At 74.4% G+C, this 55,488-nt stretch carries 51 protein-coding genes and 2 tRNA genes (2 of these 53 running past the window's edge); 23 read left to right on the plus strand and 30 right to left on the minus strand.

Translation table 11 applies throughout. From position 1 onward, the window contains the following. Window positions 1–1,478, plus strand: partial view of a hypothetical protein gene (locus AB0469_RS12730; protein WP_366451335.1) — the 3' portion only. It extends 331 nt beyond the left edge of the window; the window shows 1,478 of its 1,809 coding nt (coding positions 332–1,809); the start codon falls outside the window, past its left edge; its stop codon occupies window positions 1,476–1,478. Here AB0469_RS12730 and pepN read toward each other — a convergent pair. The 5 genes from pepN to AB0469_RS12755 all read right to left on the minus strand — a co-directional run bounded on the left by pepN (window position 1,475) and on the right by AB0469_RS12755 (window position 7,332). Then, the gene (gene pepN / locus AB0469_RS12735; RefSeq protein ID WP_366451336.1) at window positions 1,475–3,970 is read right to left on the minus strand and encodes an aminopeptidase N; all 2,496 of its coding nucleotides are present in this window, start codon (window positions 3,968–3,970) and stop codon (window positions 1,475–1,477) included. The two genes, AB0469_RS12730 and pepN, sit on opposite strands and share 4 nt — an antisense overlap. A 77-nt stretch (window positions 3,971–4,047) precedes the next feature. Then, complete coding sequence (locus AB0469_RS12740) at window positions 4,048–4,386, minus strand: chorismate mutase (RefSeq protein ID WP_366451337.1); 339 nt, start codon at window positions 4,384–4,386, stop codon at window positions 4,048–4,050. Between the two features lie 125 nt (window positions 4,387–4,511). Continuing rightward, entirely contained in the window at window positions 4,512–5,660 is a 1,149-nt protein-coding gene (locus tag AB0469_RS12745; protein ID WP_366451338.1) for a histidine kinase, read from the minus strand. Window positions 5,661–5,679: 19 nt separating this feature from the next. Next, window positions 5,680–6,336: a response regulator transcription factor gene (locus tag AB0469_RS12750; RefSeq protein WP_366451339.1), complete on the minus strand. Its 657-nt coding sequence runs from the start codon at window positions 6,334–6,336 to the stop codon at window positions 5,680–5,682. 213 nt (window positions 6,337–6,549) lie between these two features. After that, window positions 6,550–7,332 (minus strand): serine protease, encoded by a 783-nt coding sequence (locus AB0469_RS12755; RefSeq protein ID WP_366451340.1) that lies wholly within the window; start codon window positions 7,330–7,332, stop codon window positions 6,550–6,552. A 242-nt stretch (window positions 7,333–7,574) separates the two neighbouring features. On the opposite strand from AB0469_RS12755, the gene AB0469_RS12760 reads away from it, so the two are divergent. Further along, entirely contained in the window at window positions 7,575–8,252 is a 678-nt protein-coding gene (locus AB0469_RS12760) for an HAD family acid phosphatase (protein WP_366451341.1), read from the plus strand. A 133-nt stretch (window positions 8,253–8,385) separates the two neighbouring features. On the opposite strand, the gene AB0469_RS12765 is transcribed toward AB0469_RS12760, so the two are convergent. The 4 genes from AB0469_RS12765 to AB0469_RS12780 all read right to left on the minus strand — a co-directional run bounded on the left by AB0469_RS12765 (window position 8,386) and on the right by AB0469_RS12780 (window position 12,339). Then, the gene (locus tag AB0469_RS12765; RefSeq protein ID WP_366451426.1) at window positions 8,386–9,063 is read right to left on the minus strand and encodes a DUF4360 domain-containing protein; all 678 of its coding nucleotides are present in this window, start codon (window positions 9,061–9,063) and stop codon (window positions 8,386–8,388) included. 77 nt (window positions 9,064–9,140) lie between these two features. Next, window positions 9,141–9,797 (minus strand): DUF4360 domain-containing protein, encoded by a 657-nt coding sequence (locus AB0469_RS12770; RefSeq protein WP_366451342.1) that lies wholly within the window; start codon window positions 9,795–9,797, stop codon window positions 9,141–9,143. 769 nt (window positions 9,798–10,566) lie between these two features. Further along, window positions 10,567–11,475, minus strand: a complete 909-nt coding sequence (locus tag AB0469_RS12775; RefSeq protein WP_366451343.1) for an SDR family oxidoreductase — start codon at window positions 11,473–11,475, stop codon at window positions 10,567–10,569. 72 nt (window positions 11,476–11,547) lie between these two features. Then, window positions 11,548–12,339, minus strand: a complete 792-nt coding sequence (locus AB0469_RS12780) for an SDR family oxidoreductase (RefSeq protein ID WP_366451345.1) — start codon at window positions 12,337–12,339, stop codon at window positions 11,548–11,550. Window positions 12,340–12,395: 56 nt separating this feature from the next. Between AB0469_RS12780 and AB0469_RS12785 the strand changes: the two genes are divergently transcribed. Genes AB0469_RS12785 through AB0469_RS12805 form a run of 5 tightly spaced genes read left to right on the plus strand, consistent with a single transcriptional unit; the run spans window position 12,396 to window position 16,785 of the window. Next, window positions 12,396–13,151, plus strand: a complete 756-nt coding sequence (locus AB0469_RS12785) for an enoyl-CoA hydratase family protein (RefSeq protein ID WP_366451346.1) — start codon at window positions 12,396–12,398, stop codon at window positions 13,149–13,151. Beyond that, window positions 13,148–13,999 (plus strand): CoA-transferase, encoded by an 852-nt coding sequence (locus AB0469_RS12790; RefSeq protein WP_366451347.1) that lies wholly within the window; start codon window positions 13,148–13,150, stop codon window positions 13,997–13,999. Before AB0469_RS12785 ends, AB0469_RS12790 begins: the two co-directional genes overlap by 4 nt. After that, complete coding sequence (locus AB0469_RS12795) at window positions 13,996–14,724, plus strand: CoA-transferase (RefSeq protein ID WP_366451348.1); 729 nt, start codon at window positions 13,996–13,998, stop codon at window positions 14,722–14,724. The genes AB0469_RS12790 and AB0469_RS12795 overlap by 4 nt, the downstream gene beginning before the upstream one ends. Before the next feature lies 1 nt (window position 14,725). Next, the gene (locus AB0469_RS12800; protein WP_366451349.1) at window positions 14,726–15,823 is read left to right on the plus strand and encodes a nitronate monooxygenase; all 1,098 of its coding nucleotides are present in this window, start codon (window positions 14,726–14,728) and stop codon (window positions 15,821–15,823) included. A gap of 29 nt (window positions 15,824–15,852) precedes the next feature. After that, a complete protein-coding gene (locus AB0469_RS12805) occupies window positions 15,853–16,785 on the plus strand; it encodes a tyrosine-protein phosphatase (RefSeq protein WP_366451350.1) in 933 nt (310 codons plus the stop codon). A gap of 73 nt (window positions 16,786–16,858) precedes the next feature. Here the strand turns inward: AB0469_RS12805 and AB0469_RS12810 are convergent, their stop codons facing one another. From AB0469_RS12810 to AB0469_RS12830, 5 genes are all read right to left on the minus strand, one after another. Continuing rightward, window positions 16,859–18,544 (minus strand): DEAD/DEAH box helicase, encoded by a 1,686-nt coding sequence (locus AB0469_RS12810; protein WP_366451351.1) that lies wholly within the window; start codon window positions 18,542–18,544, stop codon window positions 16,859–16,861. A gap of 101 nt (window positions 18,545–18,645) precedes the next feature. Next, complete coding sequence (locus AB0469_RS12815; protein WP_362146252.1) at window positions 18,646–18,849, minus strand: cold-shock protein; 204 nt, start codon at window positions 18,847–18,849, stop codon at window positions 18,646–18,648. A 261-nt stretch (window positions 18,850–19,110) separates the two neighbouring features. Then, window positions 19,111–20,268 (minus strand): acetyl-CoA C-acetyltransferase, encoded by a 1,158-nt coding sequence (locus AB0469_RS12820; protein WP_366451352.1) that lies wholly within the window; start codon window positions 20,266–20,268, stop codon window positions 19,111–19,113. A gap of 34 nt (window positions 20,269–20,302) precedes the next feature. Then, entirely contained in the window at window positions 20,303–20,890 is a 588-nt protein-coding gene (locus AB0469_RS12825) for a TetR/AcrR family transcriptional regulator (RefSeq protein ID WP_366451427.1), read from the minus strand. Between the two features lie 78 nt (window positions 20,891–20,968). Then, entirely contained in the window at window positions 20,969–21,775 is an 807-nt protein-coding gene (locus tag AB0469_RS12830; RefSeq protein WP_366451353.1) for an SDR family oxidoreductase, read from the minus strand. A 74-nt stretch (window positions 21,776–21,849) separates the two neighbouring features. Here AB0469_RS12830 and AB0469_RS12835 point away from each other — a divergent pair, with 74 nt between their 5' ends. Further along, a complete protein-coding gene (locus tag AB0469_RS12835) occupies window positions 21,850–22,995 on the plus strand; it encodes an acyl-CoA dehydrogenase family protein (RefSeq protein WP_366451354.1) in 1,146 nt (381 codons plus the stop codon). Beyond that, window positions 22,995–24,023, plus strand: a complete 1,029-nt coding sequence (locus AB0469_RS12840; RefSeq protein ID WP_366451355.1) for an acyl-CoA dehydrogenase family protein — start codon at window positions 22,995–22,997, stop codon at window positions 24,021–24,023. Before AB0469_RS12835 ends, AB0469_RS12840 begins: the two co-directional genes overlap by 1 nt. Here AB0469_RS12840 and AB0469_RS12845 read toward each other — a convergent pair. Genes AB0469_RS12845 through AB0469_RS12860 form a run of 4 tightly spaced genes read right to left on the minus strand, consistent with a single transcriptional unit; the run spans window position 23,990 to window position 25,878 of the window. Next, window positions 23,990–24,715: a class I SAM-dependent methyltransferase gene (locus AB0469_RS12845; RefSeq protein WP_366451356.1), complete on the minus strand. Its 726-nt coding sequence runs from the start codon at window positions 24,713–24,715 to the stop codon at window positions 23,990–23,992. The two genes, AB0469_RS12840 and AB0469_RS12845, sit on opposite strands and share 34 nt — an antisense overlap. A gap of 40 nt (window positions 24,716–24,755) precedes the next feature. Then, on the minus strand, window positions 24,756–25,136 hold the full coding sequence (locus AB0469_RS12850) for a hypothetical protein (protein ID WP_366451357.1): 381 nt from the start codon (window positions 25,134–25,136) through the stop codon (window positions 24,756–24,758). Then, window positions 25,123–25,479: a hypothetical protein gene (locus AB0469_RS12855; RefSeq protein WP_366451358.1), complete on the minus strand. Its 357-nt coding sequence runs from the start codon at window positions 25,477–25,479 to the stop codon at window positions 25,123–25,125. Before AB0469_RS12855 ends, AB0469_RS12850 begins: the two co-directional genes overlap by 14 nt. Window positions 25,480–25,521: 42 nt before the next feature. Then, window positions 25,522–25,878, minus strand: a complete 357-nt coding sequence (locus AB0469_RS12860) for a hypothetical protein (RefSeq protein WP_366451359.1) — start codon at window positions 25,876–25,878, stop codon at window positions 25,522–25,524. Window positions 25,879–25,942: 64 nt separating this feature from the next. Between AB0469_RS12860 and AB0469_RS12865 the strand changes: the two genes are divergently transcribed. Next, window positions 25,943–26,017, plus strand: a tRNA-Ala gene (locus AB0469_RS12865). A 64-nt stretch (window positions 26,018–26,081) separates the two neighbouring features. Further along, window positions 26,082–26,155, plus strand: a tRNA-Ser gene (locus tag AB0469_RS12870). Here AB0469_RS12870 and AB0469_RS12875 read toward each other — a convergent pair. After that, window positions 26,118–27,077, minus strand: a complete 960-nt coding sequence (locus AB0469_RS12875; RefSeq protein ID WP_366451428.1) for an alpha/beta hydrolase — start codon at window positions 27,075–27,077, stop codon at window positions 26,118–26,120. The two genes, AB0469_RS12870 and AB0469_RS12875, sit on opposite strands and share 38 nt — an antisense overlap. Beyond that, window positions 27,074–27,802: a glucose 1-dehydrogenase gene (locus AB0469_RS12880; RefSeq protein WP_366451360.1), complete on the minus strand. Its 729-nt coding sequence runs from the start codon at window positions 27,800–27,802 to the stop codon at window positions 27,074–27,076. Before AB0469_RS12880 ends, AB0469_RS12875 begins: the two co-directional genes overlap by 4 nt. A gap of 108 nt (window positions 27,803–27,910) precedes the next feature. Here AB0469_RS12880 and AB0469_RS12885 point away from each other — a divergent pair, with 108 nt between their 5' ends. The 3 genes from AB0469_RS12885 to AB0469_RS12895 are packed head-to-tail and all read left to right on the plus strand — an operon-like array spanning window position 27,911 to window position 29,862. Further along, window positions 27,911–28,579, plus strand: coding sequence for a PadR family transcriptional regulator (locus tag AB0469_RS12885; protein WP_366451429.1), 669 nt, complete (start codon window positions 27,911–27,913; stop codon window positions 28,577–28,579). Continuing rightward, window positions 28,576–29,316, plus strand: a complete 741-nt coding sequence (locus tag AB0469_RS12890) for a VWA domain-containing protein (protein ID WP_366451361.1) — start codon at window positions 28,576–28,578, stop codon at window positions 29,314–29,316. The genes AB0469_RS12885 and AB0469_RS12890 overlap by 4 nt, the downstream gene beginning before the upstream one ends. Before the next feature lie 36 nt (window positions 29,317–29,352). Further along, window positions 29,353–29,862, plus strand: coding sequence for a pyridoxamine 5'-phosphate oxidase family protein (locus AB0469_RS12895; protein WP_366451362.1), 510 nt, complete (start codon window positions 29,353–29,355; stop codon window positions 29,860–29,862). Window positions 29,863–29,975: 113 nt separating this feature from the next. Here the strand turns inward: AB0469_RS12895 and AB0469_RS12900 are convergent, their stop codons facing one another. Beyond that, window positions 29,976–30,575 carry a hypothetical protein gene (locus tag AB0469_RS12900; protein WP_366451363.1) on the minus strand — a complete coding sequence of 200 codons (600 nt, stop codon included), beginning with the start codon at window positions 30,573–30,575 and terminating at the stop codon, window positions 29,976–29,978. Between the two features lie 234 nt (window positions 30,576–30,809). Between AB0469_RS12900 and AB0469_RS12905 the strand changes: the two genes are divergently transcribed. After that, window positions 30,810–33,869 (plus strand): AAA family ATPase, encoded by a 3,060-nt coding sequence (locus tag AB0469_RS12905; RefSeq protein WP_366451364.1) that lies wholly within the window; start codon window positions 30,810–30,812, stop codon window positions 33,867–33,869. A 75-nt stretch (window positions 33,870–33,944) separates the two neighbouring features. Next, the gene (locus AB0469_RS12910) at window positions 33,945–34,355 is read left to right on the plus strand and encodes a hypothetical protein (RefSeq protein ID WP_366451366.1); all 411 of its coding nucleotides are present in this window, start codon (window positions 33,945–33,947) and stop codon (window positions 34,353–34,355) included. 25 nt (window positions 34,356–34,380) lie between these two features. On the opposite strand, the gene AB0469_RS12915 is transcribed toward AB0469_RS12910, so the two are convergent. From AB0469_RS12915 to AB0469_RS12935, 5 genes are all read right to left on the minus strand, one after another. After that, window positions 34,381–34,584 (minus strand): DUF397 domain-containing protein, encoded by a 204-nt coding sequence (locus AB0469_RS12915; RefSeq protein WP_366451367.1) that lies wholly within the window; start codon window positions 34,582–34,584, stop codon window positions 34,381–34,383. Beyond that, complete coding sequence (locus AB0469_RS12920; RefSeq protein ID WP_366451368.1) at window positions 34,569–35,405, minus strand: helix-turn-helix transcriptional regulator; 837 nt, start codon at window positions 35,403–35,405, stop codon at window positions 34,569–34,571. The genes AB0469_RS12915 and AB0469_RS12920 overlap by 16 nt, the downstream gene beginning before the upstream one ends. A 208-nt stretch (window positions 35,406–35,613) precedes the next feature. Next, the gene (locus AB0469_RS12925) at window positions 35,614–37,074 is read right to left on the minus strand and encodes a glutamate synthase subunit beta (protein WP_366451370.1); all 1,461 of its coding nucleotides are present in this window, start codon (window positions 37,072–37,074) and stop codon (window positions 35,614–35,616) included. Then, complete coding sequence (gltB, locus tag AB0469_RS12930) at window positions 37,067–41,662, minus strand: glutamate synthase large subunit (protein ID WP_366451371.1); 4,596 nt, start codon at window positions 41,660–41,662, stop codon at window positions 37,067–37,069. The genes AB0469_RS12925 and gltB overlap by 8 nt, the downstream gene beginning before the upstream one ends. A gap of 346 nt (window positions 41,663–42,008) precedes the next feature. Further along, window positions 42,009–42,740: a VIT1/CCC1 transporter family protein gene (locus tag AB0469_RS12935; RefSeq protein ID WP_366451372.1), complete on the minus strand. Its 732-nt coding sequence runs from the start codon at window positions 42,738–42,740 to the stop codon at window positions 42,009–42,011. A gap of 269 nt (window positions 42,741–43,009) precedes the next feature. Between AB0469_RS12935 and AB0469_RS12940 the strand changes: the two genes are divergently transcribed. From AB0469_RS12940 to AB0469_RS12970, 7 genes are all read left to right on the plus strand, one after another. After that, window positions 43,010–43,996, plus strand: a complete 987-nt coding sequence (locus tag AB0469_RS12940) for an ADP-ribosylglycohydrolase family protein (RefSeq protein ID WP_366451373.1) — start codon at window positions 43,010–43,012, stop codon at window positions 43,994–43,996. 395 nt (window positions 43,997–44,391) lie between these two features. Then, complete coding sequence (locus tag AB0469_RS12945; protein WP_366451374.1) at window positions 44,392–45,522, plus strand: ADP-ribosylglycohydrolase family protein; 1,131 nt, start codon at window positions 44,392–44,394, stop codon at window positions 45,520–45,522. Between the two features lie 8 nt (window positions 45,523–45,530). Next, on the plus strand, window positions 45,531–46,676 hold the full coding sequence (locus AB0469_RS12950) for an ADP-ribosylglycohydrolase family protein (protein WP_366451375.1): 1,146 nt from the start codon (window positions 45,531–45,533) through the stop codon (window positions 46,674–46,676). Then, a complete protein-coding gene (locus tag AB0469_RS12955) occupies window positions 46,673–48,376 on the plus strand; it encodes an ADP-ribosylglycohydrolase family protein (protein WP_366451377.1) in 1,704 nt (567 codons plus the stop codon). Before AB0469_RS12950 ends, AB0469_RS12955 begins: the two co-directional genes overlap by 4 nt. Then, complete coding sequence (gene rbsK / locus AB0469_RS12960) at window positions 48,373–49,317, plus strand: ribokinase (RefSeq protein WP_366451378.1); 945 nt, start codon at window positions 48,373–48,375, stop codon at window positions 49,315–49,317. The genes AB0469_RS12955 and rbsK overlap by 4 nt, the downstream gene beginning before the upstream one ends. Next, window positions 49,314–50,549, plus strand: a complete 1,236-nt coding sequence (locus AB0469_RS12965; RefSeq protein ID WP_366451379.1) for a CoA transferase — start codon at window positions 49,314–49,316, stop codon at window positions 50,547–50,549. The genes rbsK and AB0469_RS12965 overlap by 4 nt, the downstream gene beginning before the upstream one ends. Further along, window positions 50,546–51,355, plus strand: a complete 810-nt coding sequence (locus AB0469_RS12970; RefSeq protein WP_366451380.1) for a CoA ester lyase — start codon at window positions 50,546–50,548, stop codon at window positions 51,353–51,355. The genes AB0469_RS12965 and AB0469_RS12970 overlap by 4 nt, the downstream gene beginning before the upstream one ends. Window positions 51,356–51,550: 195 nt before the next feature. Here the strand turns inward: AB0469_RS12970 and lgt are convergent, their stop codons facing one another. From lgt to trpB, 4 genes are all read right to left on the minus strand, one after another. Next, window positions 51,551–52,552, minus strand: a complete 1,002-nt coding sequence (lgt, locus tag AB0469_RS12975; protein ID WP_366451381.1) for a prolipoprotein diacylglyceryl transferase — start codon at window positions 52,550–52,552, stop codon at window positions 51,551–51,553. A gap of 89 nt (window positions 52,553–52,641) precedes the next feature. Continuing rightward, a complete protein-coding gene (locus AB0469_RS12980; RefSeq protein WP_366451382.1) occupies window positions 52,642–53,583 on the minus strand; it encodes a thioredoxin domain-containing protein in 942 nt (313 codons plus the stop codon). A gap of 95 nt (window positions 53,584–53,678) precedes the next feature. Then, window positions 53,679–54,497 carry a tryptophan synthase subunit alpha gene (gene trpA, locus AB0469_RS12985; RefSeq protein ID WP_366451383.1) on the minus strand — a complete coding sequence of 273 codons (819 nt, stop codon included), beginning with the start codon at window positions 54,495–54,497 and terminating at the stop codon, window positions 53,679–53,681. After that, window positions 54,494–55,488: the 3' portion of a tryptophan synthase subunit beta gene (trpB, locus tag AB0469_RS12990; RefSeq protein ID WP_366451384.1), read on the minus strand. The gene runs 259 nt beyond the window's last position; only the last 995 of its 1,254 coding nucleotides appear in the window; its start codon lies beyond the right edge, outside the window — the gene reads right to left on this strand; it ends in the stop codon at window positions 54,494–54,496. The genes trpA and trpB overlap by 4 nt, the downstream gene beginning before the upstream one ends.

The raw sequence follows: 55,488 nt of genomic DNA on the forward strand, positions 1-55,488 counted from the left end.
CGACGCTGACCTCGTACGCGTTGTGCGTGAACGCGAAGCCGGAGAGGGAGGGCAATCTCGATTTCCGGTGGAGCACGTACGCGTTCCTGGACAAGTCGAACAAGCTCGCCGGTCCGCAGGGCATTCACGACGTGACGACCGAAGGTCCGTTCAAGGGGGTGACGACCACGACGCGGGCCACACCGCACTGCTCCGGCGGGTTCACGATGGTGGGCGCCGAGTTCAAGGCCGACCGGGTTCTGCAGGGGCGGCCGGTGGCGCCGGTTCCGCTGGACCGGCTGACCCCCCTGGCGGCGGTTCCCGGTCCGGCCGGCCCCGCCGCCGGCGGGAGTGACTTCCTGGTGACGTTGAACCCGGGTACGGAGTTGGGCTCCCGCCCCTTCCCGCTGGGGGATTCCACCGACGTCCTGCGCATGACGCAGTTGCCGGCCCCGCAGCCGCCGCAGGCGAACTTCGCGGTGGGGGTGCGGCCGGTGTGCGTGAAGCTGAAGAGCGTGTCGGTGGTGACGGCCCAGGTGGCGGTCGCGGCGGGCGGCAGCGCGCAGGCGACGGCGAGCTGTCCGAAGAACCGGCTGCTGCTGGGGGGCGGATTCGTCTTCCCGGCCGCCAACGAGAGCGGGGCGCCGGAGGCTCCGCAGCGGTACTTCGGTGACGGCTGGCTGTTCGCCGGGACGAACGGGCCCGCGGTGGCGGGTACGCCGTCGGGGGGCCGGGTGCGCGCGTGGCACGTCACGGGGGTGAACCAGCAGAAGGCGGGCGGGCTTTACCACGATTCGGCGTGGATCGAGCACAGTGACGCCGAGACCTCGACGGGCGACGTCTACCTCGACGCGCAGGCGCACGGCGGGGACGACCAGAGGCTGCGCCCCTCCCCGGTACCGGACGCCCAGCCGGTGATCGCGAGCGCGCTGTGCGCGACGATCGACGCGAAGGCGACCTCGCCCGCGAAGGGGCCGGCGCCGACGTCGGTGGGGCGGCCGCAGGTCCCGTCGGTGCCGGGGGTCGAGCCTTCCGTTCCGGCGTCGGGGTCGGGGTCGCCCTCCGCGTCCTCGTCCCCGTCGCTGGGCCACAGCGCCCCGCCCCCGTCCGGTTCCCCGAACTCCCCCTCCCCCGGCCGGCCCTCGAACGGCCCGAGCGCTCAGCCGTCGACGAGTGCCCCGCAGCAGCCGCAGCCCCCGGCGGTGGCGATCCGGCAGCCGGGGAGCGGCGGGCAGCTGCGGCGCGGCTGCGAGGAGGGCTTCTCCGCGTCGGCGCGGACCCGGCCGGGCGACCGGGCCATCACCGATCCGCAGTACACGGCCTGGCAGCTGAAGGGGCCGAACGGTCCGGTGGCGGTGGGGGCGGGCCCGTCGGGCGGCTTCCTGGTGCCGCTGCTGCCCGACGGGACGTATCCGCTGGTGTTCACCGCGGCCGATCCGGACAGCGGCCTGACGGCCAGTGCGCAGGTGTCGGTGCGGATCGTCGGCTGTGTCCGTTAGGCGCCGCGGACCCGCAGGGTGCGGGCGAGGTCGTCGAGCTGGTCGACGAGCACGCGGCGCATCATGGGGGTGATCTCCGGGTCCTCCAGGGCGGCGTGGCCGGCCCGGAGGTTGGCCTCGTCCACGGCGTGGGCGGGGAAGGCCCAGCGGCCGGCGGCCTCGCCGATGGCGGGGCCGCGGCGGGCTCCGACGGCGACGGCCTCGGGGTAGTAGCGGGCCACGTAGTCCTGTACGAGTGTGCTCTGCTCGGGCTGCCAGAAGCCCTGGGCGGTGGCGCTGAACAGGTAGTTGGACAGGGTGTCGTCGTGGAAGAGGCGCTGCCAGGCGGCGGCCTTGGCCTCGGCGGTGGGCAGGGAGGCGCGGCAGCGGGCGGCGCCCTGCTGGCCGGTGGCGCTGGGGTCGGCGGCGAGGGCGGCGTCGATGGCGTCCTCGTCGACGGCGCCGAGGACGGCGAGGCGGGCCAGGACGCGCCAGCGCAGTTCGGGGTCGAGCGCGGGGCCGCCGTCGACGGTGCCGTCGGCGAGCCAGGCGGCGATGGTGTCGGGCTGGGTGGCGCTGTCGATGAAGGCGCGTACGGCGGCGAGGCGCAGGCCGGGGTCGGTGCCGTCCTCGGTGCGGCGCAGGAGGTCGCGGGCGATGGCGGTGAGGGTGGTGAGGGCGGCGTTGCGTTCGGCGGGGGCGGTGTAGAGGTCGGCGACGTGGTTGCGGGCGAAGCCGAGGACGCCCTGGACGACGGCGAGGTCGCTCTCGTCGGGGAGGTGGGCCTCGGCGGTGGCGAGGTAGGTGGCGGGTTCGAGTTCGCCGTCGCGGACCATGTCGCGCAGGGAGCCCCAGACGACGGCGCGGGTGAGCGGGTCGGGGATGCGGGAGAGGTCGCGCAGGGCGGTTTCGAGGGAGGTCTCGTCGAGGCGGACCTTGGCGTAGCCGAGGTCGCCGTCGTTGAGGACGAGGAGGTCGGGGCGGGGGCCGGCGGCGGAGAGGACCTCGTCGGTGGGGACGTCGAGGTCGAGGAGCGCGGTGCGCTCCAGGAGGCCGTCGGTGGCGCGGGTGTAGGTGCCGGCTGCGATGCGGTGGGGGCGGCTGCCCTGGCGGTCGACGGTGAGGGTCCAGCCGCCGGTGCCCTCCTGGATGCGGGGGGTGAGGGTGTCGATGCCGGTGGTGCGGAGCCAGATGTCGGCCCAGGCGTGGACGTCGCGGTCGGTGTGGGCGGCGAGGGAGTCCACGAAGTCGGCGAGGGTGGCGTTGGCGAACTTGTGGCGGGCGAAGTGGGTGTTGATGCCGGCCAGGAAGTCCTTCTCGCCGAGCCAGGCGACCAGCTGGCGCAGGGCGGAGGCGCCCTTGGCGTAGGAGATGCCGTCGAAGTTGAGGAGGGCGGAGGCGGTGTCGGGGACGTCGTCGGGGCCGGGGGCGACGGGGTGGGTGGAGGGGCGCTGGTCGGCGGCGTAGCCCCAGGGCTTGCGCTCCATGCCGAACTCGGTCCAGGTGCCGGTGAAGCGGGTGGCTTCGGTGAGGGTCTGGTAGCCCATGTACTCGGCGAAGGACTCGTTGAGCCAGATGTCGTCGAACCAGGCGAGGGTGACGAGGTCGCCGAACCACATGTGGGCCATCTCGTGGGCGATGACCATGGCGCGGCGCTGGCGTTCGGTGTCGGGGACGGCCGAGCGGAAGACGAATTCGTCGCGGAAGGTGACCAGGCCGGGGTTCTCCATGGCGCCGGCGTTGAACTCGGGGACGAAGGCCTGGTCGTAGGAGTCGAAGGGGTAGGGCTCGGTGAACTTCTCGTGGTAGCGGTCGTAGCAGGCGGTGGTGACGGAGAGGATCTCGTCGGCGTCGGCGTCGAGGTGGGGGGCGAGGGACTTGCGGCAGTGGATGCCGAAGGGCAGTCCGGCGTGTTCGGTGGTGACGCTGTGCCAGGGGCCGGCGGCGACGGCGGCGAGGTAGGTGGAGATGACGGGGGTGGGGGCGGAGGTCCAGACGCCGTCTGCGTCGCGGTCGCCGGTGCGGGTGGTGATGCCGTTGGCGAGGACGGTCCAGTGGGCGGGGGCGGTGACGGTGAACTGGAAGACGGCCTTGAGGTCGGGCTGGTCGAAGGCGGCGAAGACGCGCTGGACGTCGTCCATGAACATCTGGGTGTAGACGTACGTCTCGCCGTCGGCCGGGTCGGTGAAGCGGTGGAGGCCCTCGCCGGTGCGGGAGTAGCGCATGCGGGCGTCGATGCGCAGCTCGTGGGGGCCTTCGGCGAGGCCGGTGAGCGGGAGGCGGTTGCCGCTCAGGGTGGCGGGGGCGAGGGGGGTGCCGTCGAGCGTGGCGGAGCGCAGTTCTTCCGGCTTCAGCTCGACGAAGGTGTCTGCCGGGGTGCGGGCGCTGAAGCGGATGACGGTGGTGGAGTCGAAGGTCTCGTCGCCGGTGGTGAGGTCGAGGGTGACGGCGTAGTGGTGTACGTCGAGGAGCTGGGCTCGGAGCTGCGCTTCGTTGCGCGTCAGTGCGGACATGGGGCCATGCTGCCGGATGGGCGGCCGGGGTCCTAGGGGGTCGTCCGGCCGGGGCGGGAGGCCCGCCCCGGGTCCGGTCAGTCCTCGCCGGCGGCGATGGTCTCGTGGTGGCGGATGACCTCGGCGATGATGAAGTTGAGGAGCTTCTCGGCGAAGGCCGGGTCGAGCTTGGCGTTCTCGGCGAGCTGGCGCAGGCGGGCGATCTGGCGGGCCTCTCGGCCGGGGTCGGCGGGGGGCAGCTGGTGGCGGGCCTTGAGGTGGCCGACCTGCTGGGTGCATTTGAAGCGCTCGGCGAGCATGTGGACCACGGCCGCGTCGATGTTGTCGATGCTGTCGCGCAGGCGGGCCAGTTCGGCGGTGACGTTCTCGTCGATCGCGTCGGGGTCGGTGCCGCTGTCGCGGTCGCTGGTGTTCATGGTCATCGAGAATACGTGGCGGGCGCGTGCGGCACCCCTGGCATGTCGCTGGGTGAGACGGGCCGGGCGGCGGGGGCCGTGCGGGGCCGGGAGGCATGGCCTGACCAGGGGGGGGGGGAGGGGGGTCACAGGGGCAGGGTGGCGGTGACGAGCCAGCCGCCTTCGGGGGCCGGGCCGGCGGTGAGGCGGCCGCCGAGGGCTTCGGCGCGTTCGGTCATGCCGGCGAGGCCGTAGCCGCCGCCGCGGGCCTTCTCGGAGAGCCGGGCGGGGTGTCCGCCGTCGTCGGCGACGCGTACTTCGAGGCCTTCGGGGACGGTGCGCAGGCCGATGCGGACGGCGGTGGCGGTGGCGGCGTGTTTGCCGATGTTGGTGAGGGCTTCGAGGACGATGCGGTGGGCGGTGGCGGCGACGTCGCCGGGGACGCGTTCTTCCAGGCCCGGCTCGATCGACAGGACGACGGGCGGGCCGGCGAAGCGGCGGGCGAGGTCGCGGATGTCGGCGAGGCCGGCGACGGGGGTGGTGGCGGGGGCCGTGGCGGCCGGGTCGTCCTCGCGCAGGACGCGGACGAGGCGGCGCATGGAGCCGAGGGCCTCGCCGCCGGCGGTTTCGATGCGGCCGAAGACCTCGGCGGCGCGTTCGGCGGTGACGTGGGTGAAGCGGGCGGCGCGGGCCTCGACGACGATGCCGGTGACGTGGTGGGCGACGAGGTCGTGGAGTTCGCGGGCGAGTTCGAGGCGTTCGGCGGTGCGTACGGCCTGGAGTTCGCGCAGGCGCTGGACGGATTGCAGGCGCAGCAGGAGGGAGTAGGCGGTGACGACGGCGGTGAGGACGGAGAAGAGGAGGGTGAAGCGGCCGGGGTCGGCGTCGCGTACGGGTACGGCCATGCAGCCGAGGGCGAGGACGGGACCGAGGACGGCGGCGGTGCGGGCGGGGGCGCGCAGGAGGACCTGGGAGAGCAGGACGAGGAGGGCGACCGCCTCGCCGGCACCCCAGACGACGGTGGGCCGGGAGCCGAGGACGAGCAGGAGGGTGACGGTCCAGGTGGTGGCGGCGGCGAACCAGGCGCGGGCGAGCAGGGGCAGGCCGGGCCAGGGGGCGGCGCTGAGGCAGACGAGGACACCGGAGACCCAGACGGCGGTGTGCGGGGGGCGGGGCTGGCGGGCCAGGACGATGCCTTCGAGGGTGACGAGGCCGAGGAGGAGCACGGGGAGCAGCACCCGGATCGTGTCGGCCGTGCGGGGGTGGCGGCGGGCCCAGGAGGCGAGGGGGCTCACGGGGCCGGCCGGGGGGTGCTCACGCGCCGGTGGCGGCGAGGCCGCTTTCCCAGGCCCAGGCGGCGATCTCGACGCGGTTACGGGCGGTGATCTTGGCCTGGACGCTGGCCAGGTGGCTTTTGACGGTGGAGAGGGAGACGTACAGTTCGGCGGCGATCTCGGCGTTGGTCAGGCCGCGGGCGAGGCAGCGCACGACGTCCCGTTCGCGTTCGGTGAGGGGTTCGCGGGGGCGGCGGGCGGACTGGGGGCCGGCCATGCGGGGGGCCATCTCGCGCAGCAGGCGGACGGTGATGGCGGGTGAGACGAGGGCGTCGCCGGCGGCCGCGGCCCGTACGGCTTCGACGAGCATGGCGGGGCTGGCGTCTTTGAGGAGGAAGCCGGAGGCGCCGCCGTGGAGTGCCGCGTGGACGTATTCGTCGAGGTCGAAGGTGGTGACGATGACGATGCGCGGGGTGTCCTGGCCGGAGAGGCGGCGGGTGACCTCCAGGCCGTCGACGCGGGGCATGCGGATGTCGAGGAGGAGGACGTCGGGGTGGTGTTCGGCGACGGCGTCGAGGGCGGCCTGTCCGTCAGGGGCGTCGGCGACGACCTCGATGTCCGGCCGGCTTTCGAGGATCATCCGGAAGCCGGTCCTGACCATGTCCTGGTCGTCCGCGATGACCACTCTGATCGTCATGCGCCGCCTGCCCCACTGTCGCCCGCTGCCGCCGGTGGGCCTCCCCGGCGGGCGCCGGGGGTGTCCCCGTCCCATGGGACCCGGGGGTGCGGCGGCCCGCAACCGGACGGCGGGGGCTCGCCCTCCCGGCCGGTTCGGGTCCGGCCGGAAGGACGAGGTGCGTGGGTGGGGGGGTGCCGGGGCCGGCCCGGGGGGCACGGGCCGGCGGCGGGGTTACAGGCCCGCGGCGGCGTTGCGGATGTCGGCGGCGAAGGTGGAGACCTCGGAGTAGACCCCGGGGTATCCGGCGCGGGCGCAGCCCTCGCCCCAGCTGACGATGCCGACCTGGATCCAGGCGTTGCTGTCGTCGCGGCGGAACATGGGGCCGCCGGAGTCGCCCTGGCAGGTGTCGGTGCCGCCCTGGTCGTAGCCGGCGCAGATCTCGTCGGAGGGGACGAGGGAGCTGCCGTAGGCGGCCTGGCAGGCGGCGTCGGAGACGAAGGGGACGGTGGCCTTGAGGAGGTAGCGCTGCTGGGCTCCGCCTTCGCGGGCGGCGCCCCAGCCGGCGACGGTGAAGGTGCCGTTGTCGTAGGCCTTGGTGTCGGCGATCTTCAGGGTGGGGAGGTTGATGGGCTTGGCGAGCTTGATGAGGGCCCAGTCCTTGCCCTGGCCGTTGTAGCCGGGGGCCTGGAGCACCTTGGTGGACTTCACCTTGATGGCGCTGCTGCTCTGGAGGTCGACGACGCCGGCGGTGGCGGTGATGGAGGTGTTGTTGCCGGATCCGTTCACGCAGTGGGCGGCGGTGAGGACGATCTGCTGGGTGTAGAGGGCGCCGCCGCAGCCCATGGAGAGGCGGACCATGAAGGGGAACTCGCCCTGGGCGGCGCGGGTCCCGCCGACGACGGGGGTCGGTGAGGCGCTGGCGCCGGTGGGCTGGAGGCTGACGGCGGCGAGGGCCACGGCGCCGACGGCGAGGCCGCGCTTGAGGATGGTGGCAAGAGTGGACACGGTCAACACACTGCCTTTCGTGGGGGGTTGGGCCGTGCGTGCCATCCGGTGAATGACACGTCCATGACACATCCGTCCGCGCGACGGCAACAAGAACGCGTTTTCGGACAATCCCCGCCGGCCGGGCCTCCACCGCAACGGGGATTCACCCGGCGGCCACGAAAAGTTTCCTACCGGCCAGTAGACATGTGCGGGATTCCGGCCAACTCTGGGCACGTACATGCCAAGCCGTGACCGAGGAGCGCCCCCACATGCGCAGCACCCGCCGCACCCGCACGTCCCGTACCGCCGCCGCCACCGTGGCCGCCGCGGCTGCCGTGATGACCCTGCTGCCGGCCGGCGCCGCCGTCGCGGCCCCGGCGTCGGCGCCCGCGCCGGCCCCGGCCGCCGTCACCGCCTCCGCACCGGGCGGCAACGCGGCGATCCTCGGGATCGACTACGCCACCTGGCAGCGCGACGTGGCCGCCGTCGTCGACGCCGCCCGCCCCGCCATCGAGCAGCGGATCGCGGCCTCCCCGGCCGGCGAGAAGCCCGCGATCGTCCTGGACATCGACAACTCCTCCCTGGAGACGGACTTCCACTGGTTCTGGACGTTCCCGACCCCGGCGATCGAGAAGGTCCGCGCGCTGACCCAGTACGCGAACGAGCGCGGGGTCGCGATCTTCTTCGTCACCGCCCGCCCGGGGATCGTGTACTCCCTGACCGAGCGGAACCTCAAGGCGGTCGGCTACCCGGTGACCGGGCTGTACGTCCGGGACCTGCCCGCCCTGTTCAGCCAGGTCAGCGCGTACAAGACGGCCAAGCGCGCCGAGATCGAGGCCCGCGGCTACACGATCATCGCCAACATCGGCAACAACGAGAGCGACCTGGTCGGCGGCCACGCCGAGCGCACCGTCAAGCTCCCGGACTACGGCGGCAAGCTCTCCTGACCCGGCGGCCGCCGATTCGTTGCGCTCCGGGCGGTTCGAACCGGCGGTATGGCGGGTAGTCATATCCCATCGCACGAGTGCCGGGCCCGGCCCCTCGCCAGGGGGCCGGGCCCGGCGCCCGTTCACCGGGCCGCTACGCCTTCTTCGGCGCGGGGCACGTCTGCCAGGCGAGGTGGTAGAGCGTGCTGACGCTGGTGTCGGTGGAGTCCATGGCCATGAAGCTGGTGGACGTCTGCGGGTTCGAGGTGCCGGCGTTCACCCGCAGCTCGGTGTTGATGTTGAAGTTGCGCTTCTCGCCGCACGGGGACCAGACGAGGTCCGCGTACTCCGTCTTGTCGCTGGTCTGCCAGTTGTCGTTGAGCGGTCCGCTGAACTGGTGCGTGCGCTGGGTCGTCTGCGGCATCCCCTGGAAGTAGTAGTTCGCCCTCTCCTGGCCCGTGGCCCCGGGCTGGAGGAACGCGAACCCCCGGTAGTCCGCCTGCACGATCGCGTAGGTGAACCCGGACGGGACGTGGACGCGCAGGTTGAGCTGGCAGTTCTTGCGGAAGGCCGTGGGCGGGGCGCCGGGGCCGACCTGGGCGAGGTAGTCGCTGTAGGTGACGGTGAAGGCCGTGTTGTCGGGGGCCACGGCCACCTGGGCGGTGCCCTCGCGGCAGCCGGAGCCGTTCACCGTGGCCAGCTCGATCACGATCTTGTCCGGCGGGACGGTGATCGGCGGACGGCCCCCCGCGCCGGGGGCGGCGGCCCCCGCGGGGGTGGACGTCGCGATCAGGGCGGCGGCCGCACCGGCGGTGAGCAGGGTGCGGAACAGGGAATGAGACATCGTGGTCACTCCTGACTCCTGACTCCCGGCACTCGGACCGGGGACTCTCCTGCGGGCACCCCGCATCAGGCCGCGGGGCATTCCTTCCACTCGAAGTGGTAGACCGTGCTGACGCTGCCGTCCGTCGAGTCCATGCTCATGAAGCTGAGGTTCTGCGGGCTGGACGTGCCGCCGTAGACCCGCAGTTCGGTGTTGACGTTGAGGTTGCGCTCCTCGCCGCAGGGGGCCCAGACGAGGTCCGCGTAGTCGGTCTGGTCGCTCGCCTGCCAGTTGTCGCTGAAGGGGCCGTTGAACTGGTGGGTGCTGCGGGCCGTCTGGGCGTTGCCCTGGAAGTAGTAGTTCGCGCGCTCCTGGCCGTAGGCGCCGCGCTGGAGGTGGGCGAAGCCGCGGTAGTCGGCGCGGGCGATGGCGTACGTGAACCCCTGGGGCACGTGGATCCGCAGGGCCAGCTGGCAGTTCTTGCGGAACTCCGTCCCGCCGGCGCCGGCGCCGGTCTGGGCGAGGTAGCTGCTGTAGGTGACGGTGAAGGCCGTGTTGTCGGAGGCGGCGGCGACGTCGGCGCTGCCCTGGGGGCAGCCGGAGCCGTTGACCCCGGCGACCTCGACGGTGACGCGGCCGGGCGGGGGGACGGAGGGGGTCTGGGCGTGGGCCGCCTGGACGGGGGCGGCGAGGGCCGACAGCGCCGTGACGGCGGCGCCGAGCGCGATTCTGCGGAGGGGCATGAGGGGTCTCCGTTCGTGCGGAGGGGAGCCCGGATTTGGGCATGCACATGCCACCACGCTGCCGCTGGGAGGGGGAGGGTCCGATACGGCCATCGGGGGGCGGGGGGCCTTCGGTCCGTACCGGCTGGCCGGATCCGGCGACCGGCCGCCCGCCCTTGCGCCGGTCGGCGGCCCCGGCGTCCGGCGCAGGCCGCCCCCGCCGGACCCCCGGATGGCCGGAACCCGGACCCGGGGCACCGCTGCGCGGGGCGGGGTCCCCTACCCGCCCTTTCACCGTTTCCCGGGGCGAGCCCCGGACCCCGCACCGGGCGCTCCGCGCCCGGGACGCCCAAACGCCGCGCGGGCTGGATTTCGCGCAGCGAAATCCCGGCCCCGCCGGCGTTTGAGGCGCGGGGGGTCCGGGGGGCACCTCCCGGCGGCAGCCGGGCGAGGGGACGGCGGGAGGGCGGGTAGGGGACCGGCCCCGCGCAGCGCTCACCCGGCCCCGGGCCACCGGCAGCCGTGCGCCGGGAGCGGGAGCCCGTCCGGGCCACCAGCCCCCGCAGGCCGAGAGCAGGACCCCCTCCGGGCCACCAACCCCCGCAAGCCGAGAACAGAAACCCCTCCGGACCACCAACCCCCGCAAGCCGGGAGCGAGGGCCCGTCCGGGCCACCGGGCCCCGCAAGCCGAGAGCAGGAACCCCTCCGGGCCACCAGCCCCCGCAGGCCGAAAGCAGGAACCCCTCCGGGCCACCGGGCCCCGTAGGCCGGGAGCGGGGGCCCGTCCGGGCTACCGGGCCCCGTAGGCCGGGAGCGGGGGCTGTGAGCGGGCCAGGAGCTCGAGGGCGGTCTCGCCCGCCTCGCCCGGGGTCCAGCGGGATCCGCGCTCGGCGGTGGGGCCCGGACGCCAGCCCTCCATCACCGTGATGCGGCCACCCTCCGCCTCGAACACCCGGCCCGTGACCCCGGCGGACGCCGTCGACCCCAGCCACACCACCAGCGGGGAGACGTTCTCCGGCGCCATCGCGTCGAAGGCCCCCGCCCCCGGGGCGGCCATCGTCGCCGCGAAGGCCTCCTCCGTCATCCGGGTCCGCGCCGCCGGGGCGACGGCGTTGACCTGGACCCCGTACCGGCCCATCTCGGCCGCCGCCACCAGGGTCAGGCCGAGGATCCCCGCCTTGGCGGCGCTGTAGTTGCCCTGGCCCACGGAGCCCAGCAGACCGGCCCCCGACGAGGTGTTCACGACCCGGGCCGCGACCGGCCGGCCGGCCTTCGCCTCGGCCCGCCACCACGCGGCCGCCGCCCGCAGCGGCAGGAAGTGCCCCTTGAGGTGGACCCGCATCACCGCGTCCCAGTCGTCCTCCCCGAGGTTGACCAGCATCCGGTCCCGCAGGAACCCGGCGTTGTTGACCAGCGTGTCCAGGCGGCCGAAGGCCTCCAGGGCGCACGCGACCAGCGAGCCGGCGCCCTCCCCCGTCGCGACGTCCCCGCCGTGGGCCACCGCCTCCCCGCCGCCCGCCCGGATCTCCTCGACCACCCGCGCCGCCGGGCTCCCGGGCCCGGGGAGCCCGTCCAGCCCGACCCCGAGGTCGTTGACGACGACCCGCGCCCCCTGCGCCGCGAAGGCCAGCGCGTGGGCGCGGCCCAGCCCCCGGCCGGCGCCGGTCACCACGACCACTCGTCCGTCTGCGATACCCATGTCAGCTCTCCTCACGGTTGATCCGCATCCGCCCGTCCACCGGACCGCCCGCCGGGCCGTCCGCCCCGCCCCTCACCCCGCCCGCCCGTCCCCTCCGCCGGACGGCGCCCGGTTGGCCGTCGCCGCATCCAGGAACGCCGGGCGCTCCCCGCCCCCGTGCACCAGCAGGCTCGCCCCGCTCACGTACGCCGCCCGGTCCGAGGCCAGGAACACCGCCGCCTCCCCCACGTCGGCGGGTTCGGCCAGTCGGCCCAGCGGCACGGTGGCGGCGACCGCCGCGACGCCCTCCGCGTCCCCGTAGTGCAGGTGCGCCAGTTCGGTCCGGACCATGCCGAGGACCAGGGAGTTGACCCGTACCCCGGGGGCCCATTCCACGGCCATCGAACGGGCCAGGTTCTCCAGGCCCGCCTTCGCCGCCCCGTACGCCGCCGTGCCCGGCGAGGGCCGGGTCCCGCTGACACTGCCGATCATCACGACCGAGCCCCGGCTCTCCCGCAGCCACGGGTAGGCGGCGAGCGAGGCCGCCATCGGCGCCACCAGGTTCAGGGCGAGCACCCGTGCGTGCTGTTCGGGACCGCCCTCCCCCAGCAGCCTGTACGGGGTCCCGCCGGCGTTGTTGACCAGGCAGTCGAGCCGTCCGTACCGCCCCGCGACCCCGTCGAGGAACTCCCGGACGGCGGCCGGCTCGCGCAGGTCCACGGAGGCGAAGGCGGCCTCCCGCCCGTCCCGCGCCACCGGCCGGTCCGGCGGGCGCCGGGCGCAGACGACGACCTCCGCCCCGGCCGCGAGGAACGAGCGGGCGATCCCGGCGCCCACGCCGCGGGTTCCGCCGGTGACGACCACGACCCTCCCCTTGAGCTCCATCGGCTGCTACCTTCCTCACCTAACAAATGTTTGGTGGAAAGGTAGCTGATCCGCCCATGGGTGTCTCCACCTCCGGCCCGGACCAGGGCATCGCACACGTCACCGTGGACTTCCCGCCCGTCAACGCCCTTCCCGTGCACGGCTGGTACGAGCTCGCCGACGCCCTGCGCGCCGCCGGGCGCGACCCCGGGGTGCGCTGCGTGGTCCTGGCGGCCGCCGGGCGCGGCTTCAACGCCGGCGTCGACATCAAGGAGATGCAGCGCGACAGCGGCCACACCGCCCTCATCGGCGCCAACCGCGGCTGCGCCGAGGCCTTCGCCGCCGTGTACGAGTGCGAGGTGCCGGTGGTCGCGGCCGTGCACGGCTTCTGCCTGGGCGGCGGCGTCGGCCTGGTCGGCAACGCCGACGCGATCGTGGCCTCCGACGACGCCGTGTTCGGCCTGCCCGAACTGGACCGGGGCGCCCTCGGCGCCGCCACCCACCTCGCCCGGCTGGTCCCCCAGCACCTGATGCGCGCCCTCTACTACACCTCGCGCACCGCCACCGCCGCCGAACTGCACGCCCACGGCTCGGTCTGGAAGGTGGTCCCCCGTACGGAACTGTCCGCCGCCGCCCTGGAGCTGGCGGCCGAGATCGCGCGGAAGGACGGCACCCTCATCCGGCTGGCCAAGGCCGCCATCAACGGCATCGACCCCGTCGACGTGCGCCGCAGCTACCGCTTCGAGCAGGGGTTCACCTTCGAGGCCAACCTCAGCGGTGTCGCCGACCGGGTCCGCGACACCTTCGGGAAGGCACAGGGAGGCACCGCATGACCGACAAGACCATGACCCCCGACGAGGTCGTCGGGCGGCTGCGCAGCGGAATGACCCTGGGCATCGGCGGCTGGGGCTCCCGGCGCAAGCCGATGGCCCTGGTGCGGGCGCTGCTGCGGTCCGAAGTCACCGATCTCACCGTGGTCTCGTACGGCGGCCCCGACGTCGGGCTGCTCGCCGCCGCCGGACGCGTCCGCCGCCTGATCGCCCCCTTCGCCACCCTCGACTCCATCCCGCTGGAGCCGCACTTCCGGGCCGCGCGCGAGAGCGGCACCCTCGCCCTCACCGAGTACGACGAGGCGATGTTCATGTGGGGCCTGCACGCGGCCGCGAACCGCCTGCCCTTCATGCCGGTCCGCGCCGGCCTCGGCTCCGACGTCATGCGGGTCAACCCGGAGCTGCGCACGGTCGCCTCCCCCTACGCCGACGGCGAGGAGTTCGTCGCCGTCCCCGCCCTGCGCATGGACGCGGCCCTGGTCCACCTCAACCGCGCCGACCGCCTGGGCAACGGCCGGTACCTGGGCCCCGACCCGTACTTCGACGACCTCTTCTGCGAGGCCGCCGACGCCGCGTACGTCTCCTGCGAGCAGCTGGTGGAGAGCGCCGAGCTCGCCAAGTCCGGCCCCCCGCAGTCCCTCCTGGTCAGCCGGCACTCGGTCACCGGGGTCGTGGAGACCCCGAACGGCGCGCACTTCACCTCCTGCGCGCCCGACTACGACCGCGACGAGGCCTTCCAGAAGCTGTACGCGACCACCCCCTGGCCCGAGTTCTCGGCCCGCTTCCTGTCCGGGGCGGGCGAGCACGACTACCAGAGCGCCGTCCGGACCTGGCGGGAGGAGCAGCGATGACCAGTCGCGCGGAGTACTGCGTGATCGCGTGTGCCGAGGCCTGGCGCGGCGACGGGGAGGTGCTCGCCAGTCCGATGGGCGCGATCCCCTCCTTCGGGGCGCGCCTGGCCAAGCGGACCTTCTCCCCCGACCTGCTGCTGACCGACGGCGAGGCCATGCTGGTCGGCCCGGACGGGACGGTGGAGGGCTGGCTCCCGTACCGGCGCCACCTGACGATGGTCACCGGCGGGCGGCGGCACGTGATGATGGGCGCGAGCCAGATCGACCGGTACGGCAACCAGAACATCTCCTGCATCGGCGACTGGGAGCGGCCCGCCCGCCAGCTGCTGGGGGTGCGCGGGGCGCCCGTCAACACCCTCAACAACCCGGTGAGCTACTGGGTGCCCCGGCACTCCCCGAGGGTGTTCGTCGAGCGCGTCGACATGGTCAGCGGGGTGGGGTACGACCGCGCGGAGGCGGCCGGGCCCTCGGCGGCCCGCTTCCACCGGCTGCCGCGCGTGGTCAGCGACCTCGGGGTCTTCGACTTCGCCGGGCCCGGGCACGCGATGCGGCTGGCGTCCCTGCACCCGGGGGTGACGGTCGACCAGGTCCGCGCCGCCACCGGGTTCGAGCTCGCGATCGGCCCGGAGGTCCCGTACACCCGTGAGCCCACGGCCGAGGAGCTGCGGCTGATCCGCGAGGTGATCGACCCGAAGGGCCTGCGCGACCGGGAAGTGCGGGGCTGACGTGGCGGCGAGGGAGTGGGAGACGGCGTTCACCAGGCTGGTCGGGGTCCGGTACCCGATCGTGCAGACGGGCATGGGCTGGGTGGCCGGCCCGCGGCTGGTGTCGGCGGCGGCCGAGGCGGGGGCGCTGGGCATCCTGGCCTCGGCGACGATGACGACGGAGCAGCTGCGCGCGGCGGTCCAGGAGGTGCGCTCCCGTACGGACGCCCCGTTCGGGGTCAACCTGCGGGCGGACGCCGGGGACGCGGCCGAGCGGGTGCGGCTGATCATCGACGAGGGCGTGCGGGTGGCCTCGTTCGCGCTGGCCCCGTCGCGGGAGCTGATCGCCCGGCTCAAGGACGCCGGGGTGGTGGTGATCCCCTCGGTGGGGGCGCGCCGGCACGCCGAGAAGGTCGCGGCCTGGGGCGCCGACGCGGTGATCGTGCAGGGCGGGGAGGGCGGCGGGCACACCGGCGACGTGGCCACCACGGTGCTGCTGCCGCAGGTCGTCGACGCGGTGGACGTCCCGGTGGTCGCGGCGGGCGGCTTCCGCGACGGGCGCGGGCTGGTGGCGGCCCTGGCGTACGGGGCCGCGGGCATCGCCATGGGCACGCGGTTCCTGCTGACCTCCGACTCGACCGTCCCGGACGCCGTGAAGGCCGAGTACCTGAAGGCCGGCGTCAAGGACGTCACCGTCACGACGGCCGTGGACGGGATGCCGCACCGGATGCTGCGCACCGAGCTGGTGGCCTCCCTGGAACGGGCGGGGCGGGCCGGGGCGCTGGCCCGGGCGGTGCGGCACGCGGCCTCCTTCCGGCGGCTGTCGGGGCTGTCCTGGTCCCGGATGGTGCGCGACGGCCTGGCGATGAAGCACGGCAGGGACCTGTCCTGGAGCCAGGTCCTGCTCGCCGCGAACACCCCGATGCTCCTCAAGGCGTCCATGGTCGAGGGCCGTACGGACCTCGGTGTCATGGCATCGGGCCAGGTCGCGGGGGTGATCGAGGATCTGCCGTCGTGTGCGGAGCTCGTCGGCCGCGTCATGGCCGAAGCGCACGCCGTGCTGGACCGGCTGCACGCGTCGGGCCCGCACCCGCTCGGCACCCTGCCACCACCAGGGTGATCCCCTTCTCCGTCACAGGAGTCGCCCGTATGAGACGTGCCCGCATCCGCCTGGCGACCGCGGCGGCCGCCGCCGCCCTCGCCGTCGGCACCCTGCCCGCCGCCGCCGAGGCGGCGGCTCCGGCAGCCGCGGCCCGTACCCCGCACCACCAGCTCCGGTCGTCGTCCGGGGCGATCCGGCAGATCCCCCTCCAGGGGGCCGTCAACCTCCGGGACGTCGGCGGGTACGCCACGTACACCGGGGGCCGGGTCCGCCAGGGGCTGGTCTACCGCTCCGACGCACTGAGCAAGCTGACCGCGGCGGACATCACCACCGTCTCCGGTCTCGGCCTCACGAAGGTCGTCGATTTCCGCATTCCGATGGAGCTCCAGTACGACGGCGCCGACCGGCTGCCGCAGGGGCTCTCCCCCACCTCCCGCCCGGTCAGCGACCTGGGGCTGTACGGCACCCTGGTCGGCGCGATATCCAGCGGCGACCCCGTCAAGCAGGAGCAGATGCTCGGCGGCGGGCGGGCCGAGGCCTACATGCGGGACGTCTACCGCACGTTCGTGACGAGCCCCGAGAACCGGGCGCAGTTCGCGGCGACCCTGCGGGAGCTCGCGGACGGGAACCAGGGGCCGCTGCTCTACCACTGCACCTCGGGCAAGGACCGGACGGGCTGGATGAGCTACGTCCTGCTGCGCGCGCTGGCCGTGCCGCAGGAGGCGGCCGAGGGCGACTACCTGGCCTCGAACACCTTCCGGGCGGCGTACGACGCCCAGGTGCGCGCGGGCCTCAAGCAGTCGGGCCGGATGCAGAACCCGGACCTGCTGATCCCGCTCCAGGAGGTCCGGCAGGACTACCTGGACGCCGCGACCGCCCGGATGGAGGCCGACTACGGCGGCTTCTACGGCTATCTGACGGACGGTCTGGGCCTGGACCTGCGGACGCTGTCGAAGCTCCAGAGCAGGCTGGTCCGGTAGGCGCGGGGAACGGCACGACGGCGCCGGGCGTGCTCTGCCCGGCGCCGTCGGCGCGCTGTGCGGGTGACGGGGCTCAGACCGCCCGGCGGCGTCCCTGCCCGGCCGTGCCGACGCGGCTGCGCGCCGAGGCCGCGGCCGCGCCGCCGCCGGAGGCGGAGCCTCCCGTACCGCGGCGGGACTGGCCGGCGGAGCCGGAGCCCTGGCCGCCGCCCTGACCGCGGCGGGACTGGCCCGCCCCGGAGCCGGCGGGGGCCTGGCCGGAGCCGCCGGACGCGCCGGAGCCGGAGCGCCGGCCGCGGCCGCCGGAGGCGGGGGCACCGGAGGCGCCGGTGCGCGGCGTGCCCGAGCGGCGGCGCGAGGAGCCCGAGCCGGAGCCCGAACCGCTGCGCGGCTTGGGCTGCGGGGGCTGCGGGACCTCCAGGACGACGGGGATGCCGGAGGGCTCGCGGGCGCCGGTCAGCGCGGCGAGCTCCTCGTCGGAGGACTTGATCTGCGCGGTGCGCGGGGAGATCCCGGCATCCGACATCAGCCGGGTCATGTCGCGCTTCTGGTCGGGCAGGACCAGGGTGACCACGCTGCCGGACTCGCCGGCGCGGGCGGTGCGGCCGCCGCGGTGCAGGTAGTCCTTGTGGTCGGTGGGCGGGTCGACGTTGACGACGAGGTCGAGGTCGTCGATGTGGATGCCGCGCGCGGCCACGTTGGTGGCGATCAGCGCGGTGACCTCGCCGGTCTTGAACCAGTCCAGGGTGCGGTTGCGCTGCGGCTGGGAGCGTCCGCCGTGCAGGCCGGAGGCGCGCACGCCCTCGGCGAGGAGCTTCTTGACCATGCGGTCGACGCCGCGCTTGGTGTCGACGAACATGATGACCCGGCCGTCGCGGGCGGCTATGCGCGTGGCCACGGCCTTCTTGTCGGTCTCGTCCATGACGTACAGGACGTGGTGCTCCATGGTGGTGACCGCGCCGGCCGACGGGTCGACGGAGTGGCCGACCGGGTCGGTCAGGAACATCTTGACGAGCTTGTCGACGTTCTTGTCGAGGGTCGCCGAGAACAGCATGGTCTGCCCGCCGGGCGCGACCTGCTTGAGCAGCGCGGTGACCTGCGGCATGAAGCCCATGTCGGTCATCTGGTCGGCCTCGTCGAGGACGGTGATCGAGACCTGCGAGAGGTCGGCGTCACCGCGGTCGATGAGGTCCTTGAGGCGGCCGGGGGTGGCGACGAGCACCTCGGCGCCGCGGCGCAGCGCGCCCGCCTGCCGGTTGATGGACATGCCGCCGACGACGGTCGCGACGCGCAGGTTGACGGCCGTGGCGTACGGGGTCAGGGCGTCGGTGACCTGCTGCGCGAGCTCGCGGGTCGGTACGAGGACCAGCGCCAGCGGGGCCTTGGGCTGGGCGCGGCGGCCGGAGGTGCGGGCGAGCAGGGCCAGGCCGAAGGCGAGGGTCTTGCCGGAGCCGGTGCGTCCGCGGCCGAGGAGGTCGCGGCCGGCGAGGGAGTTCGGCAGGGTGGCGGCCTGGATGGGGAAGGGCTCGGTCACGCCCTGGGCGGCGAGGGTCTTCAGCAGCGCCTCGGGCATGTCCATGTCCTCGAACGCGGCCACCGGCGGGAGGGCCGGGGTCAGCGGTTCGGGCATGGTGAACTCCTGGGGCCGGGCGACGGGGGCGGACTTCTGCCGTCCCGCGCCAGCCTTCGGACGCCCCTGTGCCGCACCTCGACCCCGGGTGGGGCGGCGGCTGGGTCGTGCGGAGCTGGAGCTGGTCATGCGAGAAAGCCCTCCTGAAACCGGCAGGTACAACAAAGGTGGAGACAGCAGACAAGCCGGGGCCCGCACCTCGCGGTGCGGACCCCGGCATGCTGAGGAACTTAGGCGGGGACGATGTTCTCCGCCTGGGGGCCCTTCTGGCCCTGCGTCACGTCGAAGGACACGCGCTGGCCCTCCTGGAGCTCACGGAAGCCCTGCATGGCGATGTTCGAGTAGTGGGCGAAGACGTCCGGGCCGCCGCCGTCCTGCTCGATGAAGCCGAAGCCCTTTTCCGAGTTGAACCACTTCACGGTGCCAAGTGCCATTTGAATCTCCTGAATAGGCGGCAAGGGCCCCATCCGGGAGAATCCGGCAAAAACAATAAAAGCGCCTGCGGAGCAATCCCGTCAGGCGCACATAAAGTTCATGGGTACCACAACTGCAACGCCACCAAGTTAGCACACCCCGACGGGATCTTGCTTCCATGCGCGGATGGCAGCGATCGGAGAGCCCTGCCTGGTGCCGTGACCGCAGCGGGGGCGGGGCCCTGTCCGGGCGGCCCCGCCCCGCGTCCGTCCGCGCCCGGGTCAGAGGCGCTCGATGATCGTGACGTTGGCCTGGCCGCCGCCTTCGCACATGGTCTGGAGGCCGTAGCGGCCGCCGGTGCGCTCCAGCTCGTGCAGGAGCGTGGTCATCAGCTTCACGCCGGTCGCCCCCAGGGGGTGGCCCAGGGCGATCGCGCCGCCGTTGACGTTCACCCGGGCGGGGTCGGCGCCCGTCTCCTTGAGCCAGGCCAGCACCACCGGGGCGAAGGCCTCGTTGATCTCGACCAGGTCGATGGCGTCCAGGGTCAGGCCCGTCTTCTTCAGCGCGTGGGCGGTGGCGGGGATGGGGGCCGACAGCATCCGGATCGGGTCCTCGCCGCGCACCGACAGGTGGTGGATCCGGGCGCGGGGCGTGAGGCCGTGCTCGGCGACCGCCCGCTCGGAGGCGATCAGCATCGCCGCGGCGCCGTCGGAGACCTGCGAGGAGACGGCCGCCGTGATGGTGCCGCCCTCCACGACCGGCTTCAGCCCGGCCATCTTCTCCAGGCTGGTGTCCCGGCGCGGCCCCTCGTCGACCGCGACTTCCCCGTAGGGGACGGTCTCGCGGCCGAAGCGGCCCTCGTCGATCGCGCGGACCGCCCGCCGGTGGGAGGTGAGGGCGAACTCCTCCATGTCCCGGCGGGAGATCCCCCACTTCTCGGCAATGAGCTGCGCGCCGTGGAACTGGTTGACGGGGGCGTCCCCGTACCGGGCGCGCCAGCCGGCCGAGCCCGCGTAGGGGCCCTCGGTGAGGCCCAGGGGCTCGGCCGCCTGCCGGGAGGCGAAGGCGATGGGGATCATCGACATGTTCTGGGTGCCGCCCGCGACGACCAGGTCCTGGGTGCCGGAGAGCACACCCTGGGCGGCGAAGTGCACGGCCTGCTGGGAGGAGCCGCACTGCCGGTCGACGGTGACGCCGGGGACCTCCTCGGGCAGCCCGGCGGCCAGCCAGGCGGTCCGCGCGATGTCGCCCGCCTGCGGGCCGACCGTGTCGAGGCAGCCGAAGACCACGTCCTCCACGGCGGCAGGGTCGACCCCGGTCCGCTCGACGAGCGCCCTGAGGACGTGCGCCCCCAGGTCGGCGGGGTGGACCCGGGACAGGCCGCCGCCGCGGCGCCCGACGGGGGTGCGCACGGCGTCGACTATGTAGGCCTCGGGCATCGGGGGCTCCTCTGCTGGCTGCTGGCTGCTGTTTCTAGGGGCGTACGGCGATCCCGTCGAGCACCATCGACAGGTACTGGCGGGCGATCTCCTCGGGGCTGTGCTGTCCGCCCGGCCGGTACCAGGACGCCGCGACCCACACCGTGTCGCGGACGAAGCGGTAGGTGAGGCGGATGTCGAGGTCGGCGCGGAAGACCTTGGCGGCGACCCCCCGCTCCAGCGTCCCCAGCCATGCCTTCTCGAACTTCACCTGCGAGTCGGAGAGGTAGTGGAAGCGGGGCTGGGCGGAGAGGGTGCGGGCCTCCTTCTGGTAGATCGCGACGGCGGCGCGGTGCCGGTCGATCTCACGGAAGGACTCGGTGACGAGGGCCTCGATGGTCTCCCGGGGGCCGAGGCCCGCCGCGAGGACGGTGTCGTACCCGTCCCACAGCTCGTTCAGGAAGGCCGAGAGGATCTCGTCGAGCATCGACTCCTTGGAGTCGAAGTGGTAGTAGAGGCTGCCGGCGAGCATCCCGGCGGCGTCGGCGATCTTGCGGACGGTGGTGGCGTTGTAGCCCTGGGCGGCGAAGACCTCGGCGGCGGTGTCGAGGAGTTCCCGGCGCCGCTCGGGCGAGGGGGTCACCTGCGGCTTCTTCTTCGCGGCCGGCCGGGCGGCCGGCCCGGCGTTCGGCTGGTTCGTTGGCACGGGCCCATTCTGGGCCTACGGGTGCTGGCTGCTGACGGAGACCGTCTCGCCCGTCATGTAGGACGAGTAGCCGCTGGCCAGGAAGACGATGACGTTGGCGACCTCCCACGGCTCGGCGTACCGGCCGAAGGCCTCGCGGGCGGTGAGCTCGGCCAGCAGCTCCTCGCTGGTGACCTTCACCAGGTGCGGGTGCATGGCGAGGCTCGGGGCGACCGCGTTGACCCGTACGCCGAACGCGGCGGCCTCCAGTGCCGCGCAGCGGGTCAGGGCCATCACCCCGGCCTTGGCGGCGGCGTAGTGGGCCTGGCCGGTCTGGGCGCGCCAGCCGATGACGGAGGCGTTGTTGACGACGACGCCCGCGCGACCGGAGTCCTTGAAGGCGCGCAGGGCGGCGCGGGTGCAGCGGAAGGTGCCGTTCAGGGTGACGTCGAGGACGCGGGTCCACTGCGCGTCGGTCATGTCGACGAGGTCGGCGGTACCGCCGAGTCCGGCGTTGTTGACGACGGCGTCGAGGCCGCCGTGGAGCCGCTCGGCGTGCGCGAAGAGGGCCCGGACCTGCTCCTCGTCGGTGACGTCGCAGGGCAGGGAGGCGACCCGGTCCGCGCCGAACTCGGCGGCGAGGGCGGCCTCGGTCTCCTTCAGGCGGCGGGCGTGGGCGTCGCCGATCAGCACGCGGGCCCCCTCCTCCAGGAAGCGGCGGGCGGTGGCGCCGCCGATCCCGGCCCCGGCGGCGGCCGTGATCACGGCGCTGCGGCCGCGCAGCAGGCCGTGGGCGGGGACGTACGCGGGCGCCTCGTTGCGGGACTCCTCGACGCTGCTCATGGCCGTACGTTAACCTACCAAACACTTGTTAGGGAAGCGTGCGGCGGCGCCGCCCCGAAGGAGGCGAACGGCTGATGGACCTCGACCACTCCCCCGAGGTGGCGGCCTTCCGGGCCGAGGCCCGGGCCTGGCTGCGCGAGCACGTGCCGGACCGCCCGCTGCCCTCGCTGGAAACCCGGGAGGGCTTCGCGGCGCACCGGGAGTGGGAGGCGCGGCTGCACGCGGACCGCTGGTCGGCGGTGTCCTGGCCCGAGGAGTACGGGGGCCGGGGCGCGGACATCGAGCGGTGGCTGGTGTTCGAGGAGGAGTACTGGGCGGCGGGCGCGCCCGGCCGGGTCTCGCAGAACGGCATCAGCCTGCTGGCCCCCACCCTCTTCGACCACGCCACGCCCGAGCAGCGGGCGCGGGTGCTGCCGCCCATGGCGAGCGGCGAGGTGATCTGGGCGCAGGCCTGGTCGGAGCCGGAGGCGGGCTCCGACCTGGCCTCGCTGAGGTCGCGGGCGGTGCGCACCGCGGGCGGCTGGCTGCTGTCGGGGCAGAAGACCTGGTCCTCGCGGGCCGCCTTCGCCGACCGGGCCTTCGGCATCTTCCGTACGGACCCGGGGGCCGCCAAGCCCCACCAGGGGCTGACGTACCTGATGTTCGACCTGCGCGCGCCGGGCGTGACCGTGCGGCCCGTCGGGCGCCTCGACGGCAAGCCGGCCTTCGCGGAGCTCTTCCTGGACGGGGTCTTCGTCCCCGACGAGGACGTGATCGGGGAGCCGGGGCAGGGCTGGCGGATCGCGATGTCGACCACCGGGAACGAGCGCGGGCTGACCCTGCGCTCCCCCGGCCGCTTCCTGGCCGCCGCCGGCCGGCTGGCCGGCCTGTGGCGGGAGCAGGGGGACCCCGCGGACACGGCGCTGCGCGACCGGGTCGCGGACGCGGTGGTCGGGGCGCGCGCCTACGAGCTGTTCACCTGGGCCGGCGCCACCCGCTTCGCGGCGGGCGGGCGGATCGGCGCCGAGTCCAGCCTGAACAAGGTGTTCTGGTCGCAGTACGACATCGCCCTGCACGAGACGGCCCTGGACCTGCTGGGCCCGGACGCCGAGCTGGCCGACGGGCCGTGGGCCGAGCCGTGGCTGTTCTCGCTGGCCGGGCCGATCTACGCGGGGACGAACGAGATCCAGCGCGACATCATCGCCGAGCGGCTGCTCGGCCTCCCGAAGGGCCGCCGCTGATGCGCTTCCTGCCGACCGGTGAACAGTCCGACTTCGCCCGCACCCTGCGCTCCCTGCTGGGCGCGGCCGAGGTCCCGGCGACCGTACGGGCCTGGGCGGCCGGGGACCACGGGCCCGGGCTGGCCCTGTGGTCCCGGCTCGCGGACACGGGCCTGTGCGCTCTGGCCGCACCGGAGGCGTACGAGGGGCTGGGGCCGCTTCCGGTGGAGCTGGCGCTCGGGTTCGTGGAGCTGGGGCGGGCGGGGGTGGCGGGGCCGGCGGTGGAGACGGTCGCGGCGGTGGTGCTGCTGGGGGAGCTGGCGCGGCTCGGGGACGAGGGGCCGGCGAAACGGTTCCTCCCCGGGCTGGTCGCGGGTGGGGCCCTGGCCACCCTGACCCTGCCGGGCGGCTCCCCGTACGCGCTGGACCCGGACGCGGCGGCGTACTGCTTCACGGTGTCCGCCGGGCCTTCGGGGGGTGGGCTGCGGCTGGCGCCGGGCGCCGGGGAGCGGCTGCCCTCGCTGGACCCGGCGCGCGGGCTCGGCGTCCCGGCGGCGGGCGGGGAGCTGCTGGCGGCCGGCCCGGCCGTCCTGGCCGCCGCCGCGACGGCCGCGCGGTGGGCGAGGCTGCTGACGGCGGCCCAGTGCCTGGGCGTCGGCGAGGAACTGCTGGCCCGCACGGTGGAGTACGCGAAGCAGCGCACCCAGTTCGGGGCGCCGATCGGCAGCTTCCAGGCCGTCAAGCACCGGCTGGCGGACACCCTGCTGGACCTGGAGTTCGCCCGGCCGCTGCTGTGGGCGGCGGCGCTGTCCCTGGCGGACGGGGACGTCGCGGCGGCGAAGCTGACCGCCGGCGGGGCGGCGTACGCGGCCGCCCGCACCGCCCTCCAGCTGCACGGCGCGGTCGGCTACACGGAGGAGCTGGACCTTTCGCTGTGGCTGCGCCGGGCCCGGCCGCTGCGCGACGCCTGGGGCGGCCCGTCGCAGTGCCGGGCGGAGGTCGTGCGCGGCCTGTCTCAGACGACGGCCACGCACAGGGTGACCACGTAGGACTCCTCGACCGTCCCGCCGGGGAAGCGGGCCCGCAGCCGGGCCCGCTCGGCGTCGACGAACTCCCGGGTCCCGGGCTCGCCGAGGAGGAGGAAGGCGGAGTGGCTGGCGAGGTTGGACAGGTGCGCGTCGAGCGGGATCCGGCGCGACCAGCGGACCTCGCGGGTGGTGAGGTCCAGGCCGTCCGGGGTCCGGCGCGGCTGGGGCCCGGCGGGGGCCCCGAAGAGCTCCGCGATCCGCTCATCCTGCTCGGCGATCCAGGGGACGGTCGGGTCCAGGTCGTTCCACCACAGCGCGAGGGCCCCGCCGGGGCGCAGGACGCGGCGGGCCTCGGGGACGGAGCGGGCCGGGTCGGTCCAGTGCCAGGCCTGGGCGTAGGTGAGGAGGTCGAAGGCGCCGGTGGCGAGGGGGAGGCGGTCGCCGTCGCCGCGCACGATCGGGATCGCGGGGTGCGCGCGGCGGAACTCGGCGGCCATGCCGTCGCCGGGCTCCACGGCGAGCACCCGCGCCCCGCGGGCGTGCAGCAGGGCGCTGGCGATGCCGGTCCCGGCCCCCGCGTCGGCCACCCGGGCCCCGCGCAGCGGTATCCCGGCGAGCTCCTCGACGGCGTCGAACAGCGCCTCGGGATAGCCGGGCCGGGAGGCGTGGTAGAGGGCGGCGGCGGCATCGAAGGACCGGGCACGAGTCGTCATGCCACCATTCTTCGCCGCCCCGGCACCCCTTGACGACCGCTTATCCCGCCGGTCCCGCGCGGCGCAGCGCCTCGGCGAGCTTCGCGACCTCGGGTCCGGTGGCCTCGTACCCCTCCCGGACGACCCGCCGCACCTCGGCGAGCGAGAGCCCCAGCTCGGCGCGGAGCACCTTCATCACGGCGGCTCCGGCTCGGGGGAACTCCAGGCGGCTGGGCCCGTGTTCGGCGAGGAGCCTGCCGCGCAGGGCGGCCGGCGGCTCGCCCCGGCCGCAGTCCGGGAATCCCGCGCCGCAGGCCGGGCAGTGCTGCTCGGACCCCCACTCCAGCCTCCCCCCGGTCCAGGCCAGCCCGGCGGTGACCTCCGCGGCGGCGGGGCAGGAGGGGCAGGGCGAGGCGTACACGACCTCCTCAGCGGAACTCACGCACCACCTCGATCCGCCCGACGATGTGGGCGTTGAACTCAGCCAGTTCCTCCGCCGGGACCCACAGCTCCAGGATCGTCTCGCCGCCCGCCCGCTGGACCGGGTAGCGCTCCAGGAAGGCCGAGTCCACCTCGAAGCGGGTGACGAATCCCGCCCCGTCGTGCCTGACGTTCCAGTCGCGGGCGATCCGGACCGCGTAGTCCTCGTTCAGCACCGGGTAGAAGATCGGCTGCTCGGGCAGCCGGGGCGGCCAGGCGCGCCAGTCGAGGGCGCGGACCAGGTCGAGCTCGACGGGACCGGTGGGGCGCCAGAGGGTGGTGGTGGGCGGAGGGGTGCTGGACATACGGGCGACCCTAGGCGGGGCGGGGGCGGCGGGCCAGCGGATTCAGCGGCGGACGCGGCGGGGCGGGGGACGGCGGCGGGCGCGGCCGCGACCCCGGCCGCGCCGCGAGAGCCGTAGCAGGGCCGCCGTCTGGAGCAGCAGCAACAGCCCGAGCGCCGCCGGGGCCGCGACGCCGTGCCCGTCCCAGGCCGCGGCCCCGACCCGGGCGACGCCGACCGCGGTGAGCGCGACGAGGAAGCGGGCCGCGAACTCCGCGTCGGTGCCGTGCGGCACGGCCGAGCCGGCCACGAACACCGCCAGCAGGACGGGGATCCAGGGCGTCCCGGGGTCGCGCAGCAGCAGGGCGGCCCCGAACTCCACGGCGAGGAGCAGGACGTTGCGCAGGAGGAATCCAGGCATGGACACATCATGCCGATATCCCGGTGCGGCCCCGCCCCCGGCCCCGTTATGATCGAACACAAGGGCGGGGTCGTAGCACAGAGGCAGTGCGCCTACACAGCATGGAGGAGGACGCCGGTTCGAATCCGGCCACCCCGCCCCCCCCCTCATCACTCCCGCCGACCCGGCCCCGCCCGGCCGGCGGTTACGCTCTCCGGCAAGGACGGGGCCGTAGCACAGAGGTCGTTGCGCTTCCCTGCTCAGGAGGAGGACGCCGGTTCGAATCCGGCCGCCCCGTCCCCCCGGTCCCGCCGCCCCGTGGCGGCCAGCCAGGCCGCCGCCCCCGCGCGGGCCGCCGCCGCGGCCGGCAGCGGCAGGCCGAGGAAGCCGTGGAAGACCCCCGGGTGGAGCCGGACCTCGCAGTCCACCCCCGCCGCACCCAGCCGGCGCGCGTAGGCCAGTCCCTCGTCCCGCAGCAGGTCGCAGTCGGCGAGGACGATCAGCGTGCGCGGCAGCCCGGACAGGTCCGGTGCCCGCAGCGGCGAGACGTGCGGGTGCGCGGGGTCGCCGCCGTACCGGTCCCAGTACCAGGCCATGTGCGCGGCGGTGTGGAAGTACCCCCGCCCGTACGCCGCCACCGACCCGGAGCCCATCGAGGCGTCCAGCGGGGGGTAGACCAGCAGCTGGCCGGCGAGCAGTTCCGGCGCCCGCAGCGCGGTGACGGCCGCCAGGTTGCCCCCGCTGGAGTCCCCCGCCACCACCAGTCGCCCCGGGTCGCAGCCCAGCCGGCCCGCCTCGGCCCGCGCCCACAGCAGCACCGCCAGCGCGTCGTCGGCCGCCGCCGGCCAGGGGTGCTCCGGGGCCAGCCGGTAGCCGGCCGAGACGACCACCGCCCCCGAGGCCCCGGCCAGCCCGCGGCACAGGGCGTCGTGGGTGTCCAGCCCGCACATCACCCAGCCCCCGCCGTGGAGGTGGACGACGAGCACCCGCCCCCGCTCCCCCGGCGCGGGGTCGTAGACCCGTACCGGGACACCGGAGGCCACGGCGTCCCGGACCCGGGCCGTCTGCGGCCACGGCGCACCCGGCCGGTCCGCCCCGGCGGCGGCCGCCGCCCTCAGGGCCGCCACGTCTCCCGGACCCGGGAAGGACGCCGCCATCGCGTCGCACAGCCGCCGCGCCTCCGGCGACAGCGGGTCCCCCTCCGCGAAAGCCCCGCTCATCGCGCCGTCATCCCCCCGTCGACCACGAACTCCGCGCCCGTCACGTACGAGGCGGCGTCCGAGCACAGGAAGAGGACCAGTTCCCCCACTTCCCCCGGCCGCCCCATCCGCCCCAACGGCACGTGCGACCAGTCCCGCCCCTCGACCGCCCCGGCCACCATCGGCGTGTCGACGGCGCCCGGGTGCACCGAGTTGACCCGGATCCCGTCCCCGGCCAGGTCCAGCGCCGCCGCGCGGGTCAGCCCGCGCAGGCCCGACTTCGCGGACCCGTACGCCGCGTGGCCGGGGACGCCGACCAGTCCGGCGGTGGAGGAGACGTTGACGATCGCGCCGCCCCCGCCCGCGCGCAGCACGGGCGCCACCGCACGGATCCCGAGGAACGGCCCCAGCAGGTTGACCCGCAGCAGTTCCTCGAAGCCCTCCGGGCTCTGCTCCTCGATGTGCGCGGTGCGCCACAGGGCGGCGTTGTTGACCAGCGCCGACACCGTCCCGAAGACGGCCACGGCGGCCCGCACCACCCCGGCCCAGCCGTCGGCGTCGGCCACGTCGTGCCGGACGAACAGGCCCCGGCCGCCCAGTTCCGCGGCGACCGCCCTGCCCTCCTCCTCCCGGACGTCCGTGACGACGACCCGCGCCCCCGCCCCCGCGCACATCCGGGCCTCTTCGGCGCCCTGGCCGCGCCCGGCGCCGGTGATGACGACGACCTTCCCGTCCAGCGAGATCACGCTTCCTCCATACGAACGGCCGGAGTTGAGCGAGCTCATGCCTAAGAGAAATATTTCTAGCAGTCATGACCATCGGGGCGGAAGGGCGCCGCGGCAACCGGTCGTAGACTGCGCTGCGTGGCAGACGAGACGGCAGAAGAGACCCGCGGCGCGACGGCCCGGCGTGCGCTCCCCGCGACCAGCTGGGCCGTGCTCGGGCTGCTCTCCTTCGGTGAGGAACTCTCCGGCTACGACCTGAAGAAGTGGTCGGACTGGTCGCTGCGCTTCTTCTACTGGAGCCCCTCCTTCAGCCAGATCTACAGCGAGCTCAAGCGCCTGGAGAAGGCCGGCTACGCCTCCTCCCGGATGGTCGCCCAGGACTCCGGCACCCGCGACAAGCGGGTGTACCGGATCACCGGCGAGGGCATGGACGCCGTACGCCGCTGGGCGCGCGAGACGCCCGTCGACCCGCCGGTGCTCAAGCACGGGCCGATGCTGCGGCTGTGGCTGGGGCATCTGCTGGAGCCGGAGCAGATGCGCGAACTCCTGCTTCAGCAAAAGGAGTTCGCCGAGGGCATGCGGCGCGGCGCGGAAGCGGACGTGGCGGCCGCGCAGGAGGAGGAGGCCTGGGCCTACCCCACCCTCACCCTCAAGTGGGCCGAGCGGTACTACGCCTCCGAGCGCGACCTGGCGGCGGCCATGCTGGAGGACATCGAGACCCTGGGCGCACCCGGACCCGCCGGCGCCACCGGCCCCTCCCGCCCCACCGGCCCCTCCGGAACGGACCGCACCCCGTGACCGCCGCCGCGGGCCGCAGCGCGATCGACCTCCGCAAGGTCGAGGCGGCCGCCCCCGCCCTCGTCAACCTGTACAAGAGCGCCGGGGTCTCCCTCCGCAGGCACGGCCTGGACGGCGGCCGCGCCTCGGTCTACCTGGTCCTGGACTACTCCGGTTCCATGCGCCCCTACTACCGGGACGGCAGCGTGCAGGCCCTCGCGGACCGCGTCCTCGGCCTGTCGGCGCACCTGGACGCCGACGGCCGCGTCCCCGTCGTCTTCTTCTCCACCGGGGTCGACGCGATCGAGGAGGTCTCCCTCTCCGGCCACGAGGGCCGGGTCACGGAGATCGCCGCCGGCCTGGGCCACATGGGGAAGACCGCCTACCACCTGGCCATGGACGCGGTGATCGACCACTACCTGGACTCCGGCTCCCCCGACCCGGCCCTGGTCGTCTTCCAGACGGACGGCGGCCCCGTGGACAAGACCGCGGCGGAACGCCACCTGTGCAAGGCGGCCCGGCTCCCCCTGTTCTGGCAGTTCGTCGGCTTCGGCAACACGCGCAGCAGCCAGTTCGACTTCCTGCGACGCCTGGACGAGCTGCCCGTGCCCGAGAAGCGGGTGGTGGACAACGCGGGCTACTTCCACGCGGGCGACGACCCGAGGGCGGTACCGGACGCCGAACTGTACGACCGCCTCGTCGGCGAGTTCCCGGCCTGGCTGGCGGCGGCGCGCCGGGCGGGCGTCGTGCGCGCCTGACCGGCCGCCGCCCGGGGCGCGCGCTTTGATGGGCGTATGACGATGAACAACTGGGCGGCGTTCGAGAAGGCGGAACCGGATTTCGCGGGGGCCGTGCAGGCCCGCTTCGCGCAGTTCCCGCACCACGTCCTGGCCACCCTGCGCAAGGACGGCTCCCCCCGGGTGACCGGGCTGAACGTGGAGTTCCGCGGCGGCGAGCTGTGGCTGGGCATGATGGCGGGCTCGATGAAGGCCCGCGACCTCCAGCGCGACCCGCGCTTCGCCCTGCACACCAACCCGGGGCCCGGCGACACCATGCCCGACGGGGACGTGCGGATCTCCGGGCGGGCGGTGGAGATCGTGGACCCGCCCGAGCTGCACCGGTACGCGGAGGAGAAGGACACCCCGCACCCCTTCCACCTCTTCCACGCCGACCTGACCGAGGTGGTCCACACCGCCGTCGACGGCGAGGAGCTGGTCGTCCGCAGCTGGACCCCGGCGCGCGGACTGCACGTCCTGCGCCGGGGCAACGACGACGAGCCGGCCCGCGAGGTCCCCGCCGGCTGACCAGGGTTCCGCCGGGCCTGCGGGCGACGGTGCCCGTACCCGGTGCCCGGCGGGGCGGTGCGCACCCCCACGGTGCACCGCCCCGCCGGGCCGGCCGGGTCCCGTCCGGCGGGTCAGCAGTCCCGGAAGCCGGCCGGGGGCTTGAACACGGCGTCCAGGACGCCGTCGCGCTCCACGTCGGCCAGCACCCAGTCCAGCGTGGAGTCCTTGCCCGGAAGCCGCAGGCTGTGCGGGAGGTCGCTCTCGACGAGGTCCCGCCCCACGTAGGAGACGGACAGCACGCCGCCGCAGCCCGAGGGCGCCGGGGGGACACTGCCGTCGGCCTTGCCGTCCCGCGGGCCCACGGCGATGGTGAGCGTACGGATCGGGGCGTAGGTGAACGTGTAGCCGGCCGAGTCGGCCGAGCGGCTCATGTCCACGCGGAAGAAGCCGAGCCTGACCGGCACCGCCTCGCAGGGAGGCTGGGTCTTCACCAGCCGGAGGTACACCCCGTCGTCCACCATGAACAGGGCCCGGGAGTCGCTGCGGTCGCTGCTCTTGAGGCCCTTGAGGTAGTCGGCCAGGGCGGAGGAGTCCAGGCCCTTGGTCGCGGTGCACGGGAGGGCGGGGGCATCCGGGGGAATGACGCCCGAGGGGCCGGGGGCGGACGGTGAGGGCGAAGGGGAAGCGGACGCGGACGCGGACGCGGGGGCCTTGGAACGGGACGCCCCCACCCCGATGTCCGCCCCCGCTCCCGTGCCTGAGCATCCTGCGAGGACGAGAGCGGAAAGGGACAGGAACGCGGCTGCGGGCAGGTGCAATCGACGCATCGGGACTCCCAACGGGCAGGGCCGGAACCACTTCTGATGCTGGCAGCCGGGACGCGGCGGCGGCATCCGTAGAACCGCCTACGTGTCCCGTACGTAGGCGGCGCCGAATCCGGGTACCGGTTCCCCCGGGGAGGCGCCATGGTGGACAGGACTCCGCTGGTCGGCCGGGGGGCCGAACTCGACCGGCTGGACGCGGTGATCGGTGCGGTCGTCGGTGGGGCGGAGGGCGAGGCGCCGGGCGTCGTCGACCTCACGGGCCCGGCGGGCATGGGCAAGAGCCGGCTGATCACGGAGGTGTGCCGACGGGCCCGGGCCCGGGGCCTGACCGTGCTGCGCGGCCGGGCCACGGAGTACGAACGGCACATCCCGTTCAGCCTGTTCACGGACGCCTTCGCCGACCTGGACCCGGAGGCGGCCGGCGCACAGGAGGCCGACCCGGCGGTGGCCCCGGTCCTGTACGGGACGACGGCCGCCCCCACCCCGGCCGGCGGGACCCCGGCCGGCCGGCCCACCCCCGACGCGGCCCCGGACCGCAGGCCGACCCCGGACGCGGACGCGGCCCACGGCCCGAGTCCGGACCCGGACGCGGACGCGGCCCCGGACGGCTGGCCGGTCCCCGACGGCAGGCAGGTACCGACCGGCGGGCCCGGCCCACACACCGGGTCGGAGACCCTCGGCGGGACGGAGGGGCCGGTGGACCGGTTCGCCGTGCACCGGGCGGCGGCGCGGCTGCTCACGGCCCTCGCCCGGGGTCTGGGCGACGGCGGACGGCGGGGGCTGCTCATCGCCCTCGACGACCTGCACTGGGCCGACCCGGCCTCCCTGGAGCTCCTCGACCACCTCGTGCGCCACCCCCCGCGCGGGCCCGTGCTCCTCGTCGTGGCCCGCCGGGACCGGCAGACCTCCGCCTCCCTCGCCGCCGCGCTCACCCGGGGCGTCGACACCGGAGCCGTGCAGCGGCTGGACCTCGGCCCCCTCGCCGAGCGGACGTGCGTGGAGCAGCTGGCGCCGGAGCTGCCGCCCGCCCGCGCGGGCCGGCTGTACGCCGCGAGCGGGGGCAACCCGCTCTACTTCCTCACCCTGCTCCAGGGCCAGGCCGCCGGCCCGGCCGTCCCCGCGGGCGGGCTCACCGCACTGCTCCTGGACGAGCTGACCCCGCTGACCACCGCCCAGCGCCGTACCGCCGAGGCGGTGGCGGTGCTCGGCGACCAGGCCACCGCGCCGGTGCTCGCGCAGACGGCGGAGGTGTCCGGGCCCGGCCTGCTCGACGCCCACCTCGCCGCCCTGGCCGGCCGGGACCTGCTGCGCCCCGGCCCCGGAGCGAGCTGGTCGCTGCGTCACCCGGTGCTGCGCACGGTGGTGTACGAGAACACCGAGCCCCGGCGGCGTACGGGCCTGCACCGGCGGGCGGCCGCCGCGCTGGCCGCGGCGGGCGCGGCGGCCGCCGTACGGGCCCACCACGTGGAGCGGGCGCTGACCGGCTGGGACCCGCGGGCGGCGGACGCCCTGCTGGAGGCGGCGGGGCAGGCCGAGACCACCGCCCCGGCGAGCTGCGCGCACTGGCTGGGGGTGGTGCTGGGGATCCTGCCGGACACGCCGGAGCACCTCGCCCGGCGCCACGGGCTGCAACTGCGGCGGGCCCGGGCACTGGGCGCGTGCGGCGGGCTGCGGGCCAGCCGGGACCTCCTCACGTCCCTCATCGCCCAGGTGGACGGCACCGACCCGGACGACGGGCTGCGCGCGGCGGCCGTGACCCTGTGCGCCTCGATGGAACGCCACCTCGGCCGGTACGGGGAGGCGGTGGCCCTGCTGCGCCGCGAGCTGGCCCGCCGGCCAGCCCCCCGCCCGGCCGACGCCCTGGCGCTGGGGCTGGAGCTGGGCTCGTGCGCCCCGCACGTCCTGTCGTACGAGGAGGTGCGCGAGGACGTGCTGCGGGCCTACGGGCTGGCCCTGCGGCTGCGCAACGAGCCGGCCGCGGCCGGGGCGCTGACCACGGCCGCGCTCGGGGAGACGTACGGGGGCGACCCGGCGCGGGCCCGGCGGCTGGCCGACCGTGCCGCGGCGCGGATCGACGCGCTGGCCGACCGGGAACTCGTCGACGTGTGCGAGCCGTTGGCCCGCCTCGCCTGGACGGAGTTCTACCTGGACCGCTACCCGGAGGCGGAGCGGCACGCGGACCGGGGGCTGGCGCTGGCCCGCCGGGTGGGCCCGCCGCACCTGCTGCCGCACCTGCTGGTGTGCAAGGCGGTCGTCCACATGAACACCTGCCGGCTGGAGTCGGCGCTGGAGCTGGCCGAGGAGGCCGAGAACATCGCGCGCGGCATCGGCAGCGACGAGCTCCTCGGCCTGGTGCTGGGCAACAAGGCCCAGGTGCTGATCCCGTCCCTGCCGCCGGGCGACCCGGCGCCGCTGGCCCTGGCCGAGGAGGCGGTCGCGCTGTCCGGGGTCCGCAGCAGCTGGTGGGCCTCACTGGGGTGGTGCGTGCTGAGTTACGCGGCCCTGTACACGGGGGACCACCAGCGCGCCCGGTCCGCGATGCTGCGGGCGGGCCGCGGGCCGGAGCTGACGGGCCTCCAGCCGTCGATGCGCCCGCTGTTCCTGGAGGCCCTGGTCAACGCGGCCGTGGCGGCCGGCGACCTCCAGGAGGCGGAGTCCTGGGCGGCCCGGGCGGCCGAGGACGCCGAACACCTGGGTCTCGCCGCCCAGCACGCCTCGGCCCTGCGCAGCGCGGCCGCGCTGCGGGCGGCGCGCGGCGAGCCGAAGGCGGCGGCGGACCTCTACGTCCGGGCGGCGACGGTGGCGGCCCGCGCCGGAGCCGTCCTCTGGGAGGCCCAGGCCCTGCTGATGGCGGCCCCGCTCACCGCCCAGTCGGGCGGCTCGCGCAGGGCGTCGACCCTGTGGCACCGGGGGCGCCGCCTGGCGGAGACGGGCGGCGCCCGCCTCCTGACGGGCCTCGCGGACCTCTTCCCGCCGACCCCGCCGGCCCCCACCCGGCCCCTGCTCCCCCACCTCACGCCCCGGGAGCGCGAGATCGCGGCCCTGGTGACGGAGGGCCTGACCACTCCGGCGATCGCGGCCCGCCTCTACCTGAGCCCCCGCACGGTGGACACCCACCTGTCCCACATCTTCCGCAAGACGGGCGTCACCAGCCGAGCCGCCCTGGCCGCGCTCACCGTGCGCTCCGCACCGGCTCCTTGAGCGGGGAGACGTCGCGTTGTCAGTGCCGGCCCCTACCGTGGAACGGTCGACTCACCGACATCCGAGGGGGAAGAGATGACACGCAAGGCGTTCACGATCGCGGCGGTCACGGCGGTCCTCGCGCTGGGTACGGGCGCGGGGCAGGCATCGGCGGCGGAGGAACTGATCGGCTACCCGGGGCCCGACGGGGTGATCTGGGTGCCGGAGGTCACCGGCTCCAGCGGCTTCGTCTCGGGCGGCCTCAACGCCCACCTGGACACGTACACCACCTTCGCCTGCGAGGGCGGCGGCAGCATGGTGGTGTCCTTCACCCTGGACGAACACCCGGACCGCAACCCGGCCCCCTTCACCCTGGACTGTCCCGCCGGCACCCCGGCCCGCATGACGATCCCCCTGGGCACGGGCCTCCACGGCGGCTTCGGAGCCGTGGTCACCACCTCGACCCCCACCCTCCGCTGGGGCGCGGTGGTCGTCCAGCCGGAGTAGCCGACGCAGCAGCCGCGGTACGGGGTCAGGCCCGGCGGCTCTTGACGTCCCGGATGAACGAAGCCCAGGCGGCCCCGGCGAAGACGACCACGGGGCCGCCACCGGCCTGCTTGCTGTCGCGGACGGGTACCGCGCCGGGGACGTCGTCGGAGATCTCGACGCAATCACCACCATCCCCATTGCTGTACGAGGACTTCCGCCAGTACAGGCCGTTCACGTCTGCACGCATGCCGCGTACTCCTCCGCCACCGACTCGATCAAGGTCAGGGACACCTCTGGTGACAGCGCAGCGGCCCTAGCTAGATCGTATGACTTCCAGTAGCGCCGGACCAGGGCCGGATAGTCGAGCAGTTGCCCCGCGTACGGGCCCTCCGTGTAGGCCACGTCGGGCGCATCGGCGAACTGCATGATGCGCACCATGGAGCCCAATGCGCCGTGGGCCCCGGCCGCGAATGGCACGATCTGCATGGTGATCCGGTGGGCACGGACATACGAAGCGATGTGTCGCAACTGAGCTGCCATCACGGCAGGTCCGCCGACCAGTGTCCGCAGCACCGACTCGTGCAGGACCACCCACATCTCGGGGGACTCTGGATCCACGAGGAGCCGTGCGCGTTCGATGCGTGCCACGACCAGAGCTTCAACACGCTCGGCAAGCGCGGTCGGGCTGGTGGCCCGAATCACGGCCCTGGCGTACTCCTCCGTCTGGAGCAGCCCGGGAACCAGCGTGCAGGCGTACTCATATGTGGCCGTTGCCAGGCCTTCGAGCTCGACTGCGGCGGCGAAGTACTCACTGTGCTTGGACTTGAACGCTCTGGCCAAGCGGGTGAAATAGTCCCCTGTGTTCAGCTCCCTGTCGAGCAACTCCGCGATCTCTGGGCGCAGCCTCCGCGTGCCGCACTCCATCTGCCCGACGTACGACCCACTCGTGAAGATCTTCTCGCCCAGACCCTCCTGGGTCAGCCCGGCCGCCTCGCGGTGCCGCCGCAGTTCCTCGCGCGCGAACTCCTCTGGCGTCTGCGCCCCGTCCTCGTCCTTCGGCTTGGCCATGAGCCAACTCCCCGCGTCCGCAGTGCCCTTGCTCCGCGAAAAAGCCTAGACCCGCCAACCTGGCAATTCAGCCGAACGCATTCATACGACTACCGAACGCCACCGCGCCCGCCATCCCTGGTCGGGGACATGGCGGGCGCGGTGTCGGATTGCCGTACCTCGTTGTACGGACCGTATGAGGGGTCTCCCCGGAGGGAGGGGTGACGGGTTACACCATCAGCGAGCGGTCCGTCGGCTTGACCGGGTACGGGAGGGTGCTCGTGCCCGTCAGGTAGCGGTCCACGCCGCGGGCGGCCGAGCGGCCCTCCGCGATGGCCCACACGATCAGGGACTGGCCGCGGCCCGCGTCACCCGCGACGAAGACGCCGTCGGCGTTGGTCGCGTACGAGGCGTCGCGGGCGATGTTGCCCCGCTCGTCCAGGTCCACGCCGAACTGCTCGACGAGGCCGTTGGCCTGGTCCGTGCCGGTGAAGCCCATCGCCAGGGTGACCAGCTGCGCGGGGAGGACGCGCTCGGTGCCGGGCTTCTGGGTGAGCTTGCCGTCGACGAACTCGACCTCGACCAGGTGCAGGGCCTGGACGTTGCCGTCCTCGTCGCCCTCGAAGTGGGTGGTGGAGACGGAGTAGATCCGCTCGCCGCCCTCCTCGTGGGCCGAGGTGACCTTGTACAGCATCGGGAAGGTCGGCCACGGCATGGCCGCCGGGCGGTCCTCCGACGGGCGGGGCATGATCTCCAGCTGGGTGACCGAGAGGGCGCCCTGGCGGTGGGCGGTGCCGACGCAGTCCGCGCCGGTGTCGCCGCCGCCGATGACGACGACGTGCTTGCCCTCGGCGGTGATCGGCGGGGCCAGGAAGTCGCCCTCCTGGACCTTGTTCGCGAGCGGGAGGTACTCCATCGCGAAGTGGATGCCCTTGAGGTCGCGACCCGGGACCGGGAGGTCGCGGGAGACGGTGGCGCCCGCCGCGACGACGACCGCGTCGAAGCGCTTGCGCAGGTCCGTCGCCGTGATGTCGCGGCCGACCTCGATGCCGGTGCGGAACTTGGTGCCCTCCGCGCGCATCTGCTCGATGCGGCGGTTGATGTGCACCTTCTCCATCTTGAACTCGGGGATGCCGTAGCGCAGCAGGCCGCCGATGCGGTCGGCGCGCTCGTACACGACCACGGTGTGGCCGGCCCGGGTCAGCTGCTGGGCGGCGGCCAGGCCGGCCGGGCCGGAGCCGATGACGGCCACGGTCTTGCCGGAGAGGCGCTCGGGGGCCTGCGGGGTGACGTCGCCGTTGTCCCAGGCCTGGTCGATGATCGAGACTTCGACGTTCTTGATCGTGACGGCGGGCTGGTTGATGCCGAGGACGCACGCCGACTCACAGGGAGCGGGGCACAGGCGGCCCGTGAACTCCGGGAAGTTGTTCGTGGCGTGCAGGCGCTCGGACGCGGCCGCCCAGTCCTCGCGGTAGGCGTAGTCGTTCCACTCCGGGATCAGGTTCCCGAGCGGGCAGCCGTTGTGGCAGAACGGGATGCCGCAGTCCATGCAGCGGCCGGCCTGCTTGCTGATGATCGGCAGCAGCGAGCCCGGGACGTAGACCTCGTTCCAGTCCTTGACGCGCTCGGCGACGGGACGGGTGCAGGCGGTCTCGCGCGCGGTGGTGAGGAAGCCCTTCGGGTCAGCCATGGGTCGCCGCCTCCATCATCTTCTCGGTGGTCTCGGACTCGGAGAGTCCGGCCAGCTCAGCGGCGTCCTTGGCGGCGAGCACTGCCTTGTACGTGGTCGGGATGATCTTGCTGAAGCGGGCCGCGGCGGCGTCCCAGTCAGCCAGGAGCTTCGCGGCCACGGTCGAGCCGGTCTCCTCCTCGTGGCGGCGCACCACATCGTGCAGCCACTGCTTGTCCTCGTCCGAGGGGACCTCGACGGCCTCCGCGTTGCCGGAGTTGACCTGGCGGGGGTCGAGGTCGATGACGTAGGCGACGCCGCCGGACATGCCCGCCGCGAAGTTGCGGCCGGTCTCGCCGAGGACGACGGCCGTGCCGCCGGTCATGTACTCGCAGCCGTGGTCGCCCACGCCCTCCGAGACGACCAGGGCGCCGGAGTTGCGGACGCAGAAGCGCTCGCCGGTGCGGCCGCGCAGGAACATCTCGCCGCCGGTGGCCCCGTAGCCGATGGTGTTGCCGGCGATGGTGGAGTACTCGGCGAGGTGCTCGGCGCCGCGGTCCGGGCGGACCACGATCCGGCCGCCGGAGAGGCCCTTGCCGACGTAGTCGTTGGCGTCGCCCTCCAGGCGCAGGGTCACGCCCTTGGGGAGGAAGGCTCCGAAGGACTGGCCGGCCGAACCCGTGAAGGTCAGGTCGATGGTGTCGTCGGGCAGGCCCGCGCCGCCGAACTTCTTGGTGACGTGGTGGCCGAGCATGGTGCCGACGGTCCGGTTGATGTTGCGGATCGCGACCCGGGCGCGGACCGGCTGGGCCGCCTCGGCGGTCTCGGCGTTCAGCGCGTCGGCGGCGAGCTCGATCAGCTCGTTGTCGAGGGCCTTCTCCAGGCCGTGGTCCTGCTCGATCAGGGCGTGGCGGACCGCGCCCTCGGGCAGGTCCGGCACGTGGAAGAGGGGCTCCAGGTCGAGGCCCTGGGCCTTCCAGTGGGTGACGGCCTTGCTGGTGTCGAGGAGCTCGGCGTGGCCGACGGCCTCCTCGATGGTGCGGAAGCCCAGCTCCGCGAGGATCTCGCGGACCTCCTCGGCGATGAACTCGAAGAAGTTCACGACGAACTCGGGCTTGCCGGAGAAGCGGTCGCGCAGGACCGGGTTCTGGGTGGCGATGCCGACCGGGCAGGTGTCCAGGTGGCAGACGCGCATCATGACGCAGCCGGAGACGACGAGCGGCGCGGTCGCGAAACCGAACTCCTCGGCGCCGAGCAGCGCGGCGATGACCACGTCGCGGCCGGTCTTGAGCTGTCCGTCGGTCTGGACGACGATGCGGTCGCGCAGGCCGTTGAGCAGCAGCGTCTGCTGGGTCTCGGCGAGGCCGAGCTCCCAGGGGCCGCCCGCGTGCTTGAGCGAGGTGAGCGGGGAGGCGCCCGTTCCGCCGTCGTGGCCGGAGATCAGGACGACGTCCGCGTGGGCCTTGGAGACACCCGCCGCGACCGTGCCGACGCCGACCTCGGACACGAGCTTCACGTGGATGCGCGCGACCGGGTTGGCGTTCTTGAGGTCGTGGATCAGCTGGGCCAGGTCCTCGATGGAGTAGATGTCGTGGTGCGGCGGCGGGGAGATCAGGCCGACGCCCGGCGTCGAGTGACGCGTCTTGGCGACCCACGGGTAGACCTTGTGGCCGGGCAGCTGGCCGCCCTCGCCGGGCTTGGCGCCCTGGGCCATCTTGATCTGGATGTCGTCCGCGTTGACCAGGTACTCGGAGGTGACGCCGAAGCGGCCGGAGGCGACCTGCTTGATCGACGAGCGGCGGGCCGGGTCGTACAGGCGCTCCGGGTCCTCGCCGCCCTCACCGGTGTTGGACTTGGCGCCCAGCTGGTTCATGGCGATGGCGAGGGTCTCGTGCGCCTCCTGGGAGATGGAGCCGTACGACATGGCGCCGGTGGAGAAGCGCTTGACGATCTCGGAGACCGGCTCGACCTCGTCGAGGGGGATCGAGGGGCGGTCGGACGTGAAGCCGAACAGGCCGCGGAGCGTCATCAGGCGCTCGGACTGCTCGTTCACCCGGTCCGTGTACTTGCGGAAGATGTCGTACCGGCGGTTGCGGGTGGCGTGCTGGAGGCGGAAGACCGTCTCCGGGTCGAAGAGGTGCGGCTCGCCCTCGCGGCGCCACTGGTACTCGCCGCCGATCTCCAGCGCGCGGTGCGTGGCGGCGATGCCGGAGGCCGGGTACGCCTTGGCGTGGCGGGCGGCCACCTCCTTGGCGATGACGTCCAGGCCGGCGCCGCCGATCTTGGTGGCGGTGCCGCTGAAGTACGTGCCGACGAACTCCTGGTCCAGGCCGACGGCCTCGAAGACCTGGGCGCCGCGGTAGGAGGCGACGGTGGAGATGCCCATCTTGGACATGACCTTCAGGACGCCCTTGCCGAGGGCGTAGATCAGGTTCTTGATGGCCTTCTCGGGCTCGATGCCCTCGATGAAGGTGCCGGCGCGCAGCAGGTCCTCGACGGACTCCATGGCCAGGTACGGGTTGACGGCCGCGGCGCCGTAGCCGATGAGCAGGGCGACGTGGTGGACCTCGCGGACGTCGCCGGCCTCGACCAGCAGGCCCACCTGGGTGCGCTGCTTGGTGGCGATGAGGTGGTGGTGGACGGCGGAGGTGAGCAGCAGCGACGGGATCGGCGCGTGCTCGGCGTCCGAGTGGCGGTCCGACAGGACGATCAGGCGGGCGCCGGCCGCGATGGCGGCGTCGGCCTCGGCGCGGATCTCCTCGATCCGGGCGGCGAGGGCGTCGCCGCCGCCGGAGACCCGGTAGAGGCCGGAGAGCGTGGCGGCCTTCATGCCGGGCATGTCGCCGTCGGCGTTGATGTGGATGAGCTTGGCGAGCTCGTCGTTGTCGATCACCGGGAAGGGCAGGGTGACGCTGCGGCAGGACGCGGCGGTCGGCTCCAGCAGGTTGGACTGCGGGCCGATCGAGGAGAGCAGCGAGGTGACGAGCTCCTCGCGGATGGCGTCCAGCGGCGGGTTGGTGACCTGCGCGAAGAGCTGGGTGAAGTAGTCGAAGAGCAGCCGGGGGCGCTCGGAGAGGGCCGCGATCGGGGAGTCGGTGCCCATGGAGCCGAGCGGCTCGCCGCCGGTGCGGGCCATGGGGGCGAGGATGACGCGCAGCTCTTCCTCGGTGTAGCCGAAGGTCTGCTGGCGGCGGGTGACCGAGGCGTGGGTGTGGACGATGTGCTCGCGCTCGGGCAGGTCCGTCAGCTCGATCTCGCCGGTCTCCAGCCAGTCCGCGTACGGGGCGGCGGAGGCGAGCTCGTCCTTGATCTCGTCGTCCTCGATGATCCGCTTCTGGGCGGTGTCGACGAGGAACATCTTGCCGGGCTGGAGGCGGCCCTTGCGGACGACCTTGGCCGGGTCGATGTCGAGGACGCCGACCTCGGAGCCGAGGACGACGAGGCCGTCGTCGGTGACCCAGTAGCGGCCGGGGCGCAGACCGTTGCGGTCGAGGACCGCGCCGACCTGGGTGCCGTCGGTGAAGGTGACGCAGGCGGGACCGTCCCAGGGCTCCATCATCGTGGAGTGGTACTGGTAGAACGCGCGGCGGGCCGGGTCCATCGAGGTGTGGTTCTCCCACGCCTCCGGGATCATCATCAGCACGCTGTGCGGCAGCGAGCGGCCGCCGAGGTGGAGCAGCTCCAGGACCTCGTCGAAGGAGGCGGAGTCGGAGGCGTCCGGGGTGCAGATCGGGAAGATGCGGTCCAGGGCGGCCTCGCCGAAGGCGGAGGTGGCCAGCTGGGACTCGCGGGCCTTCATCCAGTTCCGGTTGCCCTTGACCGTGTTGATCTCGCCGTTGTGCGCGACGAAGCGGTACGGGTGGGCGAGCGGCCAGGACGGGAAGGTGTTCGTCGAGAACCGGGAGTGGACCAGGGCGAGTGCCGAGGCGAAGCGGCGGTCGGAGAGGTCCGGGAAGAAGGGCTCCAGCTGGCCGGTGGTCAGCATGCCCTTGTAGACGATGGTGCGGGCGGAGAGCGAGGGGAAGTAGACCCCGGCCTCGCGCTCGGCGCGCTTGCGCAGGACGAACGCCTTGCGGTCCAGCTCGATGCCGGTCGTCCCGTTGCTCACGAAGAGCTGGGAGAAGGCGGGCATCGTGGCGCGGGCGCCGTTGCCGAGCAGGTCGGGGGTGACCGGCACCTCGCGCCAGCCGAGGACCGTCAGACCCTCCTCGGCGGCGACGGCCTCGATGCGCTCCACGGCGACGGCCTGTGCGGTGCCGTCGGCGGGGAGGAAGGCGATGCCGACGGCGTACGCGCCGGCCTCGGGGAGCTCGAATCCCGCGACCTCGCGCAGGAAGGCGTCCGGTACCTGGGACAGGATGCCCGCGCCGTCGCCGGAGTCCGGCTCGGAGCCGGTGGCGCCGCGGTGCTCGAGGTTCCGCAGGACGGTCAGGGCCTGCTCGACGAGGGTGTGGGTGGCCTCGCCGGTGAGGTTCGCCACGAATCCGACGCCGCAGGCGTCCTTCTCGTTGCGCGGGTCGTACATGCCCTGCTGGGCGGGGCGACCGTCCATGGGCGACCAGGCGGTGGTGCTGGGGCCGGTCGCGGAGTGCGTGGATGCGGAACGCATCGGCTCTCCCGTCGTCGTCGTGGCAATGTGCTGGCCGAGGGACGACGTTGGCCCTCTGCAAAATTTCGTGCAGGTTACATGATGACGGCAATTCCGAGAAGCGGATATCGCATTCCAGCATGCGGACACTGCGCGAGGCAGAAAGAAGGGACCTTCGAGGGGCTGCGGGGGATGGAGCGAGCTGGGGAGCTTTCCGCCGCGGATACGGCTCGGGGTGAAGGTCCCGGCGCGAAACGGGCATCTTTGCCCGGCGCCCTGGTCTGATGCCCGGCGGCAACGGAAGTGAAACCACCGGATTCGAGACTACTTATGTTGCGTACTGCATAGTGTCTCACTCCCGGGCCGCTCAGCCTATGGCTCCGCCGATCCAGGTTCCCAGGATGTACGTCACACCGGCGGCGGCGCCACCCAGGACGAGCTGGCGCATACCGCTGTACCACCAGGACCGGGCCGTCACCCGCGCCACCACCGCACCGCAGGCGAAGAGCCCGGCGAGCGCAAGGAGCACGGCCGGCCACAGGGCGGTCGCCCCGAGCAGGTAGGGCAGTACGGGGAGCAGCGCGCCCAGCGCGAAGGAGCCGAAGGACGAGACGGCGGCGACCAGCGGCGAGGGCAGGTCGTCGGGGTCTATGCCGAGCTCCTCGCGGGCGTGGATCTCCAGCGCCTGCTCCGGGTCGCGGGAGAGCTGCATGGCGACCTCGCGGGCGAGCGCGGGCTCCACGCCGCGGGAGACGTAGAGCTCGGCGAGCTCCTCCATCTCGTCGACCGGGTGCTTGCGCAGCTGCTGGCGCTCCACGTCGAGCTCGGCGAGGACCAGCTCGCGCTGCGAGGCGACGGAGGTGTACTCGCCGGCCGCCATCGAGAAGGCGCCGGCGGCGAGGCCTGCGAGACCGGTGATGACGATGGTCGCGGGGGCCACCGCACCGCCGGCCACGCCGGTCATCAGCGCGAGGTTGGAGACGAGCCCGTCCATGGCACCGAAGACGGCCGGGCGCAGCCATCCGCCGTTGACGTCGCGGTGGGTGTGGTTGTCGCGGTGGGCGGTGTGCAGCGGCGCTTCGGTGTCGATGATGGACATGCGGCGTTTCTCCCCTTTTCGCATGAGTGGGTACGCGAAAGCGACGCGCAGCCGGGCCCTCCCCGGGCACTCCCCTGAACACCTCGAAACTACGCACGATTTCCGGCTCCCGCCAGCAAGGAAGGCCGTACTTACCTGGGGTTTCGCGGATCGGCGACCGGGTGACGGGGGTGTTCGCGGGGTGTTTCGCGGCGACCGACAAACCTCATGGCGTGGCACAAATCCCCCAGGGGCCCATGATGGGTCCCATCACGTGGGAGAGGCGTGCCATGGAGCTGGTCGCATGCAATCCGCAAGTCCTCCTCGAGCGGGCCAGGGGCGCGCTGCTCGGCCTCGCGGTGGGTGACGCGCTGGGCGCTCCCGCGGAGAACATGAAGCCCTCGCAGATCCGGGCCCGGTGGGGCCGTATCGAGGGCTTCGTGTCGGAGGACCCGGCGGGGACGGACGACACGGAGTACGCCATCTTCTCCGGCCTGCTGCTGGCCCGCCACGGTTCGGCGCTGACCGTCGCGCACGTCGAACGGGCCTGGCACCACTGGATCGCCGACCTCGACGAGGGACCGTTCCGCGGGGCCGGCTTCTCCGAGCGGGGCACGCTGGAGAACCTCCGCCGGGGCCTGGCCGCGCCCATCTCGGCGCAGCACCGGCACGCCTGGTCGGACGGGCTGGCGATGCGGGCGGCCCCGTTCGGGGTGTTCGCCGCGGGGCGCCCGGCGGAGGCGGCGCGGCTCGTCGCGATCGACGGCACGGTCAGCCACGACGGCGAGGGCATCTACGGCGGCCAGGCGGTCGCCGCCGGGGTCGCCGCCGCGATGGCCGGGGGCTCCCCCGCGTCCGTCGTCTCGGCGGCCCTGTCGGTCATCCCGTCCGACTCCTGGACGGCCCGCTCGCTGCGCCGCGCGGTCACCGCGGCACCGCGCGGGGAGCGGGCGGTGCGCTCGGCGGTGGTCATCGGCGGCTACCCCTGGACGGACCTGGCGCCGGAGGCGGTGGGCCTGGCGTTCGGCGCGTTCGCCGCCTGCGCGGGCGACTTCCCGTCCTCGGTGCTCACCGCGGTGAACATGGGCCGCGACGCCGACACCACGGCGGCGGTGGCGGGCGCCCTCTCCGGCGCCCTGTCGGGAGCCGCGGCCATCCCCACCGCCTGGTCCTCGGCGATCGGCCCGGTCCGCGGCAGCTGCCTGCCGTCGATGCGCGGCTACCACGTGCTGGACATCGCCGACCTCCTCACCCCCGAATCCGAGCCCGCCCGGTGACCCCGCCGACCGACCCGCGTCCCCCCGCCCCGCCCTGGCCCGCCCCACCGCCGACGGCCCCGCCGGCCGCCCCGGACCCGGCCCCCGCGCCGGGCCCCGCCCCCGCGGCCACCGCACCGGGCCCGGACACCCCCGTCCCGGCACCAGGACAACCGGCCGGAACGACCGACGGAGCACGCCACGGCCCGGTAGCCCTGCCGGAGCCGGGCACCCCCGTCCCGGCACCAGGACAACCGGCCGGAACGACCGACGGAGCACACCACGGCCCGAGCGCCCTCCCGGAGCCGGCCACCGCCGTCCCGGCACCAGGACAACCGGCCGGAACGACCGACGGAGCACACCACGGCCCGAGCGCCCTCCCGGAGCCGGCCCGTACGGACCGCGCCGGGGCCGGAGTGCCGGAGGCGGCGTCGCCCCGCCGGATCGAGGGGCTGCTCCTCGGGCTCGCCGCGGGCGACGCCGCCGGGTGGCCCGCCGCCCGGCACCGGGCGAGCCGGATGCCCGAGTGGACCCGCCGCCTGACCCGCGAGCTCGACACCTTCGCCGAGCAGAACGCCACCACCACCCTCCCCGTCCCCATCGCCCTCAACCAGCCCCCCGAACCCCTGCGCCTCGGACCCTCCGACGACGCCGAGTGGGCCGCTTTCGCCGCCGAGTCCGTCCTCACCGCCGCCGGCGCCCTGCTCAGCGACCTCTCCCGGTCCCGCCGCATGCGCGCCGCCATCGACCTGGCCTGGAACGCCCTGGCCAGCGAGGTGGCCGCGGCGGCGGAACGGGCCCCCGAGGTCGAGTCCGCCGTGCTGCCGATGCGCGCGCGGATCTCCGTACGGGCGGGCCTGGGCAACCTCGCCGCCGGGCTGCGCCCGCCCGCCACCGGGCACGACAATCCACACTATTTCGACGACGCCGCCTGCGTACGCGCCTGCGTGCTCGCCGTCGTCCACCCCGGCGACCCCCGCGCGGCCGCGGAACTCGCCGAGTTCGACGCCCGCTACACCCAGGACGGGGACGGCGTCCACGGCGCCCGCGCCATGGCCGCCGCCGTCGCCTCCGCCCTGGCCGGGGCGGACACCGACACCGCCGTCGAGGCCGCCCTGCACCAGCTGCCCGCCGCCACCGAGATCGGCCGCAACGCCCGGCACGCCGTCGCACTCGCCCGCGCCGGCGGGGAAGGCGCCTTCGCCCTGGTCCCGCTCCTGGAACACCAGATCGTGGACCACGTCTACAGCTACGGCATCGCCGCCGCCGAGACCGTCCCCGTCGCCCTGGCCCTGGCCACCGCCGCCCGCGGCAGGGCGGTCGAGGCCGTCCCGGCCGCCGCCTGCCTCTCCCGCGTCGCCGACTCCGCCCCCGCCCTCGCGGGCGCCCTCACCGGCGCCCTCGGCGGCGGCGGCTCCCTGCCCGCCCCCTGGCGCGAGGCCTGCCGCGTCCTGTCCGGCTGCGCGCTGCCCCGGCTGGCCGGGACCGACCTGGTCGAGCTCGCCGCGCTCCTCGCCCGTACGGAACTCACCGCACCCAAGGAATGATCTCGCTCATGACGTTCACACTGGAGGACCGGATCACCGGCTCCCTCGTCGGGGCCGCCGTCGGCGACGCCCTCGGCGGCCCGGTGGAGGGCTGGTCCCCCGACCAGATCGCCGAACGGCACGGCGGCCGCGTGCACGGCGTCGTCGGCCCCTGGTACGAGGACTGGCGCACCGCCCGCCCCATCGCGCCGTACCACAAGGGCGACGGCCACGTCACCGACGACACCCTCATGACGCACGCGCTGGTCCGGGTCTACGAGACCGTCCGGGACCACCTGGACGCGTACGCGGTCGCCGAGCACCTCGTCCCCGACCTGATGTCCGTCCCGCGCTGGATCCCCGAACTGGAGGCGGAGGCCCTGCCACTCCAGCGGGTGTTCCTCGCGGAGAAGTGGATCGTGACGCGGCTGCACTACGCGCACGCCGACCCGCGCGAGGCCGGCGCCGGCAACATCGTCAACTGCGGTGCGGCGATGTACATGGCACCGGTCGGGCTGGTCAACGCGGGCAATCCGCAGGGCGCCTACGCCGAGGCGCTGGACGTCGCCGGGGCGCACCAGTCCTCGTACGGCCGGGAGGCGGCCGGGGTCTTCGCGGCGGCCGTGGCGGCGGCCTGCCTGCCGGGGGCGACGGCCGCGTCGGTGGTGGACACCGCCCTGGACCTGGCCAAGGACGGCACCCGCGAGGCCATCGCGGCGGTACGGGAGGTCGCCCTGCGCCACCGGGACGTCGAGTCCGCGCTCGGGCCGCTGCGCGAGGCGGTGGCCCCGTACGACTCGGTCGGCCCGGACTACCGGGCGCCCTCGCTCGGTGCCCGGCGGCCGTCGCGGCTCCACTCCATCGAGGAGCTGCCGATCGCCCTCGGGATGCTGCTGGTCACGGACGGCGGGTACGAGGCGTCGGTGCTCGGCGCCGTCAACTACGGGCGGGACTGCGACTCCACCGCCGGTATGGCGGGGGCGATCGCGGGGGCGCTGGGCGGGGCCGGCGCGGTGCCGGCCGGCTGGGCCGCGCAGGTCGCCGGGGCCAGCCGCCTGGACCTGCACGCCCCGGCGGCGGCACTGGCCTCCGTCGCCCGGGAGGTCTTCGCCCGCGACCGCACCCGCCGCCGCGCCCACGAATCGGCCTTCACCACGCTCGCGGCCCCCCGATGAGGAGGCCCCCCGCCCCGCCGGCACCGGTCCCGCCGGGCGCCCCCGCCGGCACGCCCGGCGGCGGGGCGGCCCCGGCGTGCGCGGAGCTCGTACGGCTGACCTGGGCGCAGCCCGAGGACCTGGTCGGGCACGAGCTGCGGCAGGCCGCCGAGGACGGCCGGGACGCCGGGCCGCAGCTGCGGGCCTGGCGGGCGGCGGGCGGCGGGCCGGCCCCCGCCCGGTCCGGCGCCTCCCCCGCCCCGGCGGGTCCGCAGCTGCGCGCCCTCGCGACCCGCCTCCTGGACGAACTCGCGGCCCTCCCCGTCCCGTCCGCCGCGGACGAGCCCACCGCCTGGCCCGCCATCCGGGCGACGTGGCCCCGGGCCGCCGGCCCGGAGTCCCCGGAGGCGGACCCCCGGCCCCCGGGGCCGGCCTCCTGCACGGACCGGCCCGACAGCCCGTACCACCCCCCGCGTACGACTCGCCCCGGCCCCCCGGGGTCCAGCCCTGCGCCCCCGGCGCCGGATGCCGTCGGGCCCGCACCGGCCGACGCCGCCCCGCGCACCCGCCCGGAACCCGCACGGGCCCGGTGGGCGGTGTCGGGGGAAGCCGCCCCCGGGACGGTACCCCCCGCCCCGCCGCACACCCCGTACTCCGTGGATCCCGCGCTGTGCGCCCGGCTGGAGGCCGCGTGGCTGGGGCGGGCCGTGGGGTGCGTGCTGGGCAAGCCCGTCGAGAAGCTGCCCCTGCCGGCCATCCGGGCGCTGGGCAGGGCCGCCGGGAACTGGCCGCTCGACGACTGGTTCACCGCCCGCGGGGTCCCCCCGGAGCTGCTCGCCGCCCACCCCTGGAACCGGCGTTCCGCCGCCACGTCCCTCGCCGAGAACATCGACGGCGCCCCCGAGGACGACGACCTCGACCACCCCCTGCTCGGGCTGCTCCTGCTCCAGCGGCACGGCAGGGGCTTCACCACCGCCGACCTCGCCCGCCTCTGGCTCGACGAGCTCCCGGCCGGCCGGGCCTTCACCGCCGAGCGGATCGCGTACCGCAACCTGCTCCTCGGGCTGGAGCCCCCGGTCACCGCCACCCACCGCAACCCCTTCCGCGAGTGGATCGGCGCCCTCATCCGCGCCGACGTCCACGGCTGGACCAACCCCGGCGACCCGGCCGCCGCCGCCGAGCAGGCCTGGCGGGACGCCTCCCTCAGCCACACCGCCGGCGGGGTCCACGCCGCCCTCTTCGCGGCCGCCGCCATCGCGGAGGCCGCCTCCGGCCGGGCCGACGTGCACGGCGCGCTGCGGGCCGGGCTGGCCGTCGTACCGCCCCGTTCCCGCCTCGCCGGGGCCGTCCGCTTCGGGATCTCCACCGCGCGCGGCGAAAAAGACTTCGACCGGGTCGTGGACCGGCTGCACGCCCGCTACGGCGGCTACCACTGGGTGCACGCCCTGCCCAACACCGCCCTGATCGTGGCCGCCCTCACCCACGCCGACGGGGACTTCACGCACTCCGTGTGCCGCGCGGTGTCCGGCGGCTGGGACACCGACTCCAACGGGGCCACCGCCGGCTCCGTCGCCGGGCTGCTGGCGGGCTCCGCCGACCGGATCCCGGACCGGTGGACCGCGCCGCTGCGCAACCGCCTCGCCACCACCGTCGCCGGCTTCGACGGCGTCGGCTTCGACACCCTCGCCCGACTCACCGCCCAGGAGGCAGCCCGCCCATGACGGCCATCGCCGTGCTCGGCAGTACGAACATGGACCTCGTCGCCTACGTGTCCAAGGCCCCGAACCCCGGGGAGACCGTCACCGGGCGGGAGTTCCGCACCGTCCCCGGCGGCAAGGGCGCCAACCAGGCGGTGGCCGCCGCCCGCCTCGGCGGGGAGGTGGTGATGATCGGTGCGGTCGGCGCGGACGCGTTCGGCGTGCGGCTGCGGGAGGCCCTCGCCGGGGCGGGGGTGGAGACCGCCGCCCTGCGCACCGTCGAGGGCGCCAGCGGCACCGCCCACATCACCGTCGACGACGAGGGCGCGAACAGCATCATCGTCATCCCCGGCGCCAACGGCCGGGTCACCGGCCTGGAGCCGGGCGACGCGTCGCGGATCGGTGCCGCCGACTCCCTGCTCCTCCAGCTCGAACTCCCCCTGGAGGCCGTCCTCGCGGGCGCCCGGGCCGCCCGCGCCCACGGCGTGCGCACGGTCCTCACCCCGGCCCCCGTGCGGCCGCTGCCGGACGAACTCCTCGCCGCCACCGACCTGCTGGTCCCCAACGAGCACGAGGCGGCCACCCTGACCGGGCTCACCGATCCGCACCGGGCCGCCGAGGCACTGCTGCGGGCGGTGCCGGAGGTGGTGATCACCCTGGGGGCGGCGGGCTGCCTGTACGCGGCCCGGGGACGCGCGCCCCTGGCCGTGCCCGCGCCCCGGGTCCGGGCCGTGGACACCACCGCCGCCGGGGACACCTTCGTGGGAGCGCTCGCGGTGGCCCTCGGGGAGGGCCGCGCGGTACCGGAGGCGCTGCGCTGGGCCTCGGCGGCTGCGTCGCTCTCGGTGCAGCGGCCCGGGGCGCAGTCCTCGATGCCGACGCGCGCGGAGACGGACGCCGCCGCCCCGGCCGGGAGATCCGGACCGGAGGCCGACGGCACCGCCGGCGCGGGGGGCGGCGCATGACCCCGACCGGAGCCGCCGCCGGGACCGCGGCCGCCGCCGGGCCGGGGGGCGGGCCCCTGGCCGGGCTGCGGGTGCTGGACCTCGCCACGCTCTTCGCCGGGCCCCTCGCCGCCACCCTGCTCGGGGACTTCGGGGCCGAGGTGGTCAAGGTCGAGCACCCCGGGCGGCCCGACCCCTCGCGCGGGCACGGCCCCGCCAAGGACGGCGTCGGGCTGTGGTGGAAGCTGCTCGGGCGGAACAAGCGGACGATCACCCTCGACCTGTCCGCGCCCGGCGGCCGGGACACCCTGCTGCGGCTGGCCGCCACCGCCGACGTGATCGTCGAGAACTTCCGCCCCGGCACCCTGGAGAAGTGGGGCCTGGGCTGGCCGGAGCTGTCGGCGGCCAACCCCCGGCTGGTGCTGGCCCGTGTCACGGCCTTCGGCCAGCAGGGCCCGTACGCCCGCCGCCCCGGCTTCGGCACGCTCGCCGAGGCCATGAGCGGCTTCGCCGCGATCACCGGGGAGCCGGACGGCCCGCCGACCCTGCCGCCCTTCGGTCTCGCGGACTCGATCGCCGCACTGACCTGCGCGTACGCCGTGATGACCGCGCTCGCCGGGCGGGAGCGGACCGGGCACGGCCAGGTCGTGGACCTCGCGATCGTCGAGCCGATCCTCACCGTGCTGGGCCCGCACCCGCTCTGGTACGACCAGCTCGGCTACGTCCAGCCCCGCACCGGCAACCGCTCCGCGAACAACGCCCCCCGCAACACCTACCGCAGCGCGGACGGCCGCTGGCTGGCGGTGTCCGCGTCGGCCCGGTCCGTCGCGGAGCGGGTGGTCCGGCTGGTCGGGCGGCCCGAGCTGGCGGACGAGCCCTGGTTCGAGAGCGGGGCCGGCCGGGCCGCCCACACGCACCTCCTCGACGGGGCCGTCGGCGGCTGGATCGCCCGCCACAAGGCGGAGGAGGTGGTCGCGGCCTTCGAGGAGGCCGAGGCGGCCGTCGCCCTGGTCTACGACGTACGGGACGTGATGGCCGACCCGCAGTTCGCGGCCCTGGGCACGGTCACCGAGGTCGAGGACCCCGAGCTCGGCCCGCTGCGCATGCAGAACGTCCTCTTCCGTCTCTCGGAGACCCCCGGCGGGATCCGCTGGGCGGGCCGGCCGCACGGCGCGGACACCGAAGCCGTCCTCACCGAGCTCGGCCTGACCCCGGCCGAGATCACCGCTCTGCGCACGGAGGGTGCGTTGTGATCCTGACCTGGCTTTACGCGCCCGGGGACCGTCCGGCGGTGGTGGAGAAGGCCCTGCGCTGCGGGGCGGACGCCGTCATCGTGGACCTGGAGGACTCGGTGTCGGCCTCCCGCAAGGAGTACGCCCGCGCCGCCACCGCCGAACTGCTCGGCGAGCGCCCGCCGGTGCCCGTACACGTCCGGGTGAACGCGCTGGGCTCCCCCTGGGCGGGGGCCGACCTCACGGCGCTGGCCCGCCTGCACGGTCTGGCGGGGCTGCGGCTTCCGAAGGTCGACGCCCCGGAGCAGATCGTCCGGGTCGCGGACCGGACGGGCGGGGTGGCGCTGTACGCGCTGCTGGAGTCCGCGCTGGGGGTGGAACGGGCGTACGAGATCGCCCGCGCGCACCCGTCCCTGCAGGGGCTGACCCTGGGCGAGGCCGACCTCTGCGCCGACCTCGGGGTGTGCGCGGAGGGCGGGCTCGACTGGCCGCGCTCGCGGGTGGTGGTGGCCGCCCGGGCCGCCGGGCTGGCGCCGCCGGCGCAGTCGGTGTTCCCCGACATCCGGGACCTGGAGGCCCTGGCCGCCTCCTGCGCGCGGGGGCGTTCGCTGGGCTTCCTGGGGCGGGCGGCGATCCACCCCCGGCAGCTGCCGGTGATCGAACGCGCCTTCCTCCCCCGGCCGGAGGAGGTCACCGCGGCGCAGGAGGTCGTCTCGGCGGCCCGGGCGGCTCCCGGGGCCCTCGCCCTCCCGGACGGCCGCTTCGTCGACCCCGCGGTCGTGGCGGCGGCCCACCGCACCCTCTCGCTCGCGCAGCGCCCCCGGTGACCCCGCGGGGTTCCCCAGGGGCTCCGCCCCGGACCCCCGCGCCTCGAACGCCGACGGGCTCCATGGAGCCGGCGCGGCGTTCGAGCGCACCGGGCGGTGGCGGGTGGGGGACCGGCCCCGCGCAGCGGCACGCCGCACGCCGGTACGCCGAAGGGGGCGCCGCAGTGTGCGCGGCGCCCCCTTCGGAGGGATCGTTCAGCTCTTGTCGGCTTCCGGGGCCGCCTTGGTCAGCCCGACCGGCTTCGCCTCGGCCGCGGCGGCCTCCTGCTCGGCCTTCTCGGCCTTCGGCTCCACAGGGGCGTCGGCGGTGTCGGAGGCAGCCTCCGGCTTCGTCTCCTCCGCACCGGCCGGCGCAGCGGCGTCCGCGTCCCCGGACCCCCCGGCGGGCTCCGGCTCGACGACCTCCTCGCGTCCCGGCCGCAGCTTCGCCGAGAGGACGAAGTAGACGACCGCGAGGACGAAGACCACGATGGCCGTCCACACGTTCAGGCGGACGCCCAGGACGTGGTGCGCCTCGTCGACGCGCATGTACTCGATCCAGACCCGCCCGGAGCAGTACGCGGCCACGTACAGGGCGAAGGCCCGCCCGTGCCCGAGCCGGAAGCGGCGGTCGGCCCAGATGACCAGCGCGGCGACGCCCAGGCACCACAGGGACTCGTACAGGAAGGTCGGGTGGTAGAGGCCGGCGACCCGGTTCGGGCCCTCGCTGATCTTCAGCGCCCACGGCAGGTCGGTGGGGCGGCCGTAGAGCTCCTGGTTGAACCAGTTGCCCCAGCGGCCGAAGGCCTGGGCGATCGCGATGCCGGGGGCGAGGGCGTCGGCCCAGGCGGGCAGCGGGATGCCGCGCAGCCGACAGCCGATCCAGGCACCCACCGCGCCCAGGGCGATCGCGCCCCAGATGCCGAGGCCGCCCTCCCAGATCTTGAAGGCGTCGACCCAGTCCCGGCCCTCGCCGAAGTAGAGCTGGTAGTCGGTGATCACGTGGTAGAGGCGACCGCCGACCAGGCCGAAGGGCACCGCCCACACGGCGATGTCCGCGACCGTGCCCGGCTTTCCGCCGCGCGCGATCCACCGCTTGTTGCCGAGCCAGACGGCGACGAAGACGCCGATGATGATGCAGAACGCGTAGCCGCGGAGCGGGATCGGTCCGAGATGGATCACGCCGGTCGACGGACTGGGGATGTAAGCAAGGGTCATGGCAAGGCTGACGCTACCCTGCCGGGCGGTGGCCACCGCAACCCGCCCGGCAAGCTGAAACCAAAACCACACACGGCGGTCGCCGCGGCTCAGTCCTCCGTGGTCCCCTTGGACACCGTCTTCGAGCCGGGCGGGACCGCGGATCCGGCCGTTCCCGCCTTCGGCACCGATCCGGACTTCCCGGAGGCGGAAGCGGAAGCCGCGGGCGAGGGCGAAGCGGAAGCGGACGGCTTGGCCGCCACTCCGGCGTTGGCCTCGACCTTCTCCTTCAGCTTCTGCGGGGTCAGCGGGTTGGCCTGGTCGCCGAAGATGTCCTTGCCGTCGAGCAGGATGGTGGGGGTGCCCCGGAACTTTCCGGTGCGGAACGCCTCGTGCGACTTGGCCACCCAGCTGTTGTGGGTGCCCTGCTCCACGCAGGAGCGGAACTCGGGGGTGTCGAGCCCCTGGACCTGGCCCGCCAGCTCCAGCAGCCGGGCGTTCTTGGCGTAGGCGTCGTCCGTCTCCTGCGGCTGGTTCTTGAAGAGGACGTCGTGGTACTCGGCGAACTTCCCGGCGTCCTGCGCGCACGCCGCGGCGTTCGCCGCCTTCAGGGAGCCGGTGCCGCGCATGTTGCCGTCGATCAGGGTCACCAGGTGGTACTCGACGGTGAGCAGCCCCCTGTTCTCCAGGTCGTGGAGGGTGTCGCGGTAGTTGTCCTCGAAGGCCTTGCAGGCGGGGCAGCGGAAGTCCTCCCAGACGACGAGGGTGGACTTGGCGCCGTCCTTGCCCGTCCGGATGGCGAGCGCGTCCTTGCCCGTGGCCCCCGAGGGGGCGGCGACGGGGCCCGCCTCGGACTTGTCGCTCTTGCCGGTGTTGGCCGCGATCACGCCGACGACGGCGGCCAGGCCGAGTACGCCGACCACCGCCCCGCCGACCAGGAGGGCGCGCCTGCGCTTGTCCTTCTTCTTCTGCTGCTCGCGCTCCGCCTGGAGTCGCTCCCGGGCCGATCGTTTCGTCGCATCGCGGTTCGCACCGTCGTTCTTCTCGCTCACGTTCCGCCAAACGAAGCGGGGAGGCACTCGCGTGCCTCCCCGCTCCCTATTCCACCCGATCGGGCTACAGAACCCCGTTCCGGGCCCGTGCCGCGTCAGGACCTGCGTACGCCTTCCGCGAGGTCGCCCGCCAGGGCCCGCACGGCTTCCAGGCCCGCGGGCAGGTCCGGCGCGTCCAACAGCAGCTTCACGAAGGCCGAGCCGACGATCACACCGTCGGCGAAGCCCGCGACCTGCTTGGCCTGGACGGCGTTGGAGACGCCCAGGCCCACGCAGACCGGGAGCTCGGTCGTGGCGCGGGTGCGGCGGACCAGCTCCTGGGCCTCCTGGCCGACCGACTCACGGGTGCCGGTGACCCCCATGAGGGAGGCGGCGTAGACGAAACCGGAACCGGCCGCCGTGATGGTGGCCAGGCGCTCGTCCTTGCTGCTGGGGGCCACGACGAACACGGTCGCCAGACCGTGCTTCGCCGCGTGCTCGCGCCACAGCGCGGACTCCTGGACCGGCAGGTCGGGCAGGATGCAGCCCGCGCCGCCGGCGGCGGCGAGCTCGGCGGTGAACCGCTCGACGCCGTAGCGGTCGATGGGGTTCCAGTACGTCATGACCAGGATCGGGACCCCGGTGGCCTCGAAGGCCTCGCGCACCGTGCGCATCACGTCCGCGATCTTGACGCCGCCGCGCAGGGCGATGTCGTCGGCGGTCTGGATGACGGCGCCGTCCAGGACCGGGTCGCTGTGCGGCAGGCCGATCTCGACCACGTCGGCGCCGCCGGCGATGACGGCCTTGACGGCCTCGATGCCGCCGTCCACGGTCGGGAAGCCGGCCGGGAGGTAGGCGACGAGGGCGGCGCGGTCCTCGGACTTCGCCTTGGCGAGGGTGTCGCTCAGCAGCTGCAGGTTTCCGGCGGTGCTCACTTGTTCTCCCCCTCGGGCTCCGTGCCGTCGTACAGCCCGAAGTAGCGGGCCGCCGTGTCCATGTCCTTGTCGCCGCGGCCGGACAGGTTGACCACGATCAGGCCGTCCGGGCCCAGCTCCTTGCCCAGGTCGAGGGCGCCCGCGAGGGCGTGGGCCGACTCGATGGCCGGGATGATGCCCTCGGTGCGCGACAGCAGGCGCAGGGCCTGCATGGCGGCGTCGTCGGTGACGGCGCGGTACTCGCCGCGGCCGCTGTCCTTGAGGTAGGAGTGCTCGGGGCCGATGCCCGGGTAGTCCAGGCCGGCGGAGATGGAGTAGGGCTCGGTGATCTGGCCCTCCTCGTCCTGGAGGACGTAGGAGCGGGAGCCGTGCAGGATGCCGGGCTCGCCCGCGGTCAGGGTGGCCGCGTGCTCGCCGGTCTCCACGCCGTGCCCGGCGGGCTCGAAGCCGACGAGGCGGACGTCCGCGTCGGGGATGAAGGCGTGGAAGAGGCCGATGGCGTTGGAGCCGCCGCCGACGCAGGCCGCGACGGCGTCGGGCAGGCGTCCGGCGCGCTCCAGGATCTGGCGGCGGGCCTCGACGCCGATGACGCGGTGGAAGTCGCGGACCATGGCCGGGAAGGGGTGCGGGCCGGCCACGGTGCCGAAGAGGTAGTGGGTGCGGTCCACGTTGGCGACCCAGTCGCGGAAGGCCTCGTTGATGGCGTCCTTGAGCGTCCGGGAGCCCGACTTCACGGCGATGACCTCGGCGCCGAGCATCCGCATGCGGGCCACGTTCAGGGCCTGGCGCTGCGTGTCGACCTCGCCCATGTAGATGGTGCATTCGAGGCCGAAGAGGGCGCAGGCGGTGGCGGTGGCGACGCCGTGCTGGCCGGCGCCGGTCTCGGCGATGACGCGGGTCTTGCCCATGCGCTTGGTGAGCAGGGCCTGGCCCAGCACGTTGTTGATCTTGTGCGAGCCGGTGTGGTTGAGGTCCTCGCGCTTGAGGAAGA

This window comes from Streptomyces sp. NPDC093801, assembly GCF_040701585.1.
In the GTDB taxonomy this organism is placed as follows: Bacteria; Actinomycetota; Actinomycetes; order Streptomycetales; family Streptomycetaceae; genus Streptomyces.

What these genes read in the sequence shown, in the direction of transcription:
- AB0469_RS12780 (WP_366451345.1), bottom strand. Translation starts at nt 12,339, where the DNA reads ATGGAGCTCAAGGGGAGGGTCGTGGTCGTCACCGGCGGAACCCGCGGC.
- AB0469_RS12785 (WP_366451346.1), top strand. Translation starts at nt 12,396, where the DNA reads ATGGGTGTCTCCACCTCCGGCCCGGACCAGGGCATCGCACACGTCACC.
- AB0469_RS12840 (WP_366451355.1), top strand. Translation starts at nt 22,995, where the DNA reads ATGCGCTTCCTGCCGACCGGTGAACAGTCCGACTTCGCCCGCACCCTG.
- AB0469_RS12750 (WP_366451339.1), bottom strand. Translation starts at nt 6,336, where the DNA reads ATGACGATCAGAGTGGTCATCGCGGACGACCAGGACATGGTCAGGACC.
- AB0469_RS12810 (WP_366451351.1), bottom strand. Translation starts at nt 18,544, where the DNA reads ATGACCAGCTCCAGCTCCGCACGACCCAGCCGCCGCCCCACCCGGGGT.
- AB0469_RS12760 (WP_366451341.1), top strand. Translation starts at nt 7,575, where the DNA reads ATGCGCAGCACCCGCCGCACCCGCACGTCCCGTACCGCCGCCGCCACC.
- AB0469_RS12790 (WP_366451347.1), top strand. Translation starts at nt 13,148, where the DNA reads ATGACCGACAAGACCATGACCCCCGACGAGGTCGTCGGGCGGCTGCGC.
- AB0469_RS12965 (WP_366451379.1), top strand. Translation starts at nt 49,314, where the DNA reads ATGACCCCGACCGGAGCCGCCGCCGGGACCGCGGCCGCCGCCGGGCCG.
- AB0469_RS12805 (WP_366451350.1), top strand. Translation starts at nt 15,853, where the DNA reads ATGAGACGTGCCCGCATCCGCCTGGCGACCGCGGCGGCCGCCGCCGCC.
- AB0469_RS12910 (WP_366451366.1), top strand. Translation starts at nt 33,945, where the DNA reads ATGACACGCAAGGCGTTCACGATCGCGGCGGTCACGGCGGTCCTCGCG.
- AB0469_RS12740 (WP_366451337.1), bottom strand. Translation starts at nt 4,386, where the DNA reads ATGAACACCAGCGACCGCGACAGCGGCACCGACCCCGACGCGATCGAC.
- AB0469_RS12795 (WP_366451348.1), top strand. Translation starts at nt 13,996, where the DNA reads ATGACCAGTCGCGCGGAGTACTGCGTGATCGCGTGTGCCGAGGCCTGG.
- AB0469_RS12815 (WP_362146252.1), bottom strand. Translation starts at nt 18,849, where the DNA reads ATGGCACTTGGCACCGTGAAGTGGTTCAACTCGGAAAAGGGCTTCGGC.
- AB0469_RS12950 (WP_366451375.1), top strand. Translation starts at nt 45,531, where the DNA reads ATGACGTTCACACTGGAGGACCGGATCACCGGCTCCCTCGTCGGGGCC.
- AB0469_RS12860 (WP_366451359.1), bottom strand. Translation starts at nt 25,878, where the DNA reads ATGCCTGGATTCCTCCTGCGCAACGTCCTGCTCCTCGCCGTGGAGTTC.
- AB0469_RS12770 (WP_366451342.1), bottom strand. Translation starts at nt 9,797, where the DNA reads ATGCCCCTCCGCAGAATCGCGCTCGGCGCCGCCGTCACGGCGCTGTCG.
- AB0469_RS12855 (WP_366451358.1), bottom strand. Translation starts at nt 25,479, where the DNA reads ATGTCCAGCACCCCTCCGCCCACCACCACCCTCTGGCGCCCCACCGGT.
- AB0469_RS12820 (WP_366451352.1), bottom strand. Translation starts at nt 20,268, where the DNA reads ATGCCCGAGGCCTACATAGTCGACGCCGTGCGCACCCCCGTCGGGCGC.
- AB0469_RS12835 (WP_366451354.1), top strand. Translation starts at nt 21,850, where the DNA reads ATGGACCTCGACCACTCCCCCGAGGTGGCGGCCTTCCGGGCCGAGGCC.
- AB0469_RS12955 (WP_366451377.1), top strand. Translation starts at nt 46,673, where the DNA reads ATGAGGAGGCCCCCCGCCCCGCCGGCACCGGTCCCGCCGGGCGCCCCC.
- AB0469_RS12935 (WP_366451372.1), bottom strand. Translation starts at nt 42,740, where the DNA reads ATGTCCATCATCGACACCGAAGCGCCGCTGCACACCGCCCACCGCGAC.
- AB0469_RS12905 (WP_366451364.1), top strand. Translation starts at nt 30,810, where the DNA reads ATGGTGGACAGGACTCCGCTGGTCGGCCGGGGGGCCGAACTCGACCGG.
- gltB (WP_366451371.1), bottom strand. Translation starts at nt 41,662, where the DNA reads ATGCGTTCCGCATCCACGCACTCCGCGACCGGCCCCAGCACCACCGCC.
- AB0469_RS12920 (WP_366451368.1), bottom strand. Translation starts at nt 35,405, where the DNA reads ATGGCCAAGCCGAAGGACGAGGACGGGGCGCAGACGCCAGAGGAGTTC.
- lgt (WP_366451381.1), bottom strand. Translation starts at nt 52,552, where the DNA reads ATGACCCTTGCTTACATCCCCAGTCCGTCGACCGGCGTGATCCATCTC.
- AB0469_RS12940 (WP_366451373.1), top strand. Translation starts at nt 43,010, where the DNA reads ATGGAGCTGGTCGCATGCAATCCGCAAGTCCTCCTCGAGCGGGCCAGG.
- AB0469_RS12775 (WP_366451343.1), bottom strand. Translation starts at nt 11,475, where the DNA reads ATGGGTATCGCAGACGGACGAGTGGTCGTGGTGACCGGCGCCGGCCGG.
- rbsK (WP_366451378.1), top strand. Translation starts at nt 48,373, where the DNA reads ATGACGGCCATCGCCGTGCTCGGCAGTACGAACATGGACCTCGTCGCC.
- AB0469_RS12895 (WP_366451362.1), top strand. Translation starts at nt 29,353, where the DNA reads ATGACGATGAACAACTGGGCGGCGTTCGAGAAGGCGGAACCGGATTTC.
- AB0469_RS12830 (WP_366451353.1), bottom strand. Translation starts at nt 21,775, where the DNA reads ATGAGCAGCGTCGAGGAGTCCCGCAACGAGGCGCCCGCGTACGTCCCC.
- AB0469_RS12925 (WP_366451370.1), bottom strand. Translation starts at nt 37,074, where the DNA reads ATGGCTGACCCGAAGGGCTTCCTCACCACCGCGCGCGAGACCGCCTGC.
- AB0469_RS12845 (WP_366451356.1), bottom strand. Translation starts at nt 24,715, where the DNA reads ATGACGACTCGTGCCCGGTCCTTCGATGCCGCCGCCGCCCTCTACCAC.
- AB0469_RS12875 (WP_366451428.1), bottom strand. Translation starts at nt 27,077, where the DNA reads ATGAGCGGGGCTTTCGCGGAGGGGGACCCGCTGTCGCCGGAGGCGCGG.
- pepN (WP_366451336.1), bottom strand. Translation starts at nt 3,970, where the DNA reads ATGTCCGCACTGACGCGCAACGAAGCGCAGCTCCGAGCCCAGCTCCTC.
- AB0469_RS12915 (WP_366451367.1), bottom strand. Translation starts at nt 34,584, where the DNA reads ATGCGTGCAGACGTGAACGGCCTGTACTGGCGGAAGTCCTCGTACAGC.